This is a genomic window from Colwellia asteriadis, assembly GCF_039523295.1.
In the GTDB taxonomy this organism is placed as follows: domain Bacteria; phylum Pseudomonadota; class Gammaproteobacteria; order Enterobacterales; family Alteromonadaceae; genus Colwellia; species Colwellia asteriadis.
Map to the genome: position 1 here is coordinate 236,401 of NZ_BAAAFA010000001.1, position 57,671 is coordinate 294,071.

The following is a 57,671-nucleotide window of genomic DNA, read 5'->3' on the forward strand; positions in this document are numbered from 1 at the left end:
AATATCGCCAGAAAAACGAATACCGCCATCAGCGATAACAGGAATACCTGTACCTTTAAGTGCTTCAACAGCATTAGAAATAGCCGTTAATTGTGGTACACCTACGCCCGTCACAATACGAGTGGTACAAATAGAGCCAGGGCCGATACCTACTTTTACCGCATCTACACCAACATCAGCCAATGCTTTAGCGCCAGCACCAGTAGCAACGTTGCCCGCAACAATTTGTAAATCTGGATATTTATCACGTGTTTCTTTAACACGATCAATAACACCTTGTGAATGACCATGAGAAGTATCAATTAATAAGACATCAACGCCAGCAGCAACTAAGGCATCAATACGCTCATCGGTACCAGCACCAACGCCAACAGCAGCACCAACACGTAAACGACCTAACTCATCTTTACATGCATTTGGTTTGCTTTCTGCTTTTTGATAGTCTTTCGCGGTAATTAAACCCACTAATTGAAAAGCGTCATTAACCACTAAGATTTTTTCAATACGGTTTTCATGCATTAAACCTAAAATCTCTTCACGTGGAGCACCTGATTTTACCGTGACTAGGTTTTCTTTAGGCGTCATTAATGCTGAAACAGTTTTACTTAAATCTGTTTCAAAGCGCAAATCACGACTAGTAATAATACCGACTAGGTTGTTGTTATCATCAACGACAGGGAAACCAGAAAAACCTAAATCATCGGCTTTATGCATCACTTGCTCAAGCGTAAAATTAAGGTTTACGGTAACCGGATGTGAAACCACACCGCTCTCATATTTTTTAACTTTAGCAACATTTTGCGCTTGCTCGGCAATAGTCATGTTTTTGTGGATAAAGCCTAAACCGCCTTCTTGCGCTAAAGTAATAGCCAAGCGTGCTTCGGTTACTGTGTCCATAGACGCAGAAACCATAGGTACATTTAAATTAATTTTACGCGTTAATTTTGTTTTTAAATCAGCGGTATGTGGAAGTACTTTTGAGTGGGCAGGTACCAGTAGTACATCATCAAAAGTTAGTGCTTCTTGGGCAATTCTTAGCATCGCAACGTCTCTCTAAAAAGGTTGGTTAGGGAGGGAATATTGCGGCAGAATTTTAACCGTTTTCTTGTTTTAGGTAAACCTCTTTTTGCAAAAACAGGTGATAAAAACCAACAAATAATGAAAATAAATTGAAAGTCACGCCTAATCAATAAATAATGGCGTTTTCCGATGTCTACTAACCTTTTCCTCAAACGATATTAAGCCAATTTTTCATGAGCCAACAGCACATATTAAAAGTCAGCGAATTAACTAAAAAAGTTCGCTTTATTCTTGAAAGCGAGCTTAATACCGTTTGGCTCACGGGTGAAATATCTAACTTCATCGCAGCCAGCTCAGGTCACTGGTACTTGTCATTAAAAGATAGTAAGTCGCAAGTAAAGTGCGCCATGTTTAAAGGCAGCAATAGTCGCGTTCGATTAAACACCGGCAAACCAAGTAATGGTCAGCAAGTATTAGTACGCGCAAAAGTATCACTTTACGAGCCTCGCGGTGACTTTCAATTAATTATTGAACACATGGAAGATGCTGGCGCAGGTTTATTACGTCAGCAATTTGAGCAATTAAAAAACCAATTAAATGCACAAGGGCTATTTGATGCCTTTCATAAAAAACCTATTCCTGAGCACATTACCACTTTAGGCCTTGTGACCTCCCCAACAGGTGCTGCGGTTAAAGATATCATTAGTGTTTTAAAACGCAGGAACCCAACCATTAACATCATTATTTACCCCGCTTTAGTACAAGGTGAATATGCTCAAGGTGATATTTGTCATGCAATTGCTATGGCCAATATGCGTAATGAATGTGATGTACTTATTGTGGGTCGTGGCGGTGGTTCATTAGAAGATTTATGGCCATTTAATGAAGAAAGCGTTGTTCGCAGTATTTATAACAGTAAGCTTCCTATTATTAGTGCCGTTGGACATGAAATAGATACCACCTTGAGTGATTACGTTGCTGATTTGCGAGCGCCAACTCCCTCGGCGGCGGCAGAGCTAGTATCAAGTGATAATTCAGCACAGTTAAATAACATTAGCCTATTAAAACAGCGCCTAATAAGAGCTCATCAAGCGCAATTAACAAAGCGCTACGACCGCAGTAATTATTTACAACACCGCCTTAATCAAGTTCACCCAGAACAGCAATTACAATTACAGCAGCAAAAAGCCGATGAGTTAGCCATACGCTTGAAGCAGGTAATAAAACGTACGCTGCTTGAAAATAAACATAAACCGACTCAATTACAGCAACGTTTGTTACAAAGCTCACCTTTAAAAACAATTGAACGCCACCAAGACATTATACAGCAAAGTACCCAACGATTAATTCATAGCCAGCAACTTCACCTGCAACATAAAAGCGAAACCTTTGTGCATCTCATTGAGCAATTACAATTAGTGAGCCCTCTAGCGACCATTGCCAGGGGTTATAGTGTTACTCGTGACAATAAAAATAGTGTTGTTAGTAGGGTGACACAAGTTACAGTTGGCGATGAACTTAGCATTCAATTAAGTGATGGTGTTATTGCCGCAAAAGCGACTCGTTTAAACATAAAAGAATGAATAATACCTCAAGGTTAATGCTAGACTTATTTTGAATAAGCCCCTGTTAACCACCTAAAAGTAAAAGTTCCGATTCTTTTTCCTCTAATTAAAAAAGTTAGCACTCGCAATAACTCAACAATTTGCTAAGATAAGAACAGTCTTATAACGCTTTATTGTATTAGTATTTCATGCGATTTAATTACCAAATAATTGTTATAATCACCGCGCTGCTTTTCGTACTCTCTTCAAGTTTAACGTTAATTAACTACTTCGCTTCAATAAACTCAACGACCAAGCACCTTAAAGAAAGTGCTTTACCACTAACCGTTGACAACATTTACACTGAAATACAAAAGAACATTATTGAACCAAGCCTTATCGCATCAATGATGTCTAGTGATACCTTCATGAAAGACTGGCTAACCCATGAAGAAGACGATATTGAACAGGTCACTCGCTTCCTCGATACCATTCAAAACAAATATAAAATGTATACCACCTTTTTAGTATCCGAAAAAAGTCAGCATTATTACACCGCAAGTGGCGTTTTAGATAAACTATCCGCTGATAAAGCGCATAATCAATGGTATTTCAAGTTTAAGAACAGCAGTAAAAGCCATGAAATTAATATTGATTACAACGAGAATATAGGTGATTCGTTGATCATGTTTATTAATTACAAGATTTTTGATGATGAATATCACATGATAGGCGCCACAGGTATTGGGTTAAAAACCTCATATATTAACGAGATGTTAAAATATTTCAGGCTGCAATATAACTTCAATGTTTATTTAATCGATGAACAAGGAGAAGTTGTAGTTTCTGAAAGGTCCGTTAATAATTTAGCTAACATAAGTGATATCTCAGCATTAAAATCACAGTTATCAAACATCATAAATAAAAATAACCTGCTACTAGAATATAACCAAAACAATAATGACTATTTATTAAATGCCAAATACATTCCTGAATTAGATTTATACCTTATCGTTGAAGCGAAAGTAGATAACTTTACTGCAAGCGTAAAAGAAACCTTCTATTTAAATGTATGTATATCATTAATAATCACGCTATTAATTGCTGTGATTATTATCTTTTACGTGCGTAGCATACATAACAAACTCAATACTCTCGCCAATACAGATCCGTTGACCGAGCTCGCCAACAGACGCACTTTTTATAATATACTAGAACATAGCTTGTTATTAACATTAAGAAATAACACACCGCTTTCAACCTTATTTATTGATATTGATAACTTCAAAACTATTAACGACACCTTAGGCCATGATATTGGTGATAAAACCCTCAAGAGTTTAGCTGGCATACTCACATCAAGTATACGAAAAAGTGATACAGTTGCCCGCTGGGGCGGCGAAGAGTTTATTATTTTACTCGAAGATACCGACTTAGCGCATGCAAATCTAATAGCGGAGCAACTACGTTCAGCAGTAGAAAAAAACGTAGCTTTAAAGGAAATAACGAATAAAGGCGTCACTATCAGCATCGGGGTAACAACAGCAAATGAAAATGATACTGTTGAGTCTTTATTTAAACGAATCGATAATGCGCTTTATACCGCCAAAAATAACGGTAAAAACTGTATTGCGGTAGAGTCAGAATAGGTAATTTAATAACAATATAGATGAAGGTAGTTAATCTTGACCTTGGCTTTCGGTCTAACTAAAGCACTGACTTATAAACACAAACTCAATGTTCCCTCAACCTGAATTTTTTATGGTAATAAGGCGAATTTAACGCAGTTAGCTTTCAACCGTTATGACTTGTAATAACAAATCGGAAACTTGTGAAGCACTCTCTTCAGCAAATTTAACACCAAAAGACAAACCTTCCACTTGCTGTTTAACATTACAAATAATAGCTTGTAACTTAATATTACTAACACCATCTTCTCCCTCAATAATAATCTCAATGGCTTTATTTTCAGTTAGCATTAGTTTATCGCCATTCACAATACTTAACTGCCCACCAGCCACAGACAAATTAAGAATAGTGGTTTGCCAATAAGCCTGATCTATTTTGACTTTAGCGGTGATCTGAGTGTCGATACGAACAGAAGAACGCAAGTTTTGCACCATAACTGAACGTGGAAAGTCTAATACCATAATACGAGATGGCATTTGCAGTGTTTGCTTAATAGTACTGACAAAAGCAACAACTACACCTTCATGACCTTCAATTAAGCCTCTAACAGTAATACCTGCACCTTGGTTAAGGTATTGCGAGAAACGGCCTAATTTAGTGAGTTCCGGAAACTGTATTAAAATATATTGCTTAGGCAAGTAGCCAATAAAGGTTGTTCTGAACTTACCCTTCTGCCCCGCCGGCGTAGTGATATCAATCGTCACGGTTGAGCCAGCATGTAATAAAGCTAAGTTTTGGCTTAACCTTTTAGCGGTGTCTATTTGAGTTGCGGCTTCAGCCATAAGTTAATGATATAAAAAAGGTCAGTATAACTTACCTTAGCCAAAGCTTTAGCTAATTGCAATATTGCTATTAAATGTTGATAAACAATTAATTAACTTAGGCTCTATACAGCTTACTCGCAAAGCTTTATGCAAAAAGCGACCAAAAGGTCGCTTTAATCATTCATAGGCAGAATGGGGATTAATCTTTCTTATAACCTTGCGTAGCACGCGCAAGTTTCTTTTGCTCAGTAAAAGTAAGCTTCTTCTTACCTGCAAATGGGTTTACGGTATCTTTAAATTGGATACGAATAGGTGTTCCCATCATTTTTAATGACTTGCGGTAATAATTCATTAAATAGCGTTTATAAGACATCGGCAGCTTTTTAGCTAAGTTACCATGAATGATAATAATTGGTGGATTATAACCACCAGCATGGGCGTATTTAAGCTTAATGCGGCGGCCATTATGCATAGGCGGCTGATGATCAAACGCTGCCATATCAAGTATTTTAGTTACCATTGCTGTTGAAATACGTTTTGTTGCAGAAACAAAAGCTTCTTCAACTGACTCATATAAATGACCAACACCGGTACCATGTAATGCTGAAATAAAGTGAATACGCGCAAAGTCAATAAAACCTAAGCGACGATCTAACTCTGTTTTAATACGATCTTTTTCATGCTCTTCCAAACCGTCCCATTTATTAACCGCTAATACTAACGAGCGCCCAGCCTCAAGAATGAAGCCGAGTAAGCTTAAATCTTGATCGCTAATCCCCTCTTGCGCATCAATAATCAGTAAACAAACGTTAGCATCTTCAATTGCACGTAGTGTTTTAATGACAGAATACTTTTCAACAACATCGGTGACATTTTTACGACGACGAATACCTGCCGTATCAATCAATGTATATTCACGACCGTTACGCTCCATCGGAATATAAACACTGTCACGAGTTGTACCTGGCATATCATAGACAACCACACGTTCCTCACCTAAAATACGGTTGGTTAACGTAGATTTCCCGACATTAGGTCGACCAATAATGGCAAGCTTGATTTTATCATTTTCTTGTGGCTCAGCTGCAAGTTTTTTAGCTAATTGCTCTTCAGTTAGCTCAACCTCAAACTCTTCTTCAAACTCATCACCTTCAGCTTTTTCTACTTTAGGCTGACCAAGCGCTTCAATATGTGGCGTTAACGCAATCGTTAATAATTGTGTTACACCGCGACCATGTGCCGCGGCAATTTGATGAACATGCTCACCTAAACCAAGTGAATAAAACTCAGCAACAGCTGAATCACCATGAATACCATCAATTTTATTAGCAACCAAAAATACTTTTTTATCTTGCTTACGTAAATACTCGGCAATACCGTGATCAGCCGAAGTTAAACCATCACGTGCATCTACCAAAAAGAGCACAGCATCAGCTTCTTCAATGGCCATCAATGACTGTTCTGCCATCAATAAATCAATACCTTGCTCATCACCATTAATACCACCAGTATCAATAACAATGAAAGGGTGCTCTTCAACTTCAGCTTGGCCATATTGGCGATCGCGAGTTAAACCAGGATAATCAGCAACTAGCGCATCACGACTACGTGTTAAGCGGTTAAATAGTGTTGATTTTCCAACATTAGGACGGCCAACTAAGGCGACAACAGGAAGCATGGAAACCTCTAAATTTGAAATATCAATGCATTACATTATAACGCAAAATTGATATTGCTAAAAACAAGTAACGGCTCCACATGCTTTGCATTGGAGCCGTTTATAATTTTAGTCCCTTTTATATAAAAGGAACGATAAGCAGGATTACTTCTCTGCTGTGACTATTTTAGGTGTGGCTATTGCTTGTAAATCACCATCCCTTGATTGCGAATAAATAACATCATCGCTAACTGTTGGTGTTGAGTGAATACCGCTACCATCAACTTCATGACGTGCCACTATCTCACCGGTTTCTTGATTTAACCAGTGCAAGTATCCTTCAAAATCACCAACCACAATATAATTATCAACGACTGCAGGACCAGTTACACCTCGATTAGTTAAACTTAAGTTACTCCAGCGCTCAATACCATTATTACGGTTTAACGAGTAAACGTGACCTTTCGTTGTGGTTATATAAATGTCATTACGGTATACCGCTATTTGTCTATATGAAGAGTACTGACGCTTCCAAATAATACGGCCAGACTGCAACTCAATTGAGACTAAATTACCACGAGAAGAAATGGCATACACTTTATCACCAAAAATTACCGGTGCTGAGTCTACATCTATCACGCGCTCTAACTCTGTAGTACCTGATGCTTCACCTATTTCAGTAGTCCAGCCTTGTTGGCCTTTCTCTAAAATATAAACACTTACTTCGCCCTTGCCTGTTCCAAGAATAACGCCACCTGACGCAATAACAGGAGCACTAATACCACGTAAAGTTAAAGCCGGTACGTCTTGCTCTACTTTCCAAAGCTCTTCACCAGTGTTGGCATCAAACGCTTTCATAATGCCAGAGGCAGTGTTAACGACAAGAATGTTTTCACCTAAGGCTGGCTTAGTAATTACTTCACCTTTAATATCTGCCTGCCAAACTAACTCGCCTGTTTGTGCTGATAACGCAAAGACTTTACCACTTTCAGTACCAATAAAAATTTTATCCGAACCAACTGTTGGACCACCAGCAACGAGTGCCGAAACACGAGCATCCCAAAAGCTGCGTTCATTGTTAATATCGCTTAAATCATTTTGCCACACTTCTTTGCCCGTTTTGATATCAAAAGCAATAACATCACCTTCACGGCTAGCGCTATAAACTTTGTCATAAGCAACCGCTGGTTTTAGGCGAGAAAAGTAATCATCAACACCGTCTCCAACACTACGGTCCCACAAAACTTGTGGAGTAAAAGTTTCGTTAATTTCTGTTAACTCGGCAACTAACGTGTCTGGGTCTTCATCATCGGTTGATGAACAAGCCAATAATGTAGAAGAAAGTAATAATGCTACTAATGTATTGCGATTACAAAAGCGCTTAACAAAACAGCCATCAATTTCATTTTTGAATAGGTGCATAGCCAGCCTTAATTAGTTAGCTGACTTTTCAGTCGAACTAGTTTCAATAATCATTGGCTCAGGTAAAGTAGATACTTGTGCTAAGTCATCGAGTTTCATTTGTAAATTAGTGTTGTTCGCTAAACCGTCAGCAGCAATTGCAACTTGATAAGCGTTTCGAGCTAAATCTTTTTTACCTTGCAGTAAATATGTGTCACCTTTTATTTCTTCAATAGCGGCAGTAAATGCTACAGGTAATGGAGCAGATAATGTAGCTAATGCTTCTGTATATTGCTCTAACTGAACCTGTACTCGCGCTAAACGTAAGCTGGCAATGGCTTTAATACCTTCACTTGGTGCTTTTTCGATAGCGATTGCTAGTTGCTCTTTTACTTTCGACCAATCTTGATGTGTAGCAGCTTCTTTCGCTAATGATAAGGCGGTTAATGCTGCATAACTGCTCTCACTGTTATTTTTAATAAATTCAGCAGCATTAGCTGAAAAGTCAGCATCCTCTGCTTCGCTTTCTTCAATAAGTGCTTGGTAACTATCAGATATAGCAAGTTCTTGCTCAAGTTTGTTATCTTGATATAAGTTAAAACCAATAAAACCAGCAAAACCCAAAATCACACCCGCAATTATCGTATTACCATTTTTCTCCCAGTAACCTTTAATTGCTTCTACTTGTTGTTCTTCCGTTTGATAAACTTCCACACTACACCCTTAAATTAATTCTGTTAATAAACGCGGAATTTCTGAAAATGCTACGTTTTGCTGTTCTTGTTGACCGCGTAGGTATTTAACCATTACTGTTTGTTCAGCAATTTCGTTATCACCTAAAATCAAAGCGATTTGTGCACCTGATTTATCCGCGCGTTTTAATTGTTTTTTCATATTACCGCCACCGCAGTGACATTGTAAGCGAATATTTGGCACTTCATCACGCCACTGTTCAGCCAGTTTATTTGACTCGATTTGCGCATCGTCGCCTAAAATAACGATATAAGCATCAACCTGTGGTCGAATATTAGTGACCTTATCCAACTCGGTTAGCATTAAAACTAAGCGCTCAATACCTAAGGCAAAACCAAAAGCAGGTGTTGCTTTACCACCTAACTGCTCAACTAAGCCATCGTAACGACCACCAGCACAAATTGTACCTTGTGCGCCAAGGCTTTCAGTAACCCATTCAAATACAGTGCGATTGTAATAATCTAAACCACGTACTAAACGCTCATTTAATACATATTTTATACCGGCGGCATCTAAACGCTGGCATAATGTATCAAAATGCTCTTGAGTTTCCTCACCAAAGTGATCAGATAATTTAGGTGCATTTACCAATGCTGCTTGAACTTGTGGGTTTTTACTATCTAATACTCGTAACGGGTTCGTATGCATACGACGCTTCGAGTCATCATCAAGTAACTCCTCATGTTCAACTAAATAAGCAATTAATGCTTCACGGTAATTTGCTCGCTCATCATTTGAACCTAATGAATTCAACTCTAGTGTGACAAATTCATTGATGCCAAGTTCCCGCCATAAACGTGCGGTTAGTAAAATAATTTCAGCGTCTATATCAGAAGTCGCTATACCAAAGGCTTCTAGGCCAAATTGGTGAAACTGACGATAACGACCTTTTTGTGGTCTTTCATGACGAAACATCGGCCCCATATACCAAAGGCGCTGCTCTTGGTTGTACAATAAACCATGTTGATTACCGGCACGAACACAACTTGCAGTACCCTCAGGGCGTAAAGTTAAACTATCACCATTAAGATCATCAAACGTGTACATTTCTTTTTCAACGATATCGGTTACTTCACCAATACCGCGTTTAAATAAAGCGGTTGACTCAACTATCGGCATGCGAATTTCGGCAAAACCATAGTTACTTGCCACACGGCGTAAAACACCTTCAACCATTTGCCAAATATTTGTTTCGTGCGGTAAGCAATCGTTCATACCACGTATTGCTTGTAGAGCCTTCTGTTTAGCCACTGAGCAGTCTCTCTTATACTTCTTGTGTTATCGATTATCTATCGTCTGACTTATAGTGCATAAGTCAGCGTAAACTTCATGCCGCGCGCATTATATACCTTATAAAAAGATACTTAAATGATTATAAAGCGGCTGATTTTGTGTAGTTATTCAACTTCTTTAAAGTCGATTTTATTTTTTTCATCAAGTCGCTCAGTCATGGCATGCGCTTTAGCGCGAATACGCTGCTCTAACTGATCAACTAAGTTGTTATTGTCGAAACGTTCCTTTTGACGAATACCATCAAGATAATAGCCACTTTTTTTACTGCTGCCCGTTAAGCCTAAATCAGAAACCATTGCTTCTCCTGGGCCATTAACAATACAGCCAATAATAGACACATCCATTGGCGTCATAATATCTTCAATACGTTGCTCTAATGCGTTAACGGTAGAAACCACATCAAACTCTTGGCGAGAGCAACTTGGGCAGGCAATTAAATTGATGCCTCGGCTACGCAGTTTTAATGATTTTAAAATATCAAAGCCGACTTTAATCTCTTCAACGGGGTCGGCAGCAAGAGATACGCGTAATGTATCACCAATACCTTCGGCTAATAATAAACCGAGCCCAACCGATGATTTTATTGAGCCTGAACGTAAACCACCTGCTTCGGTAATCCCTAAGTGCAATGGATTATCTATTTGCTTTGCCAATAAGCGATAAGCACCAACAGCTAAAAACACATCAGATGCTTTGACGCTTACTTTAAATTCATGAAAATTAAGTCGGTCGAGAATATCAACATGACGCATAGCCGATTCAAGTAATGCTTCAGGTGTCGGTTCACTATAACGCTCTTGAATATCTTTTTCTAACGAGCCGCCGTTAACGCCAATACGAATAGGAATATTATTATCACGAGCGCACTCAACTACACTGCGAACTCGGTCTTCACGCCCTATATTTCCTGGGTTAATACGCAAACAGTCAGCGCCGTATTCAGCAACTTTCAGGGCAATACGGTAATCAAAATGAATATCAGTAACCAGTGGTACATTCACTTGCTTTTTAATTTCACGAAATGCTTCAGCGGCATCCATAGTTGGCACACTAACACGAACAATATCAGCGCCAACCGCTTCCAAAGATTTAATTTGTGCGACAGTTGCGGCAACATCGGTGGTTGATGTATTAGTCATTGACTGAACACTAATAGGGGCATTACCGCCAACGGGTACATTACCTACCATAATTTGACGAGATACGCGGCGAATAATTGGAGATTCTTTAAACATTTTAATATATCGGGGAAGTTATCCCGTCCTATAAATATTAATGACAAATTCGTTAAGTTTTATACGTGAACTATTCTGATAACGGCAAGGTAAATTTTGCAATATTACCCGCATTAAACGCCGACATATCAATAGGCTCATTGTTGTATACTATGGTTGCTAACTCAGGCTTTCCTAAAGTAACCTGTAAAGGCGCTTTACCTTCAACAGTCATAATATAACCTGATTTTTTAACGCCCCAAGCAACACGCTCACCACTAGCATCATAAATATTGACCCAGCAATCACCTGAAAAAGTAAAAACGGCATGCGCTAAAGCAACTTCAACGTCAACTTCAATATTATTTTCTGTGCTAGTTGGCTGAGTAACACTAGTGACTTCGGGAGCCTTATTATCGTCACTCGGTAGCTCTATCTCGCTCGGATTATTTACAATATCAGTATTTACCTGTTCGCCTTCAGTGCTCGTTTCATCGCGGCTATTTTCAGCTAATTTTTGTTTCACGCTTTCATTTTCGTTAAGCTCTTCTATCGCGTTTGATGTTTGCTCATTAGACACAACTACTTCAGGTTCACTTGAAAGGCTTTCTGAATTAGAAGTGAGACTCACGGTTGTTGGCGTTTCTGTTGTTTGGGTTGGTTCACGTGATTCTTGTAACCACCACAAAACAGTCAAACCGACTAAAATAGCGATAATTAAATAGCTAAACCACATAACACGACTATGCTCTGCTTCTTTTACCGTTAGTTTTGAAAAGCTTTGCATTTCACTACGCTGTGCTTGTGCCGCACCTAATGCGTCATAACTGGCTAAAACATCATTAATATCAACACCAACAACTTTCGCATAGCTGCTCAAATAACCACGATTAAAAGTCACCGGAAGTGATGGATCTAAGTTATCTTGTTCAATACTTTCAACGAGAGGTATTCTAAAGTTAAGTCGTGTGGCAATATCAGCCTGTGTTAACGACATTTTTTCCCTAGCCTCACGTAACATTGTGCCAGGGCTTACCATAATCATATCATCACTTAATTCTTCGGCGACATGCTCACTAGAGAAGTCACCACGTTTATTGTTATTCATTAATATTCACTGTTTCCGGATTAACGACATAAAGGTTTTTACCAACATGCAGGTTTTGTTTTTCTGACATATTATTCCACGCTCTTAAAGCTTGGAGTTTGACATTGTATTTTACTGAAATAGCATAAAGGGTTTCACCTTTTTTAACAGTATGCCTTGTTGCTTTATTAGTCTTAGGCGTGTCAATAACTGCTTGCTCTACAACGGGCTCACTAATAACACTTTCTGTGACTTCCTTTGTAGGGTTATCACCTTTAGGAATAGCCGAAGTGATTTGTGAGGTAGTATCTGCCGTACTAGTATTACTCTCTTCGACATAGTCAGTAACTACCGGCAATGGAGTATCACGCTTTGCCGGCACTGGCTTAGTAAAAGTAGCACTGTTTTCCGCCTTCATACTATCAATATCAGCACTTACCATTAATGTAGAATCGTTATTGGCCTCTTCAAGCACTGTCTTTTCTGCAACTTGAGTTTCAACAATAGGTTCCACACCTGCTTTTTCATCGTCAATGGGGTCAGCCACTACGAGCTTATTTGCACTACTGGCAGCATTATTTACGCCTTTATCGCTAGTAGTATCAGCAGGTGTTGTTACTATTTTTTCAGCAGCGTTTTTTTCAATAGGTGTTTCATTAACGCTTGCTATTGTGTCACTTTCTGTAGATTCAGCTTGCTCGTCTAAACCTTTTTCAACTTTATTGTCCGCTAAGTATTGTTCTTCATTACTACTTGGCGAAACCACCGAGGCTGTTAATGCTGCTGACGTTGCTTGCTTATTAGTAATGAGTGTTTGGCTCCTTGGCTTTTTCGGTGATAATTTAACAATACGTTTTTTACCATCACTAACAGGCAGCTCTTGCTCATTATTACGCTGAGTTAGTTGATACCTTTGCGCGAGAAGATCAGCTTCAATTTGTTGCAACTCATTAAGTAAGTATTGTTTACTTTCCCACGATTGCGGATACATTCTCACCAACATATTAGCATAATTTTGCGCTGTTTTTCGTTGACCTAATTGCCAGTAAACTTTATACGCTAATGCTAATGAATCGGGAGAAAAACGATGGGTATTACGCTCAAACTTTTGTTGATAAACTTTAGCTTGTTCATAATTATTCATTGCATATTGCAAGCGCACCATCTGTAATAATGTCGCTGTTCTATTGGGGCTATGAGCAATAGCTTTATTTAAATATTGCTCCGCTTTAGTAAAGTCATCAATTTGCAGGTAACACGAGGCTAAATTTTCATAGCTTTGTGCAACCAATAAATACGAAGGAACAGCAATAGCTTTTAAGAGTTGAGTTTCAGCTTCATGAACTTTATCTTGACGACAAAGAAAAACACCATAGTTATTTAACGTATCGGCATCATTGGGGGCTAATGAAAGCGCTTTTTCGTAAGACTGCACCGTTAATTCGTTTTCGCCTACGGTTTCATAATAATGTGCAAAAGCGGTATAAACCTGTACTAAATCAGGCGCAAAACGTTTAGCTTTTTCTAAGTTCATTTTAGCTTGGGTCATATTGCCCATATTTAAATAACCTAGCCCCAAGGAAATACGGGTTGCTGCCATCTCATTTTTACTGGCACTATTTTCAACAACAGGGGTATTATTTTCGTAGCTTTGAGTAACACAAGCAGACAAGATAAAAGCCGATAGTAGCGGCACGCATTTAGGCCAAATGTTTTTTGTCAGAATTCCTATTTTTGACATACTGCTATTTAACATGCGCACTGTAGTAACCGCCTCTTATTTTTATAAATTATGCCCTTAGCTTAACCACTAAAGTGCTTTGACTGAGATAGTGTCAGCTTTACTAGTATTTTTCAATGAACTTGTGTTGGCATTTGCTTGTGTTGCAAAGCCAGTACGTTTGGTTCTATCTAAAACATCACCGGCTAATTGTCCACAAGCTGCATCAATATCATCACCGCGAGTTCTTCGGGTAATAACCGTTAAACCATAACTTTGCAGTACTTTATCGAAACGATCAATACGTGAATTACTTGAACGCTTATACGGAGAACCAGGGTAAGGATTAAAAGGGATCAGGTTAACTTTGCTCGGTAAACCTTTTAAGGCATGAGCTAGCTCATGTGCTTGGTCGGTACTGTCATTCACATGATCTAACATCACATATTCAATAGTAGCTTGTTTGTTCGCTTTCGAGCCATCAATATAGCGCGCTGATGCCGCAATAAAATCTTCTAATGGGTACTTTTTATTAATTGGTACTAACTCATCGCGTAAAGCGTTATTAGGGGCGTGAATAGAAATAGCTAACGCACAGTCAATTTTTTCTTTCAGCATATCTAATGCAGGTACTACACCTGAAGTACTAACCGTGACTCGACGCTTAGATAATCCATAACCTAAATCATTAAGCATAGTATCAAGCGCTGGGATCAGGTTTTTCATATTAAGTAATGGCTCACCCATCCCCATCATCACAATATTAGTGATAGGTCGTGTGCCCGCAATACGTGTTGCGCCAATATCATTGGCAACACGCCAAACTTGACCAATAATTTCAGACATTGATAAATTGCGGTTAAAGCCCTGCTGGGCAGTAGCACAAAAAGTACATTCTAAAGCACAGCCAACTTGAGATGATACACATAACGTCGCGCGATCATTTTCAGGGATCCAAACTGTTTCAACTTCTTGCCCGCCCTCAAGTAATAAAGCATATTTAATAGTACCATCTTCAGATACTTGCTTTTTTGAGATTTCTGGCGCACTAATAATACAATTACGTTGTAGTTTTTCGCGTAATTTTTTATTGATATTAGTCATTTGTTCGAAATCACTATACCCAAAGTGATAAATCCACTTCATAATTTGATCTGCTCGAAATGGCTTCTCACCAATTGAGTCAAAGTATTCACGCATACTTTTGTGATCAAAATTTAGTAGGTTCACTTTACCGGTAACATTACTCATACAACAAAATCTCAATAACTATAAAAAGGCGATTAATTGCTTAAGCCTTAAACAAAGGGCACGAATTGTACACTTTTCAGGCTAAAATCGCAATATTAGCTAAGAAAGAACCTTAGCCTAAAATAACAAAAGGATTTTACTAATTACTCAGTAAAATCCTTTGGTAGCTTAAAGCTCAGGCCAATATGCCTGAGGTACTAATTAACGAGTGCGTGGGCAAATTTCGTCATCAGAGAAGAAGTAAGCAATTTCACGTGCTGCAGACTCTAAAGCGTCAGAGCCGTGAGCAGCATTTTCGTCAATGCTATCAGCAAGGTCAGCACGAATAGTACCAGCAAGTGCTTCAGCTGGGTTAGTAGCACCCATGATTTCACGGTTTTTAAGAACAGCGTTTTCGCCTTCTAAAACTTGAACCATTACTGGGCCTGAAGTCATAAACTCAACTAAAGCACCAAAGAAAGGACGTTCGCTGTGTTCAGCGTAGAAACCTTCAGCTTTTTCTTGGCTTAAGTGGATCATTTTTGATGCAACAATTTTTAAACCAGCAGTTTCAAAACGGTTGTAGATTTGACCGATAAAGTTTTTAGCAACTGCATCAGGTTTTACGATAGAAAAAGTACGTTCGATAGCCATGATAAGCCCTCATTTTGTAGATTAAGTAAATTGAATAATTTAGCGAAAAACTTCCGCATAAATTTTGGGGCGCATTATAGACGAAGTAGACAAAATATCCTAATGATATTCAAATTCGCTACTGCTAATTAATTATCGGATGTGAGTTCTTAACACTAAACCAAAAAAAGCCGACATGATGTCGGCTTTTAATTCTTCATATTATAGCTTAGCTAGCTATTGCCTAACTAACTTGACTGTTAATAAAGTTACACGCTAATACGACGATATTGGCGATATGCAGGCTTCCAAAAATTGCGATTTATTTTCGCTCGTAATTCTTCTTCGCTTAGCTCTAATGCTAAGTTTTGCTGATAAGCCACTTGTGCAATTGCAAAGGCAATATCTTTACTCAACTGAGCGATTTCAGTTAATGGCGGTAACAATTCATTAGAGGTGCCATTGGCTAATGGTGATGCTGCTGCTAAGGTTTCGCTAGCAACTAATAACATTTCATCAGTCACACGGCTAATGTTAGCTGATACTACGCCCAAACCAATACCAGGGAAAATATAACTATTGTTACACTGCGCAACAGGATAAGACTGACCTTGATACTCAACCGCTTCAAACGGACTACCAGTAGCAATAATAACCTTACCTTCGGTCCAGTTAATGACTTGTGTTGGTGTTGCTTCAACTTGGCGAGAAGGGTTACTTAACGGGAAAATAATCGGTAATTCACAATGAGACTTCATCGCTTTAATCACTTCTTCGGTAAATAGGCCCGCTTGACCTGAAACACCAATTAAAATATCTGGTTTTGCGCCATGCATTACTTCAAGTAATGAAGCATACTCCTCGTTAATATCCCAATCTTTTAACAAGCTTTTATCTTGTACTAACTTCTGTTGAAAGTCGCGTAAATCACTCATGCCATCGGTTAATAAACCAAAGCGATCAACCATAAATACTTGGCTACGAGCTTGTTCTTCATTAATACCTTCACTAACCATTTGGCTAATAATTTGCTCTGCAATACCGCAACCTGCTGAGCCTGCACCAACAAAAGCAACTTTTAAGGTTGATAGTTGCACGCCACGACTGCGACATGCAGCAAGTAAAGTGCCTACGGTAACTGAAGCTGTACCTTGAATATCATCATTGAAACAACAAATTCGATCACGGTAACGCTGTAATAACGGCATTGCATTAGGCTGTGCAAAATCTTCAAACTGTAATAAAACATGTGGCCAACGACGCTTAACGGCGCTAATAAATAATTCTAAAAACTCGTCGTAAGAGTCTTGATCAATACGCTTATGACGCGCCCCCATATACATAGGATCATCAAGTAATTTTTGATTATTAGTACCAACATCAAGCATTACCGGCAAAGTATAAGCAGGGCTAATACCACCACAAGCGGTATATAAAGATAATTTACCAATAGGAATACCCATGCCACCAATACCTTGGTCACCTAAACCTAAAATACGCTCACCATCGGTTACCACTATAACTTTTACTTTATTTTTAGTGGCATTACGTAAAATATCATCAATGTTGTATCTATCTTCATAAGAAATAAATAAACCACGCGAACTACGGTATATATCAGAAAACTGCTCACAAGCATCCCCTACCGTTGGCGTATAAATAATTGGCATCATTTCAGCGAGGTGATTTTGCACTAACTTAAAAAACAAGGTTTCATTGTTATCGTGAATGGCACGTAGATAAATGTGCTTATTAATATTGGTTCTAAAGCTATTATATTGACGATAAGCACGGTCGGCTTGTTCATCAATACTTTCAAAACGCGGTGGTACTAAGCCGGTAAGGTTAAAACTAACTCGCTCTTCTTTGCTAAAGGCACTGCCTTTGTTCAATAAAGGGGTTTCTAAAAGAGAAGGTCCTGCGTAAGGGATATAAAGTGGGCGCTTTGTTTGGGTCATTATTACTTGCTGCTTATATAATTTATGAATGATGAAAATAGACAATATTGATAACGCACAAGTATAGTGCATTATTTACCAGCAACAAAGCAGACAAGCTGCTGTATTGACAAAATAATACAAGTTAGTCCATCTCAGCAATCCATGCTAGCTGAATAGCTTCTAAGACACGTTCACCGCAATGTTTAGGATCATCGTCAAAGCGCTCTAGCGCTAACACCCATTCCCGTAATTCGGTAAAATGCAATGTCAGTGGGTCAACCTCACTGTGTATTTCCATTAAGTCCAATGCAATTTCTAATGAATCTGTCCACTTTAAACCTGCTGAAGCTGTCATAGCTATTCCTTACAAAGCGCGAAATAAACATAAATATCACTTTAAAAAAGTAACTGAAAAAACAAATAATCAACCACTAACATTAGTACAAGCCAAACCAATAGCAACCTTAGTTTTTTACAAAAGGGGCAGTCTGTATGCCACCATTTAGCATCTTCTTTTTTCATTAGCTAACTCAAGCCCTAGTTATTTCCCCGTTATACTTATGCAATAATTCGCACTGGCGTTTATTGTCAATGTTAATAATTACACAACGTCACGTTGCACCATAAAATTGTATACTAACTTTAGTGCTAAATATGGTTTAATATTTCATACAATTAAATAGATCAACAATATTTGGTAGCTATGGACGCTTTCGATAAACATATACTTACTATTTTACAAAAAGATTGTACGCTCTCAAATAGTGAAATTGCCGAGCAAATAGGCTTATCAACTACGCCTTGTTGGCGGCGTATACAAGCATTAGAAAAGTCAGGAGTTATTAGAAAACGTGTCGCTTTAGCAGACCCGAATAAACTCAACGTCGGTTTATCTATTTTTGTGATGATTAAAACCAATCAGCATAACCCTGTGTGGTTAGATAACTTTGCCAATATTGTTGCGCAGTTCCCTGAAATTGTTGAAGCGTATCGCATGAGTGGTGAAGTAGACTATTTACTACGTGTTGTGGTACCAGACATGCAGGCTTATGATAGCTTTTATAAGCAATTAATCACCCAAGCTGACTTTTCAGATATTAGTTCAAGCTTTTCAATGGAAGAAATAAAATACACCACCGCATTACCGATTGATTATATAAAATAACCACCAATTGGAGAGAAAATGACACCTATTCAATTTTCAGAAGAAGAGAAAAACCAATTAGTTCATAAAATACAGCGCTACTTCAACCTTGAATTAGATCAAGACATTGGTCAATTTGATGCTGAATTCTTACTCGACTTTTTCTCTAAAGAGGTTGGCTGCTATTATTACAACCGCGGTTTGTTTGATGCGCAAGTGGTAATATCAAGTAAGTTAGACAATGTTGCTGAAACCGTCAACGAGGCTATTACTGAGATAGAAAAGCCTATTTAACCTGAACTCGGCTTAACACATATCTCTTAAGCTGAGTTCAGGTTATTTATCGATCATTTTCAATCATAGTTTTAATTTTAATCGCTTTTTCAAAATGATCTAATTGATGCTGCATTATCCACCACTGTGCAGCTTCCATTAATAATTCAGGGTCATCATTTTTATTGGCAAAAAAAGCATAAAATGACAACCCAACATTATTTCCTTTTTGCGCTATTTTTTTATTGCACACTTCAATTATTTTACTCCGTAAACTATTACGCACCTCACTCCCCTTTAGAAAATTACCAATTTTAATAACAAAACACCTGCTAAAAATATCATAACGCCACCCAAAAAACGGATATTTATTTTTATATAAAGCAAATTACATCTATTTTACATCATTAAAAGATTAAAAATAAAAACTATAAATTCAACAACTTGAAATTTAAATCCTATATTTCACAACTTTTCACACCAATTCAAGACTATTCAAGAGGCTTGTTTTTAGATAATTGCCGTTGAGTTAATTGTTTAAAAGTGTTTTCGAATAGTTTTGCCGCACAGATAAATAAAATAATGATTTATTGCGTCACAACCGCTCTTAATTACGCCTATTAATTACGCCTATTAACGGTGTCTTTATTAACGCTATTTAATAACACTTGAACGCATGGTTAGCACAACGCCAAGGAGCTTAGTCGACTCCTTACTTATTATTAAAACCGTCAATTAAAACGATTCAAAATAAAACAACAGCGGAATAACAAAATGAAAAGTCATAAATTAAGTAGAGTAAATAATGCCGTTAAATCTGCATTAATGGTTGGTGCATTAGCTACACCTTCATTGAGCTATGCATATGCAGAAAGTGACAATAATAACAGTGCAAAAACTGAAGAAGTTGAAGTTATTCAAGTACGAGGAATTCGTGGCAGTGTCGTTAAGTCTTTAAACACTAAGCGCTATGCCAACTCAATTGTAGATGCGGTAACCGCGGAAGATATTGGTAAATTTCCAGACCAAAACGTGGCAGAATCATTACAACGTATCACGGGCGTATCGATCACGCGTAACTTTGGTGAAGGAGAGCGCGTTAGTATTCGAGGCACGACAGAAAGTCAAAACCGAACGTTATTAAATGGTCAAGCGGTTGGCTCAGCCGATTGGTGGACAAACTCTGCAGCAAGTCGTGGTTTTAACTACACTATGTTGCCATCAGAAATAGTCTCTGGCTTAGAAGTTTATAAAACCCCTGAAGCCGATATTGATGAAGGCTCTATTGGTGGTACTGTCATAGTTAGAACACGTAAACCACTTGATTTAGAAGCTAATAAATTTGCTGGTTCTGCACTAGCACAATACTCTGAAATTTCAGGAGAAACCGACCCGCAACTTTCTGGCTTATACAGTTGGAAAAACGAAAATGAAACCTTCGGTGCCTTAATTTCATTAGTTAGACAAGAGCGTAACTTACGCCGCGATGGTATTGAAGCATGGAGCTGGACTGAGCGTAACTTTGTAACTCCAGATGGGACTAAATACGAAGACATATATAGCCCTGGGGGCGGTGGCTCAGCGATGTTTTTACAAGAGCGTATTCGTACTGGCGGTAATTTAACCCTACAATATCGCCCTAATGATGATACTGAAATAACCTTCAATGCCTTAAGTAGCACCATGCAAATGGATAATGAAAATCAAAACTTCTTATGGCTTCCAGGCTACAATGCCCCCGAGCCATTAGTAGAAATGGTAGATGGAGAAGAGGTTACTTACCACAGAGATTACAACTCACTGAACATTATTAACCATGCTCAAGAAGGTCAAATGGCTGTTGGCGGCGTGTTAGCTTTATCACCTAACGACAATAATATTCTTGATGAAACCAAAGTACGTAACTCTAAATTAAAAACCGAGTCTTATGATTTAAAAATTGACCACACGGGTGATGTTTGGACCTCAAGCATGCACTTAGGCTACACCGAAGGTAGCGGCGGATCACAAGCCGACCGTAGTGTTGGTTGGGGTGGTAACTACGAGCACAGTTTTGATGCGTCAAGTACACGTGATGTTAGAACAAATTATGCCGCCGATCCAGCGGATGGCAGTAAGTGGGATTTAGACTTTTTACGTTATGATAGTAATGACGCAAAAGACGATGAAAGTTATGTACAAGTAGATTTTGAACGTTCAATCGACTTAGGTATTTTAAGTGCGATTAAGTTTGGCGCTAAATACCGTGATCATAGCCGCTTTAATACTAAGCACACCACAGATAATAGAACTGATTTAAACTGGAGCTTAGCTGATTACTCTCTTGCTATGCCTTCTGATTATTTATCCGGTCAAGGCTCTGCGGGTACTTTAAAGAACTATGCGATAACTGACTCTAGTAAAATTCGTGCTGAAGGCGATGCCTTAAATTGGGATTGGCGCTTATTAAAAGCCAGTACTTTTGAAGTAACAGAAAAAATCACAGCGGGTTACTTAAAAGCTGATATTGATACTGATGGTTTACGCGGTAATGTCGGTGTGCGTTTAGTTTATACCGATCAATCATCAAGTGCTTACGCTGGTGAAGAAGGGGCTGAGCAGTGGACCACGCAAGACACTAGCTACTTTGATATTTTACCAAGCTTAAACTTAGCGGTAGATTTACAAGATGACTTATTGTTACGTATGAGTGCTGCTCGTGTTATGTCTCGTCCAGACTACGCCAAAATGACCTCTTCAACATCTTATAACAAAGAAACTCAAACTGGCACTGGCGGTAACCCTAATATTGATCCATACCGCGCTACACAGTTTGACTTAGGTTTAGAATGGTACTTTAGCGATGCTGGCCTTGTTTCTGCTGTCGTTTTCTTAAAAGATATTCAATCATTTATTGATACACAGCAATCTTTAGAAACCTTTGAAAACACTCCAATACTTATTAACAGACCTGTTAATGGTAAAGGCGGAACCATTCAAGGTCTTGAATTAGGTTATCAACATGAAGTTTATGACGGTGCTGGTTTATCTGCTAACTACACCTACGTAGACGGCCAAGCTAAAGACAGTGACGGTAACAGTATTACAATCCCGGGTAACTCAGATCATACCGTTAATTTAAGTGCCTACTACGAGGGTGATAACTTCAGCGGTCGTGTTTCTTACAACTACCGTACAGGATATGACACTGGTGAAGGTTGGCCTGGCTATGTATCAGACTACGGCCAAGTTGATGCAAACCTCTCTTATGATCTTAATGAAAATATCACCTTTATTTTAGAAGGGATTAACTTAACAGATGAGAAAACCTTTACCTATCAAAGCAAAGGTGTAGAGCAAGCATTAACCGGCTACTACGCAGATGGTCGCCGTTTAGTTGCGGGGGTACGCTTTAATTTTTAAGAGTGAATTGACTCACTCCCCTTAAGCATGTTCGTCGTTAATAATCTTATAAGGTTATTAACGACACTTATTCCAAGGCAAGGTCTTTCCCTTACACACACCCTTGGTTTTTTGCGAGTTTTAACCATGTGTTAAAGCTCGCTTTTTTTTAAGCTAATTTTAGTTAAACTTTTATTCAAACAGGTAAAATAAACGAGCAATCGCACTATAAACACAGTAGAATTAAAAAACCTTTTAAATTGTTAAACTGCTGTGGATAACTGAATTTTTCATGAGATATCATCTTATCAATACCTATGTATATTATATGATTATTTCTCTGTGCATCACTTTTAGCTTTAGCACCAAAGCTGACTTACTTTCTGCCACCCTAGCTTACAATAATGGTAACTATCAACAGGCTCATTATGAGTTTCAACGCTTAGCTAAATTAGGTCATAAAGACGCCATTTATAATATCGGTGTCATGTACCTTTATGGCCAAGGTGTTGAAAAAGATCTCATCTCAGCCCATTCTTGGTTTTCACTCGCCGCCGATTACGGTTTAGAAGAAGCTCGCTCCGCTGCTCGCTTAATAGAGCAAGAACTTAAAGGAGATAAAGCCCAACAAATCGCGTTAACCTCTAGCCTAAAAGCGCTCAATCAGTCACTCAGTTTTGAACTATACACTCAAACATTACAGCCCGTTTTTAACGAAAAAAAATATACTAATCATAATAACCAACCGCCCTTAAGAGTGCATACTGTTGATGCTATTTACCCAAAAGAAGCTTACGAAAAAGGCATTGAAGGCTGGGTATGGTTAGAATTTGACGTAGATAAGTCCGGTGCGGTTAAAGATGTCGACATTATTGATGCTTTTCCCGATAAAACCTTTAACCGTTCCATATACAATGCTGTACGTCGTTGGCGTTATGAGCCTTTTAGAGTTGACGGAGAGCTTGCAAACTATGGCAGTCGCTCATTGTTGTATCACTTTACCACTTTTAAAGGTAAACGTTATCAAGCAAGCTTTGCCCATCAAAAGAAAGATTATCAGAAAAAAATTAACTTACTCATTGAAGGTGCAGAGCAAGGAAACGCGCTAATTCAGTATTATATTGCCAACTGGCTGGTAGCCGACGAATATAATGCCACCCGTTTATTGCGATTTCATTGGCAGCAAGAAACAGCTAGCTCAGACTTATTACTTGAGTCTGCCATTAACGGCTACCCTAACTCACAATATCGCTTAGGGACTAATTTACTTAGAGGCGAGTACACCAAAACCGATCGTAAAAAAGGCATTAACTGGATATTAAATGCAGCGCAATCAGGCTTTGTTTATGCGCAATATCGCTTAGCACGAGAACTACTCGACCAACGTCATATTGAATACGACAAGCAAAAAGCGAAGCGCTGGTTAGAAAGTGCCGCCAAGCAAAATCATTTTCGCGCGCTACGTGATTTAATCAACCTAGAGTTAGCCGAGAAAAATTATCAACGGGCTAATTCATACATTATTCAAGCATTAAAGTTAGATGATGAACATCCCGACTTGTTATTCGCACAAGCGAAGGTACTAGCCAATACTCAACAAAGTGCTAAAGCAAAAGTCATATTAACCTTAGCGATTAAAGAAGCGAAAGCCAGACAGTGGTACTTTAAAGAAATAGAAGAGTACTTAACTACAATTAGCTAAGTTTACTCGCATTTAACTGCACTCTCCCTTTATAGTTACAGGTTTTGCTCTTTTTTCTGTAATAAAATATCGGTTTCAAAGCCCTCTACTTTTGAGAAAGCTAACTGTTTACCGTCTGATGAAGCACTAATATTAAGCATTAAATGGGTATCCTGCTCATGGTTACCAATATTAGCAATTTTAATATTTTCTTGTGACTCAAAATGATACAAATATAACGTTAATACATTGCCTTGTTTTACCACATAATAAATGCCTAAATCGAAGATATACGGACGATATAACATAAATGATGGTGCTAAATTTTCAACTGGTAATAGTTCTGCTAACTGGTGTGTTAAAAAAACATTAATTATTTCACGATAATACTTATACGATGGGTTAATTTTTCTTATTTCATCAACCGACAATAGTTGCTGCTCTGTTTCAATATCAACAACCGCTTCGCTAATTAATTCTGTAGTAGAAAGTTGCATATCATAGCGCCAATTCTGTACTAGTTTAGCGCTACGTGTAGTGAAATTAATTTGTTTGCCGTCTGAAGACCAGTTAACTTTTTCAACATTTTTATAGTCTGAAATAATCGGCACCATATGACGGCTATAAATATTAATTAAGTACAAGTTATGCTGACTATCGCCTAGTAATAAATTCTCAGAGTTAGCTGACCATAATAAAAAACGTGGCAAGATACTTTCTGGCAAATTAACTAATAAATTAGCGGCTTTTTTGTCTTTGTTTTTTAACCAAATTTCTACATGTTTTAAACCATCCATCGAGCGGCGCTGATAAGAAACAAAAGCGGTTTGACGACCATTGCTTGATAGTGTTGGTAAAATATCAGTTCGTGCTGATGAAGAGAGTTGTTGAATGTCGACCGATTGTTGCATCGCCAATGACTTAACTTGCAGAGTATATAAATTGACATTAATCAAGCCTTCAGCATGTGCAAGTTGTTGATTAATGGGGTTCAAGTCAATATCAGGGATGAAACCTATAGGTAAGTGCACCACTTCACTCTCGCCATTAAGTGACACTAAACGTAAATTCTCATTACCCAGCCAAAAACTCTGCTCGCTTTCGTTCCATTTAAGCCCCCAGTATTCTTGCTCGCGTTGTTCGATAGCTCTGCGAATCGAGGTCTGCAAGTTCAAATGTTGTAATACATACCCTTGAGGCTTTTTCTCTACAAATAACAATTGTTGTGAGGTTTTATCTAAGTCCATCAAAATGGGAGCAATGTTATCAACTTGTTCTTGCTTGATGACACTTGGATAGCCCTCTAAAGACAAAGTAAATTGCGTTAAAATTGGCTGATTATTTTGCCATTGCTGTACATACAAGGTGTTATCGTTATACCAATGCATTTTTTGACGGCTAAAGCCGACTTCACAATAAGCTAAATGAAAGTCAGGACTTAATCGCCAGGTTTCCACTGGGTTGCTAACAGACATTACTCTAATTTCACAACTAATAGGGTCATGACGATAATAAATTAACCAATTACCATCGGGCGACCACTCTGCAGCCTCTTCACTATATCCTGTACTTTTAAAAACATGTACTGATTGACTTTGCGCGTCATAAACCGCCAAGTCCATTTGACTACGACGGCTATCGCTTTGGCTAAACGCTAAATAACGCCCTTGCGGAGAGTAGCGCAAATAACTTTCAGGGCCTGGTGTTGAGGTTAATCGCGACTCGTAACTATAGTGGGGGATTTGCAAACTGGGTTTTGCTAGTTCGATGATCCCCATCGTAAGCCCTATCCCCAATAATGCACTGCCGCCACCAATCACCAAATAGGTAAGGCGCTTATTTCGACTACTTTGTACGGTTTTTGCAACTTGCTCAGGAAAAGTAAGCTCGGCAATAAGTTGATAACCCACTCGGGGAACGGTCTTAATAAAACGCGGGGTATCTTTATCGTCATGTAGTGATTTTCGTAACTGGGTTACCGCCTGCGAAACCGAGTTATCACTAACAATAGTGTCACTCCACAGAGCATTCATTATTTGATTTCGAGACAGCGCTTTACCATGATTTTTAACAAATAAATGCAATAGTTTAAGCTGCCTAGCCTCAACGGCTAGCCACTCATTGTTAATTAAAAGCTTTAAACCGACAAAGTCGACTTCTACTTCATTAACTTTTACTTTTTCAATTGGCTGCTGCGGCATTAAATCATTACAAGTAGTAGTGTTAATTATGGTCAATAGACCTAACAAAGGGTATTATGGTTAGTTACAAACGAGGTTAATTATTAGTATTAAAATCTCATTAAATTACAGACGAAAGAGCAAATAATTAACTGACTCTATTCTATGCTGCACAAGCCGCTATATCAATTGATAAAACCGCTAACAGCCTAAGTTTTACAATGAAGATATACCGTTGAAAAATATTATATTATCGGTAGTGGTTCTACTATTACAATTTTAGCAATAACGGCACAATGTAACTTATTTGCTTATAACTAAAAACAACACAAATGAGTAATTTACAACATGAGTAATATGAAAATTTCAATAAGGTTTTGCGTTAATCTATCAGTGCTATTAAGCACCTGCGCATTAACCGTTTTCGCTGAGGAACAGCCGACACAGAAAACAGCATCAACGATTGATTCTTTAGAAAAAATTCAAATTCGTGGTATTCGTGGTAGCTTAGTCAAGTCAATTGAAACCAAACGTTATAACAATGCAATTGTCGATGCGATAACCGCTGAAGATATTGGAAAGTTTCCCGATAAAAATGTTGCCGAGTCATTACAACGTATTACCGGCGTGTCGTTAACTCGTGTACAAGGCGAAGGTGAACGTATTGGTGTTAGAGGTACAGCGCCAAGTCAAAACCGTACTTATATTAACGGACAAAATATTGCCTCTGCCGACTGGTGGATTTCTTCACAGCCTAACCGTGGCTTTAATTACACTTTATTACCCGCAGAAATTGTCAGTTCGCTAGAAATATATAAATCTCCAGAAGCCGATCATGACGAGGGTTCACTTGGTGGCTCAATTAATATTAAAACGCATGCTCCACTTGAAACTCAAGACAATATGTTTGTTGGCACAGTGCAATTACAATACAGTGATATTTCACAAAAAACCGATCCGCAACTGTCATTATTCTACAACTACATTAACGACGCTAAAGACTTTGGCGTAATGGTGTCATTAACTCAGCACGAGCGCAGTTTGCGCCGCGACGGTTTAGAGTCTTGGGGTTGGGCTGAACGTAATTATAATAAAACCGACCAAGGCGGCTTACGCTTAACACAAAATGAAGAAGCCGATTTAACTAATGTTTGGTCGCCCGGTGGCGGTGGCTCAGCAGTATTTGAACAAAATCGAGAGTTATCAAGTGCCATGGTTGCTATACAATATCAACCTAACAATGACTGGAATATTGAACTAAACACCCTTTACTCGGTATTAAATGCTGATAATACTAATCAAAATTTTCTTTGGCAGCCCAGCACTGTTTATGACCGTGGCGGTGAAATAAGTGCTTATCAACTTATCGATAACACCTTAACACAGGCTAACTACACGAAAGTACCAAGTACTAACAGTAAAGGTGTGCCTTTTAGTACAGCGATGGAAGCGATTTGGCGAGAGTCGAGTATAGAAACCAGCTTAGTGCACTTACTTGCTGAGCACACGGTAGATTACTGGAAAATGCAATACCAAATAGGTTTCACTAAAGCGAGCGGAGGAACCAGTAAAGACTTTACTTCACAATGGTCTGCAAACACTGATTTTTCGGTTAATTTACGCACTCCTAAAGATATTGTCGCTCAATATCAAGTTGATCCATTATCTGCAAAAGACTGGCAAATATCTGAGGTTAGAGAAGATGCTCAACACTCTGATGATAGTGAGTTTTTTTTACAAGGAGATTTTGAATATCAATTAGATCGCCCTTTTATTCAATCAGTAAAGTTTGGTGCTAAATTTAAACAGCACCAACGAGACTTTATTCGTTTGCGCTCTAAAAACAGTGACTATACGGGGATGGCCAGAGAATTAGATTGGACTTTAGCTGATTTTCCAGCCGCATTTCCATCGCATTATTTATCAGGCGTTGGCTCCAATAAAACTTTGAAGGATTATGCCTTCGCAGATATTAACTCGCTTAATAACGCATACCAAACCCTTGATTTTGTACAAGGAGAAGAAAAACCGAGTACTTTTGATATTACCGAAACCAGCTTAGCCGCCTACGGTAAAATGAACTTTTCAGGGGATTTTTATCGCGGCAATCTAGGTGTTAGGCTGGTTCACACCCAACAAGATGCTGACGCCTATGAAAAGGTGTCTGAAGTTGAGAGCATTTATAGAGAGTACCTTTGGACTCAAACCAGTAAAAGCTATACCGATTTTCTTCCTAGCATTAATATTGCCATCGACTTAAGCGATAATGTTTTATTAAGGCTTGCAGCGTCAAAGGTAATGTCTCGCCCTGAATATAATCATTTAATGCCTTCAACTAACTATAACGTAACGCAAGCACAAGGTGCTGGTGGAAATCCTGACTTAGATCCCTTTAGATCGACTAACTTTGATTTAGGTATAGAGTGGTATTTTGACCATACCTCTTTGCTGTCAGCTGCCGCTTTTCATAAAGATATTCAATCATTTATTGATATTAAACGTTCTCAAGAAGAATATGAAAATATTAATATGATTATCAACCGCCCAGTTAACGGCAGCGGTGGTAGCATTTATGGGCTTGAACTAAACTTTCAAAAAGAGCTTTTTTATGGTGTTGGTATTATTGCCAATTATACCTTTGTTGATGGCGAGCGTAAGGAGCTAATAACAGGCAAAAACATTCCTATTCCAGGTAATTCAAAGCATAGTAGTAATTTTACCACCTATTTCGAAAATGACTGGCTGAGTACTCGCCTAGCTTATAACTTTAGAACTGAATTTGCGACTGGCGTAGGCGAAGAAATCACTGATGATTATGGCCAGTGGGACATTAACGTGTCTTTCATGATAACGGAGTCATTATCACTTGTTTTTGAGGGAATTAATTTAACCGACGAAGTTAATTACACCTATGAAAGAAATGAATTTGCTCCTATCGGTATTTATAAAAATGGCCGTCGCTATTATGCTGGCATCAGAGTGAGCTTATAACTATAAATTATTAGCAGAAAGTTAGCATAGACAGATACGGTCAAGCCTTTTTTTCATGGTAAGAAAGTATTCATGCTAACCTTCGTATAAATTTGCGATGTAAATGGCGAAGATCATGAGCACTTTTGTCGTTAGCTTTATCAAACTGCCTATTGAGCAGCTGCATTATATTGCCTACAATAGCGCAATTTTATTTTACTATAGGTCAACAACATGAATGACACTAAATCATTACCCGATTTACCCGATCGCCTTTCAGGAAATCCCCGCAGCCCGCATTATATTGAAGAAGTTTTCGAAAACGAAATTGGTATTATTCTTAACGGTAAAGAACGCTTTGACGTAGAAGAATACTGCATTAGTGAAGGCTGGGTAAAAGTACCAGCTCATAAAGCACTAGACCGTCGTGGACAACCATTGTTAATGACGATAAAAGGCAAAGTAGAAGCGTTTTATCGTTAAACACAGTTACGAGCCAAAGCGCAAGTTAACAACTAGAAACAGGAACTCAGCGACATTTTAAACGCTATGTTCCTGTTTTTTATATATTGGTATCACATATTGAGATCATTTGTTGGTATTGCTTACTGCTAACGCTTCAAGAAATAACGTTTTATTTTTATATTCACGTAACATCGCTTTATTTTCATGTTCATGCAAAGCTGCTAGTTCGTCCGCTGCTAATATCGTTAAAGCAGGCGCGTAGCTAAATTGAATGGTAGGAAAGACATAGCTAAAAATAAATTTAGCACGCGTCATATGAAAATCAGAAGTGACTAAAACAGCATCCGTTATTTGTGCTGCTTCAATAACTGTTTTTGCAAGTGTTGCATCTTCTAAGGTAAAACGACTTAGCACCAAAGGTAAAAACTGTGTTTTAGGAACACCTTTGTTAATTAAGTACTCTCGCGTATAAAAGCTATGAGGTTGATTAGTAACATTAAAGCTGGCACCAAAACCACCTGTGCACAGTACTTTCGTATCAGGGTTTTTAGTGTATTCCTGCCAAGCTTGCTCACAGCGAGCAATACCTAATGCCGATAAATTACCTTGCTCATCATTAGGTGAACCTAATACAATAATTACACTGTTCATACATACTCCCTAAGCGTTATCAGCATTTAGTCTACTCTTGGTTTACTAGTTATCACAACAAAAAGCTCACCGAAGTGAGCTTTATAATTTAGATAAATATCATTCTGTAATGATTAAAATTGCGCAGTGAAGTTTACACCATAAGTATCATAATCATTTGTATCATTACTCGAAGCGTAATAAGCACCTAACGCATAGCTTTTATTGAAGTAATGATTTGCACCTACGCTATAACTTTCATCATTTCCATAGCTTGCTGATACCGAGGTTTTAGTATTGAAGTAATAGTTTACATTAGCATTCCAAGAATCGTCTTCGTAATCACCACTGTTATCATAAATATAATCAGCGCCCATTACTAAATAACTCTCGTTAGCTAAACCCATAAAGTATTTAGCTGATAAATTATGAAAGTCTAAGTCTTCATCGGTTGAATAAGTAAAACCAACATAGTCAACGTCGCCTAATTGCCAATTGTAACTCGCACTCATGGTGACATAAGCGCTTTCCCCTTCGTATTTGTTCACGTTAACTTTAACTAATAAATCATCAGAAAATAAGTAACCTGCTGTCAAAAAGTAAGCATCTGAATTTCTACTATAACTAGTATTATAAGTATCATTTGAGCGTACTTTAACTTCGCTATCAGCATAAGAATAACCACCACCTATAAGAAAGTCGCCAGTAAACCACTCGCCGCTGGCACTAAGATTATGGGTGTTACTACTGCCAAAGTAAGATGATTGTCCGTTCCCGTAATCTAAACCAATATCGCTGTCATTATATTGATAACCAACTGAAATATTACTAATTTTCTCAATAAATTTAAATTGATTTAGTGGCCCTAGAACTGCTCGACCATCAAAGTAATAACGACTATTAAGGTTAAACATTGAAGTGTCTGTATCGCCCTCATCAGTTAAGCTATAACCAGCTCCTGAAAATGACTGATAATCTTGCGCTGAAGCTTGTAATGAATGGCCTAAAAGTAAGCTTGGGATAAGTACCGCTAAGGCTGATAATTTCATAAATACGTCCTTGTAAACGTTAATTGATTAATAATATAAAAATCGCTTTCCTCTGACAAATAAAGCCTAAAAAGGTAAAGCGAACAATGCCGTGCATCATACCTAAATAAAAATTTAACACATTAAAAAATCGGGAAAAAATCACATTTTATTACAAATTAACCACACTTCGTATCCCCATAAAATACAAATAAAAAAACTCGCCGCAGCGAGTTTTCAAATCAACACTAAATTGTGCAAACAAGAGTACCCTTGATTCAACAGTAAGGGTACTTTTTGGCATTTATTTTTTTGTAGCAGACTTTACGGGAAAGCCTCTGTCACGCATCAGCGCTTCAACTTGCGCATCACGACCTCTAAAGGCGCGATAAGCTTCAGATGGGTCGACCGCATTACGTACGCTAAATAAGTGCTCAACTAATTTAGCTGCCACTTCTTTATCGTAAAAGCCGCCTGGCGCTTGTGCAAAAGCTTCTGCTGCATCCGAGGTTAGTACTTCTGCCCACATGTAACCGTAATAGCTTGAGGCATAGCCTTCACTGCTAAAAATATGACCAAATTGTGGACTACGATGACGCATAACCACTTGTTCTGGCATATTTAAGGCTGCTAACGTATCGCGCTCAAACTTATCAGGGTCGATACCTGTAGGGTCAACCGTGTGAAACTTCATATCAACTAATGCTGAGGCTAAATACTCTGTAGTTTTAAAGCCTTGATTAAAGGTGGCCGCTTGCTTAATTTTAGCAATTAATGCTTTTGGCATTGGCTTACCTGTTTTGTAGTGCACAAGGTAGTTATTAATCACTTCATCCGTTGATAACCAACGCTCTAACAGTTGAGACTGAAACTCAGTATAATCACGTACGCCACCGTTAAGTGTTGGGTATTCTACTTTTGACGCTAAGAAATGCAGTGCATGACCAAACTCATGGAAGTACGTCTCAGCATCTGACCAAGAAATAAGTGTTGGTTGCCCTGCCACCCCTTTACTGAAGTTTGAGTTGTTTGACGAAAGTACATTCTTTTTGCCGTCAAAGGTTGTGTGGCTTCTATAGGTAGTTGCCCACGCACCTGAACGCTTACCTTTACGTGCAAACGGGTCTAAATACCATAAACCAATATGTTCGCCTGAGGTTTTATCTTTTACTTCCCAAACGCGTACATCTTCATGAAAAACAGGTACTGAGCCGTCAGTAATTTCCGTGAAGTTAAAGTTAAATAAACGACCGGCAACATAGAACATTGCTTCACGTAGCTTATTTAGCTGTAAGTATTGTTTTACTTCATCAGAGTCTAAATCGTATTTATCTTGACGTACTTTTTCAGCATAAAAACGGTAATCCCACGCTTCAATTTTTTCAATGCCGTCTTGTCGCTTACCAATTGCTAACATATCAGCAACTTCTTCATCCACACGAGCAATAGCCGCAGGCCATACTGACTCCATTAACGCGATCGCATTTTCAGGCGATTTAGCCATGCGATCTTCTAAACGCCAAGAGGCATAGTTTTTATAACCTAATAAACCAACACGTTCATGACGAAGTTTTAAAATTTCTGCAATAATCGCGTTATTATCAAATTCATCACCGTTATCACCACGGCTGTAGTATGTTTGCCATACTTTTTTTCTTAATTCGCGTTCAGTTGAATAAGTTAAAAATGGGTCCATTGATGAACGTGTATTAGTAATGGCATATTGACCATCATGATCACGCTCAGTAGCCGCAGCGGCTGCAACGGTAATAATTGACTCAGGTAAACCACCTAACTGATCTTTTGTTAAATATAAAACATAGTTTTCTTCATCAGCTAACACGTTATTACCAAATTGCGTATGTAGCTGCGCTAAACGTAAGTTAATTTCTGCATAACGTTTTTGATCTTCAGTATTTAGCGTAGCGCCATTACGAGCGAAGCTATTATACTTTAACTGTACTAAGCGCTGTTTTTCAGGGCTTAACGATTTTACTTCATCGCTATTATAAACAGCTTTAACACGTGCAAATAACTTGGCATTTTGACGAATAGTTGAAGAAAAAGCAGAAAGCTTAGGTGCTAACTCGCTTTGTAATTGACGAAATTCACTGCTTGATTTATTTGAACGCCAAATACCGTAATAAGTAAATAGTCGGTCTAAATCAGCTCCTGTTTTTTCCATCGCCACAATAGTATTTTCAAACGTAGGCGTTGCAGGGTTATTGGCAATCATGTCGATTTCAGCTAATTCACTTGCCATTGCTTGTTCCATTGCAGGAACAAGGCCGGCTAAGGTTACTTTATCAAAGGCAGGAACACCTTGAAACGGGCCTTGCCACGGCGCTAATAACTGCTCTTTAGATTGTTCGACAACTGTCGCATTAACAACAGCAGTTGCAGCTTCAGTAACATTTGACTGAGTATTATCGGCGGCTGTACAACCCATCAAAATACTTGATGTTAACAACGCTTTAAAAAATATTTTTTTCATGTGTACTCTCTACGATTGAGAACCAAATAACATAATCTGGGTTCAGGTAAGTTAATTATTCATGTCTGAGTTGATGCTGAAGCTATATAAATAGTCACAACGCATAATCAGTAGTACTCGAATAAGTTACTTTTATTCTATCAATATTTAGTCACGATAACCGTCTTGCTATTACCGTTTGTCGTTTGTAGCCTACCACTGAGCTTAAAAGCGATATTTTCATAAACTGAAGAGAGTATTTTATAAACAGAAAAAACCGACTGTAAAAGAATTACAGTCGGTAAAGGGGAGTATAAGTTGGGAGCCTCCCCATAAACACATAATGCGAAAACGTTTGTGCTAGGGTCGATTATTTTTTGTCCGTCCAGAATAAAAAATAAAAGTCGTTTACTATAGTTAACTAAGCCCCTTTAACCAGCTCAACAAACTCAGCAAGCTCTTGTTTACTAACAAGTAAGTCGGCATTGCTATCAATTTTTTCAAATGAGCTTACTAATACTTCGTTTTTGCTTGAAGTGATTTCTGCTTTACTTAGTGAGCCATCTTTATCAAGATCTAAGTTATTAAATACCACTTCATTGATACTTGCTTTTACTGGTTGAACTGGCTCTGAACTAGCAATTTGAGGAGTATCACTTCCTAGCGGTGCTGTCATTTCATTAGCACTCACAAAAAATGATGCTGCTAACATAGTTACAACCACTACGGAAATTTGGCTTAAGCTAATATTTTTCATTGTTCTTCCTTATTATTTATTCACTGTAAAAGTTATGACACCACAATATGTAATTAGCTATGTCTGATTAAATCTAATTTCATATTGATTATTTAAACTGCTAGGTATAAACAGTTAATTAAAATATATAACGGTAACAACACTAAACGCGGGAAAGTCGTTTAATAATCACCGTTACTCAAACAGGATATAGCACAGTGTGTACCAACTTTTTAAGCCATTGATTTAAAAGAAATTTAATTAAAAAGCAAGCTTTTCAAACCCCATAACTGTAGTTAATTAGAGACAGGCAATGAAAATTATAAATTTTTTGCCGAGTGACAACATCTCACCCAACAAAAATAACAATAAATTACAATAACTTAAATGACACAAAACACCCCACCACCAATGTCGCCAAAAGGTGACACCATTGTTTTTCGCACGCTTTTAGCATAAAAAGGCACTCTATTAAATTTCTCCGCTAGTAATCAAGAAAGGAAACATGACGTGCCAAGTAAGTTAACCGCTAAGCAACTTTGCCAGTCACTATTGAAAAAAGTATCTATCAGTAAATTAACCTTATTAGGTTTTTTATTAGTTGCGCTGCCATTAACCGCAGCATTACTTTTTAGCGTCAGTAAATTAAGTGACCTCGCTAAGCAAAGCACTGTTTCGGTTTACCATGTTGCTCAGTTAACTCAATTAAATAATCAACTCAGCGATAGACTGGTCTCTATAGAGCGTTTTGCTAGTCAGTATGTTGTATTGAAAGATACTGCTTTACTCACAACATTCACCGAACAACAACGAAGCTTTCTTAATATTATTGAGCATTTTTTACTACAACAGCAGGATTTAACATTAGTTGCGTTACTCAAAGAGCTCAGTGTTGAGAGCCAGCTAATAAAGGGTGAAATACAAAAAGATAGTGATGAAAACTCAGGTAATTTAACCTTAGATATAGTACAGCGAAAGTTTCAAATACTGGTTAACTTAAAAAATAAAATTAAAGATCGAAGCAATACCATTATCAACGAACAAGCCACCAACATTGACTTTACCGCTAAGCAAGTTAACCAAAATATTTTAAATAGTCTCTATACCATTCCAATAACATTATTAATTGCCTTAATATTTTTATTATTGATAACCAGACCATTAAAGGCACTGATCCGAAAAATTAACACTTTAGAGCAAGGCAACTTTAGTGAGAAAATTGATGTTCAAGGAACTAGTGAAGTAGAAGAAATAGCTCAAGCCCTTGAGATGATGCGTAAAAGGTTGCATGCGTTAGAGCTTCAAAAATCAAGTTTTATTCGTCATATTTCTCACGAGCTAAAAACACCGCTAGCCGCGATTAGAGAAGGCACTGAGTTAATTTATGATAATAGCGTTGGCCCTTTAAATGACGACCAGCAAGAGATTTGCGACATTATTCGCGGTAGCGTTACTCGCTTACAGCGTTTGATTGAAGACTTACTCGATTTTAATATTGTTCTTGATTCAACAAGTTTACAAGATGCTGAAAAAATTCACTTACCTACGCTAATTGACAGCGCCTTAGCATTACGAAAATTAGATATAAAACGTAAAAATTTAGTTATAGATAGCAGCGGTACTGACTGTGACTTTTACAGTAATACAAAACAAATAAGCGTAATTTTAGATAACGTATTATCTAACGCGATAAAATTTTCACCACTGGGCGGCATTATCACCATTAAATATCACAGTACTCATAATAATAAAAACAACTTAATTATTGAAATCACCGACCAAGGCCCTGGAATGAGCAATAATTTAAAAGACAAAGTGTTTGACGCCTTTTACCAAGGTCCTCCACCGCAAGATAACCAAATAAAGGGTAGTGGTTTAGGGTTAACTATAGTGAAAGAGTTATTAATGCGCCTTAATGGCTTTGTCGATTTAAGTGACAACCACACATCGAGCCACGATAAATCATCATTAAAGCAACGTGGTAAAGGCAGCTGCGTTACGATAACACTACCACAAGAAAATAAAGCTAAATCAACAGCCCCTTAAAACAAGCCAAAATAATTAGCACAACAGGTTACAGGTAAATAGATATGTTCAGCACTAAACACGACAACAGCAATACATCACAAGCATTTAATTCAGTGTTATTGCCCACTGTCATCGCACTTATACTCATAACAATGCTAAGCGCTTGTCAGTTAACGCCCAAAGCGGAGCCAAAGGTAGCCAAAAATACCCATAAAACGTTGCATTATAGTCATTACTATTTATGGTTAAAAACGTTATCACCACAAGAGTTAGTTGCTGAAATAGACAGTCAAAAAAAAGCACTTTCCCTACAATCAGATACCATTACTGAGCAAGGAACAAGTCACAAATTTACTCAGCACCACGCTAAGATGATGCTTATTTACAGCTTACCTAGCTCACCTATTTATCAACCTTATGCAGCAAAAACACTACTTAACAATGCCAATTTTTCTGACGATGATTACTCTTCTCCAAGCGATAATAGTGACTCTCTGCATAACTTAGCTTTTATGTTGTTACTGAAAGACCAATTAAATGCACAATTAAAATTACTGACCGCGCAAGCGGCATTAAAAACAAAAGCCAAACAAGAATATGCTCGAAAAGATGCAGCAATAGAACAACTTGAAAAGCAGTTACATCAATTGAAAAAAATAGAAGAAAACTTAACAAAGCATCAATAAATACGTTCGTAAAAGCACCACTAAAGAAATTATTACAGTGGTGACATTTACTTAAAGTACACCGTGTAGATTATATACTTACAGCTTAAATGAGAGAGTAACCATGAGCCAACAAGACTTACCTAATGCAGCAACAAAAGTATTAATTGTTGATGACGACCCAAGCTTACTAAGGTTGCTCAGTATTCGTTTAAAAGCCGCGGGCTATGATGTAGAGTCGGCTGCTAATGCCAAAGTTGCTTTAGGTACCTTACAAAGCTTTTTACCTGAAGTGGTTATCAGTGATTTACGCATGGAAGGTATGGACGGAATGGCGCTCTTTCAGCAAATTAGGCAACAGCACCCTAATATGCCCGTTATTATTATGACCGCGCACGGCACCATCCCCGATGCAATTAGCGCCACTAAGCAAGGTGTTTTTAGTTTTTTGACTAAACCGTTTGAAAGTCAGCAGCTATTAGACACAGTACAACAAGCTATTTTATTGCAACCGTCAACTAACGAAGATAATGCTGACAAAGATCATTGGCGCGCTAACATCATCAGTCGCAGCACTGTTATGGCCTCGTTATTACAACAAGCTAAACAAGTAGCAAGTAGTGATTTTAGTTTATTAATCCACAGTCAAAGTGGCACAGGTAAAGAGCTGTTAGCAAAAGCAATACACTTAGCCAGTAGTCGTAAGGACAAACCTTTTACCGCAATAAACTGTGCTGCAATTCCTGAACAGCTATTAGAGTCTGAGCTTTTTGGTCACACCCGAGGCGCTTTTACGGGTGCCGCTAAAGATCATGTCGGTTTATTCCAAGCAACCGATGGTGGCACGTTGTTTTTAGATGAAATCGGCGATATGCCGTTAAATTTTCAGGTAAAACTATTACGGGTTTTACAAGAAAAAGAGATACGCCCTGTTGGTAGCACGCAATCAATCAAAGTTGATGTTAGAATTATTTCTGCCACCCATAAAAACTTACAGCAAGCCATTATCAACAATAGCTTTCGCGAAGATTTATATTACCGACTCAATGTTGTTGAATTAGAGCTGCCACCACTGGCTGAGCGCCGAGAAGATATTCCATTATTGGTGCAATATTTCCTCAATCAAGCGGTACAACGTTCAAACTCACCGATAAAAAGCTTAAATGTGGAAGCAATGGAGTTATTAATTGCTGCGCCATGGCCAGGTAACATCAGACAATTACAAAATGTGGTAGAGCAAAGTATTGCCCTGTGTAGTGAAAATGTTATTAGTGAGGTAGTAATAAAAAATGCTCTGCGTGATAAAACAACGCAATTACCGTCATTTCAACAAGCGCGAGAGCATTTTGAACGTGATTATTTGGCGCGACTTTTAAAAATTACCGCTGGTAATGTTTCGCAAGCCGCCCGTATTGCGCAGCGTAACCGCACAGAGTTTTACAAGTTACTTAATCGCCATCACTTAATACCTGAATCATATCGAGAAGAGTGAACAGCGCATAAAATACCAAAAAATGCGTAGTTAACTTAGGTTAAACGCGCTTGTAACCATGCCGAAATATCAGCCAACTGCTCAGGTATAACGCTATGTGGCATGCGATACGTTTGCCAACTCACATTATAACCATCGGCTTTTAATAATTGATGCGCCATATGCCCAGCGCTCATTGGCACAACATCATCTTGCTCGCCATGCTGCTGCAATATAACCGTATTTTTGTTAGCTTCATGGCAGTTTTCAGGAAGTTTATCTGCGGTAGGTAAATAGCAAGACAGCGCTAAAATACCCGCGAGTTTTTCAGGGTAACGTAAGCCAGTAAACAAACTTAAAACCCCGCCTTGACTAAAACCAGCGAGTACAATATTACTGGCTGCAATACCTGAATCGATTTGTTCTTGAATTAACGCCTGCACTAGTTTTTCAGACTCAAGTACGCCAGCCATATCTGCACGATTATGTAAATCCATACTCTTAATATCGTACCAAGAACGCATCACATAGCCTTGGTTAATGGTTACCGCTTGCTCAGGTGCATGAGGAAAAATAAAACGAATACTGTGATTTTGTGGCAAACCTAAAACAGGGACCACAGGAGCAAAACCATCACCCGAGTCACCCAAACCATGTAACCAAATAACACAAGCTGTCGCAGGGCTTTTCGGCTCTATGGTTACGCGCTCTAAAGGAGAAATTGACATAATAAACCTTACTTTTTTAAATTTGCCACATCTTATCAGGCAATATTCGTTAACCCAATCACTTCATTCACTCAACTGAGCTTTTAGCCATATTTTTTCAGTAAGGGTATTTTAGAAAAATATACTCCTTTCGATTGAAGTAGCTACATCATAATAAACAGAGTATGCATGGCACAAATTACGAGTTCTTTGTACGCATTTCTGACATTAACTGTGGATTGAGCTTTAGGTTAAATATCAGCCCAAATTTGTGGGGTGAGTGCCCCCAGCAATTAAATTAAAAGCTCAAAATCATCAACGTGGAGCGCTCTGTAAATTCACTAAATCATTCGTTCACAAAAGTTTTCAGGTCTATTTATAATTCATTAACCAGAGAATCTGTTATATAATATTTTTTTTATAGGCCCCTCGACAAAGCTCCCGTTTATAGGCCAAGAGTCTACAAGGCAAAATCAATGAAAATATCTCTTATTGTATTATTATTTTTAATCCTACCTGGCTGCAATATTCACGATAATACTAAAACCATGAACAATCCACCTATCGCAAATGCGGGAGAAGACTTTGTTGGCTTCATTGGTGATGAAATAACTCTAGATGGAAGTCTGAGCACAGGTGAAGCTAACTTAACTTACAATTGGTCGTTGATCTCAACCCCTCAAGGAAGTTCTTTCAGTTTAAAGAATGCAAACTCAGCAATTTCTACCTTCATACCCGATTTAATCGGTGAATACTCTTTTAGACTCACAGTGAGCGATGGTGGCCTTGCAAGTAGCAAAGATTTTATCTATGTAGATATAACTAACCCACCTACAGTAACTGTAGCAAAATGGCATGATAATATGGACTCTGCCATTTCTTTTGATTGGGATGACAGCAATCTAACTCACTGTAGTGTAATTGCTCCGCTATTTGATAAGTATGACTTAAAAGCAACATTTGGAGTTATTACAGATACATGGTTAGAATGTTACCAAACTCTTTCATCCAACGGACATGAAATAGCATCTCACTCGAAGTCACACAAAGTAAACTTTGGTTTTTATGACGTCACTAATGATGAAAAAAGAAACGAATTAGAAGCCTCGTTAAAGTTTTTAACACAAGAAAAATTAATTAAACCTACCCTATTCATCCACCCTTGGAATAGCATCGATTTAAATAATATTTTATACGATGAATATTATCTATTTTCAAGAATTCATAATCTTTATGATACGGAAGAAAATTATCAAGCAAACATCATCAGCAGCCACGGCTTAGAGTTTTTCATTGATTTAGCTAATAAAAATAACGGATGGTTGAAAATTGCAGGACATAGTGTTGATGGCGAAGGGTGGCAGCCAATTAAATCATCAGACCTCGAAGATTTTTTAGCTTACCTTATCAAACAAAATATATGGGTGGATACTCATTCCCATATTGCCCTTTATCAAATGGCTAGAACACATATCACTGCAAATATAAAAAACGGTAAGATTGTACTGAATGATGAGCTTATTGATTATGAACTATTACGCTCTTATGGTGTAACAGATTTACCGTTAACATTTATTATCGATAGCATAGAGCCGATAAAAATAAGTGGTTATCTAACTTGCAATGATTACCCATACAGTGGTGAAGGACTAATGTTTGATTACAATATAATGTCTCAAGCAGAATTAGTGTATGAATCTTGTGCGAACTAATTAAGTCATAAGGGCTCAACAAAAAAGCAGTGCTGGAATAAGGGCAACTGCTTTCAACCAATGTTGGCGCGGCATCTGTTACACAAGTCAAAAAGTTTATCGGTTTGCATTAATAAACGGATATTAGGCTCCCCTTCATTAGCACTTTTATTGATCTGTACTAAGGATTATATTAATCGCTGTAATACAATAGCGACAAAGTGCTAAAGAAGGCATAACTATGATGCAAATAACTGACTTAAAAGAAGAACAAAAAACTCCCCCCCTCTTACGCTTAGGTTTCAGACCTTTTTTTCTTAGTGGTGCTATTTTCGGTGTTTTCGCGATACTGCTTTGGGTATTAATGTACCGTGGTGTAATTAGCTTATCGCCCTTAGGTGGTGCGTACTGGTGGCATATACATGAAATGATTTTTGGTTTTGGCTGCGCTATTGTTGCAGGTTTTTTGCTCACAGCCGTGCAAAATTGGACAGGCATGCGTGGCGTACAAGGAACAACGCTATTATTACTTTTTTTATTATGGCTAGCTGGCCGTATCGCGTTATTAACACCTGAAATTTTTGGTAATGTATTAGTAACGATCCTTGATTTAAGCTTTTTACCTGCTGTAGCTTATGTACTCGCCAAGCCTATTTTAGCGATAAAACAGTACCGAAATTTGTTTTTTGTTCCCCTATTAACCCTATTTACCTTAGCCAACTTAGAAATGCATCTTTCAGTCTATAACAATAGTTTTAGCATTATTTATTCAGCTTACGCGGGGCTAATGCTAATGACCTTTTTAATGTCTGTTATGGCGGGTCGGGTCGCCCCTATGTTTACCGCTAACGGCACTAAAACCACCAAAGTAACGCCAATCGCTTGGTTAGATATTGCCGCTAATGGCAGTTTAGCCGTTTTAATGATTAGCTTATTGCTTGAGCCTGTTGTTGGTTTCTCTGCAACATTTTTTGGTGCCCTCTTAATTATTGCAGGTTGTTTTCAAACTTTACGTTGGCTGAGATGGCGTCCTTGGATAACATTACAAGTGCCACTGCTATGGTCTTTGCATGCTTCAATGAAGTTTATTAGTGTTGGTTTAATCCTACTAGGCGTTGCTTATTTAATACCAACGGTACCCACTAACCATATTTGGCACCTACTTACCGTGGGTGGCATGGGTGGCTTAATTTTAGCGATGATTTCACGAGTATCACTAGGTCATACTGGACGTAACTTAGTTCCCCCTAAAACGATGACTATTGCTTATATTGCTATATCTCTCGCCGCAGTAGTTCGAGCTTTTGGTCCGTGGTTTATGCCTGAAAAAACCATGATGTTTATCGATATTAGCGCAACCTTGTGGATGCTAGCGTTTATTATTTTTATCGTGTTCTATGGTCCAATGTTAATGACTGCCCGTAAAGATGGTAGACCTGGCTAGCTTTAATAGTGCTTTACGTGTAAACAATAAGCCGTCAAAAATATTTAACGAGTTTTACCTAAAAACTCGTTAAAATAGTCTAAAACCAGAATGATAAATTCAGCTATTTTTAGGCGCTTCTTTATGCATGCAGTATTTTTAGACACTCAAACGTTCAGCACTTCAACATCACTTTCAAGTATAAGTGAGCAAGTAGAAACGCTTACTTGTTATGAGGTAACAGCTCCTGATGAGGTGCTATCACGCGCGCACAACGCCGATATTATTATTACCAATAAAGTCGTACTCAATGCTGAATTGCTTGCCTCCCTTGCTAACATAAAACTCATTTGCATTACCGCAACGGGTTTTAATAATGTTGATATTATCGCAGCCAAAAAACATAACATTGCTGTTACCAATGTTAGCGGTTACGCTGGCAATTCTGTGGCGCAATATGTATTTGCTCAATTACTTGAGTATTACCAACAAACCACACACCATAATGCTAATACAGAACAAGGTTTATGGGCGAGTAGCAATACTTTCTGCTACCACGGCAACAGCATTACTGAACTAGCAGGTAAAACGATAGGCGTTATTGGTTATGGCAGTTTAGGGCAAGCTGTAGCAACTATTGCACGCGCCTTTTCAATGAAGGTTATTATTAGTGAGCGCCCTAATAGCAATATTATTAGAGAAGGTCGCTTGAGTTTTGACGAGGTCATTCAACAAGCCGACATACTCACCCTACATTGTCCGCAAACCGCAGACACTGAAAACCTAATTAATCGCAATGTACTGGAAAGAATGAAAAACAATGCGGTATTAATCAACACCGCGCGTGGTGCATTAGTCGATGAATTAGCACTGCTAGATGCTCTGAAAAATAAAAAAATTGCTTATGCTATTCTTGATGTGCTATCTCAAGAGCCGCCCCCAGCGAGCCATCCTTTATTAAATACTGAATTAGCTAACCTTAAAATTACTGCACACATTGCTTGGGCCAGTTCTGAAGCGCAACAACGCTTACTTGAGTTGGTCGCGCAAAACATTTTATCGTTTAAAACCGATGAAAGACTCAATCGTCTCGACTAACTACCATTAGTCATTTTTTTACAAGGTTATTCATGGACTTTCATTCACTAGCCCTCTATTCTTGCAAGTGTAGTTCTACTTATTTTTAGGAAATAATGCATGAGAAAGCTTGGTTTTATATTTATTTCATTGTACCTGTCATTACTCATTGGCTGTAATGGTCATACTGATAATGGCGACTCCCAAACACCACAAACAGTGGCAACTATTAGTTTGTCGATCACTGACAGTGAAGGTAATACCAAGGTTAGCTTTGATAAAAATGAAACCGTAACATTAATAGCAACAGTGCTAGATGATAAACAGCAAAGCATTGCTAACAAAGCAGTAGCTTTTTCAAGCTCGCTAGGAACCTTAACCGTTGATTCTAAGTTAACAAATAGTGAAGGTATCGCCTTAGTAACCTTAACCAATGATGAATTAACGCTTGGCGCAGGTAGCGCTACAGCTACTATTGGGGAAATAAGTAGTGACAGTTTCGATTTTGAGTTTATAGATAATAGCTCCCCTGTCGAACTACCAACAATTGCCACAAAAATATTATTAAATGGTGAGCTAGCTAACCAATTTAAAACTGACCAAGAAGTACAAGTACTCAGCACATTATTAGATAGTAATGGCCAAGGCATTGAAAATAAATTAATTAATTTTACCGCAGATATTGGGCAATTAAGTGCACAAAGCGCACTCACTAATGCTCAAGGTATCGCTTCAGTTTATCTGAAAAGTGACACTGACATCATTGGCGCAGGGGTTATGACTAGCGCTTATGACCTTACCAATAACGAAGATGAAAATAGCACTATTTCAAGCACAGTGAATTATCAAATATTATCTGCCGGCGCTATTATTAATAGCAATGTTCGCATTGGTCATTTTAACGATGCGGGTAGCTTTGTTGAAGGTGAAATTGCCCTATCAGTAGCTAATAATAGTATTAGTGCGGGTGGTACTTTGGGCTTACGTGTTGACTTAGTTGACGACAATAACGCCTTAATTAGTACCCCAATTCCTGTTTCGTTTTCCTCAAATTGTGTACAAAATGAAAACGCCATCATAGATGAGTCAATCTTAAGCATTAACGGGAGCGCAACTGCAACTTTTGAAGATACAAGCTGTGCCGGTAAAAATGGTACTGACGATGTATTAATAGCGAGTATCACTATTAATGGTGTTACCACAACAGCAAGCAAAGTGATTAGCATCCAAGGAGAGCAAATTGGCTCTATCGAGTTTATTTCTGCGGAGCCAACATCTATTGTATTAAAAGGCACAGGTGGACAAAATCAGCAAGAAACCTCAACACTCACCTATCGCGTTAAAAGCCAGCTTAATAATGTGCTTGCCCAACAAGAAGTTAATTTTACACTAAGCACAACGGTTGGTGGTATTACACTAAGTCGTCACTCTGGTGTTACCAATAGTCAAGGGCTTATTACTACTCAAGTTAGCGCTGGTACAGTGCCAACAGCGGTCAGAGTTACCGCCAGCGCTGCAATGGACCTTAACGGCGAAACAATTACAGTCCAAAGCCAATCAGACTTACTCTCTATTAATACTGGACTGCCAGAGCAGCGCTCTATGAGCATTGCCGCCAGTGTATTAAACCCTGAAGCACATAATGTTTTTGGTGAAGAATCAATTATTACGGTGTGGCTCTCTGATAACTTTAATAACCCTGCCCCAGACGGTACCACCGTAAACTTCACTGCTGAGGGTGGCCAAATAGCCCCTACCTGTTCAACCGTTAATGGCAGTTGCTCTGTTGCATGGCAAAGTGCAGAGCCTCGTGTTGCAGATCATCGCATTACTATTTTGGCAACGGCTTTAGGTCATGAAAGTTTTTTTGATACTAATGGTAACAACACCTTTGATGATAACGACGGTAGCGCAATTATTGACGTTGCCGGTATTAATGACTTCACTATTGACTCAGGTTTAGATAACTATCCAGCTCAAAGCAGCGGTTTTATTGATATGTCTGAGGCATGGCGTGACGATAATGAAAACAGTATTTATGATAGTGGCGAAATATTTATCGACTTTAATAACGATAACCAGTTTAACAGCGCCGATGGTTTATTTAATGGTCCGCAATGCACAGGCACAAAATGCGCTAATACTCAGGCAAAAACGATTCATACGAGAAAAGCCATTCGTTTAGTTATGGCAAGCTCTGCAGCAGAATACCGTTTAAGTAATTCTGACTACAGTACTATTTATAATGACAGCATAACAAACGATGTCGCTGACATTCCTGCTATTGCCGATGGCAGCACACAAGCGTTTAATTTTGATTTTGCTGATACAGGTACACCTAATCAAATTATGCCAGCGGGCACTACCGTAGCTATTGAATTAAGCGCAGGTACCTTATCAGGGCAAACAAGCTACCTTGTTGGTAATAGTAACCGAGCAGGTTTTAGCAATATGAGTTTTTCAATTACCAACCCCGTAGAAGATAGCTCTACTTCAGCGGTATTAATCATTACTATCACTAGCCCTAAAGGATTTGTAACTAGCCTTACACGCACTATTTTCATGTAATAAATCACGCTTGATGCTAACAAATATAAAAGGCTATTTATGGCTAATAAAGCAAAAAAGGTAATAGATTATCAAATAAATTACCAAGTACTTACCTCGCAATATTTTGCAGAGGTTATACAACTCGCGAATAAAGTGCATGGTGATGGTTACCTCAATAATGAAACGTTAATAAGCTGGGTCAACACTGGTATCACCGACAATATCAATACCAGTTTTGTTGCATTACATAATAGAAAAGTCGTTGGCTTTCGTATTACTTTTTCAGCCGATAACTGGCATATAGATCAATGGTGTAGCCCTGAAAAGTGGCAAGTACCTAAACAACAATGTTGCTATTTTAAATGTAATACCGTTGATGAAGATTTTCGCGGTTTAGGTATTGGCAAAAAATTACTTAATTTGGCTATCACATCGGCTCAACAACAAGGCGCTGTTGCTGGGGTAAGCCATTTATGGAAGCAAAGCCCAAATAATAGCGCCGTTGCTTACTTTACGCATTGTGGAGGTGAGCATGTAGCTTCTCATCCTGATAAATGGCACGAAGACTCTAAGCAAGGTTATGATTGTGTTTTATGTGGTTATAACTGCCATTGTGAAGCCGCCGAAATGATCATTTATTTCGATTAACGTTAACAGTTAGGTCAATAGTAATACTCAAAATCTACGTAACACCCAAAACATACAAGCTAATCAAGCTAGAAAAAACACTGTAAGCCATTGAAAAACAAACATTATCACTTGGTTGTCACCTAACTGTCGTGGTGGTTATGGCTAAAAGTCTGCATAGTTAGCTCGACAGCAGCGCTTGGGGTGTTTAGCTGGTTTAACTTGAGTTTTACTTAGCGAATACCGTAGCACTAAGGCAAAAACTAATACTGCGAGCTGAACTTAGATAGCATATATTGGAACAAAATATGATAGTAAAAAAATTACGATTACAAAAAAGTTGGTCACAAGAGCAACTATCACAGTTTAGCGGGTTGAGTGTACGAACTATTCAAAGAATTGAACGTGGCCATCAAGCAAGTATTGAAAGCTTAAAAGCTTTAGCTGCTGTATTTCAAATAGACCTTAACGATTTACAGCCGGAGCACGACATGAATACAAGCAACACCATTAACGATAATGTTTCGTCCCCTCTTAACCATCAAACAACTCAACTGTCTGATGATGAAAGAAAGGCAATGGAGTATGTAGAAGGTATTAAAGGCTTTTATGGGCATTTATTTTCTTTTGTAAGCTCTATTATTGTGTTGACCTTAATAAACTTATTTCTTACCCCCGGCTATTTATGGGTACTTTGGGTTATTTTCGGTTGGGGCATAGGTATAGTAAGCCATGGTATACAAGTTTTTGAAGTGTTCTCATTTTTTAGCCCTGAATGGGAAAAGAAACAAGTAGAGAAGCGCTTAGGACGTAAATTATAAACCTAATATTAAAAACGTGAATTCATTCAATAAATTCACGTTTTTTCTGTTACATAAACCTGAGTTATATAAACTCAAAGGCACTTACCCTGCTATTACTGGAAGTCGCCAATCAATAGTGACTTGTCCTTGTGCTTGCAGCCAATTATTGGCTTTAGAGAAGTGCTGACATCCAAAAAAACCGCGATAAGAAGAAAGTGGAGACGGGTGCGGCCCCGTTAACACTAAATGCTTACTTTCATCAATATTACGACCTTTTTTCTTCGCATGCGCGCCCCATAAAATAAAAACACAATGGGGATTTTCTTCACTAATCTTGTCAATCACTGCATCGGTAAAGGTTTCCCAACCAAGCTTAGCATGTGAGTGCGCATTAGCTTGTTGCACGGTAAGCACCGTATTTAATAATAAGACTCCTTGCTCAGCCCAAGTAGTTAAACAGCCGTGTTCTGGCGCGATAAAGCCATCAATATCATTTGTTAACTCTTTATAAATATTAACTAAAGAAGGTGGGATTTTAATGGTCGGTTGCACCGAAAAAGCTAAACCATGGGCTTGTGCAACACCCAATTGCTCACCGTGATAAGGGTCTTGCCCTAAAACAACCACGTTAATGTCTTTTAAATCTACCGCTTTAAAGGCATTAAAAATATCATCATCTTTGGGGAAAATAGTAATACCCGCTGAGCGCTGTTGCTTTATTTCAGCTAATAAGGCTTTAAAGTAAGGTTTACGCTGCTCGCTATTAATGAGTTGTTGCCATTGTGGTTTAATCATAAAGTTAATCCCTAAATTAATACCTAAGTTAATGCCTAAGTTAATACCAATATTGAAACGTAAAAAAACGCGAACCATGTCGCGTTTTTAATAATGCTTGTCAATAACTATTCAAGCTTAGTATTGCTATTAACCCGAAGAGATTAATAGCATCTAATTATACTATTGCTTTAATAAATAAGCACGTAGCTCAGTAAAGTCTGCTGGCATATCCGTAGATAATATTACTTCACCTGCACAGTCAGCTAATTCTTTTGGTAACCCTAACGGACTACCTAAAATACTTTCAACAACTTCTTTAAATTTAGCTGGGTGTGCTGTGCCTAAGAAAACACCAAACTCACCTTCTTGAGCGCTATATTGTAAGGCTTTATAAGCAACGGCAGCGTGAGGCTCACTAACGTAGCCTAACTTATTTAAGCCAATCATGGTTGATTGTGTTTGTTCTTCATCAATAGAAACCGAGCTAACACAGTCTTGCGGTACAATACCCGTTTTAAGCATGTGCTCTACGCGAGGCCAGTTGTTAGGGTTACTAACATCCATGGCATTAGAAATGGTGGCAACGGTTTCGTGTGGTGTCCACTCACCTGTTTCTAAATAACGAGGTACAGTGTCGTTCGCATTCGTTGCCGCAATAAAGCGCTTGATCGGTAAGCCCATTGCTTTAGCAAACAAACCTGCTGTTAAGTTACCAAAGTTACCACTAGGAATTGAAAACACTAAACTGCTTAAGTCACTTTTAACACGAGACAATTGCGCTACCGCTTCAAAGTAATAGCAAACCTGTGCCAGTAGGCGACTAATATTAATAGAGTTTGCTGAGTTTAATCCAATAGTATTTGCTAGCTCTTTGTCATCAAAAGACTGTTTTACTAAAGCTTGGCAATCGTCAAAGTCGCCATCAATTGCTAAGGTTTCAATGTTATCACCTAAAGTGGTAAACATTTTTTCTTGTAATAAACTGATTTTACCTTTCGGGTACATAATAACAACGCGGATATTATCAATACCATGAAAAGCATGAGCAACCGCGGCACCGGTATCGCCTGATGTTGCGGTTAAAATAGTTAGCTTTTTATCTTCGCCACTGGCTTTAGCATCTTTAGCACAAAAAGCTTGTAAACACTTCGCCATAAAGCGCGCACCGAAATCTTTAAATGCTAAGGTAGGACCGTGAAATAGCTCTAAAATAGCACGTTCTGGGTTGATAGGTTGTAATTGCGCAGGGAAGTTAAACGCATCAGTGATGATTTCAGTTAACTCAGCTTCAGATAAGTCTTCTTCAACAAATGGTAATAATACTTTAACGCTACGCTCAACCATAGGTAGTGCTAATAATTCTTCAATATTGTCTAAAACAGGCATTGAAGTTGGAAAAAATAATCCTTGGTTTTTACCTAAACCTTGCTTTACTGCGCCAGCAAAGCTGACTTGTTCATCATTTTCTTTTAAGTTATAAAATTTCACTGTTTATTCCTAATCAATAAACTCATTAATAGAGCTTAATAAGTTTTCGCGGTTAATACCACGGTTATCTGGTCGAAGCGATGTGATAGAGAAGCCTCTTTCTATCGCGTTCTATTATAATTGTGCTACACCATCATCACTGGCTTTACACACATGAACAAAGCCTTGCTCTGTTTGTAAATAATTGTCTTGTAACCATAAAGCAAACTGCTTGGCATGTTGCTCACTATCACTAATACAAAAAAGTGTCGGTCCTGAGCCTGAAATGCCTACACCAAGTGCACCTTGAGCGATTAAGTAATCGTGCGCTTGTTGGAATTTAGGTAACAAACCTTTGCGGTATGGTTCAGCAACAACATCATGTAATACCGAAAATGCTTGTGCTTTATCTTGACGATGACAAGCATCAACAAAGGTTGCTAGGTTTTGACCATAAGCAATTAAGTCAGCGCGACTATAACTGGTTGGTAATACTTCACGTGCCGCTTTAGTGGACACTTCAATACCTGGGTATGCCATAACATAATAACAGTCATCAAACAGAGGTAAAGCACGTGAAATAATATCTTCATCGGGGACCATTAATTGTAAACCACCTAAATAACATGGGGCTACATTATCGTAATGCAAGCTACCACTAATTTGTGCTTCCATTTCGCCAGTCATTTTCAATATTGTTTTTTTATCAAAACTAAAATCATGATACTTTGCATAAAAATCATTCAGCGCTGCCAGCGCTGCAACAACTGAGCAAGCACTTGACCCTAAACCACTACCGACAGGCATTTTTTTATCTAGTGTTAGCGCAACGTTAGCAACAGCTTGATTACTAGCTTGTAATGCTTGGTTAAATAACTGTAAACAAGACCAAACAATATTATCTTCTTTATTGGCTGGCAACTTATTAGCAAATTGACCAACAACGGTTAAGTTACTCTCGCCATCCGTTGCACTTACTGTGACTACATCGCCTAATAAAGTACCATCGATTGGTTTAACAGCTAAGCCTAAAACATCAAAACCAACACTTACATTACCAATAGAAGCAGGCGCAAAAACTGAAACACTATTTGAAGGTGCAGGCATTAGTGTTGCTCCCAAGCTAAAGTTCTTAATAAGTCACCAAAAACACCTGCGGCAGTAACTGATGCACCAGCACCGTAGCCACGTAATACAAACGGTAATGGTTGATAATAACGACTATGAATAGCTAAAGCATTTTCACCATCTTTAATGCTGTATAAAGGGTGCGAAGCATCTACCGCTTCAATAGAAACTTGGCACTTTCCGTCAACAATATTACCAATATAACGTAACACTTTACCTTCAGCTTTTGCTTTAGCAACACGTTCACTAAACTCACCATCAATAGCTTTTAAGTTAGCCATAAAAGTATCTACATCGCCACTCGCGTCAAAGTTAGCGGGTAGTACCGGCTCAATCGTAATATCTGATAGCTCAAGCTTCATTCCTGCTTCACGGGCCATAATTAATAGCTTACGCGCAACATCCATTCCGCTTAAATCGTCACGAGGATCTGGCTCTGTAAAACCATTTTCTTTCGCGATTGCAGTCGCTTCTGAAAGTGCCATACCTTCGTCTAACTTGCCAAACATATAAGATAACGAGCCCGACAGAATACCTTCAAAACGCTGTAATTTATCGCCCGCTTTAATTAAGCTTTGTAGGGTATCAATAACTGGTAAGCCAGCACCTACTGTTGTTTCATATAAAAATCGACGGTTAGTTTGTTGTGCTGTTTGACGCAATGCTTGATAGTATTCCCACGAATCGGTATTCGCTTTTTTGTTCGGTGTTACCACATGGAACCCTTCAGCTAAATAATCAACATAGCTCATCGCTAATTGCTCATTTGATGTTGAGTCAACAAACACAGGATTAATCAAGTGGTTTTCACGAACAAATCGTTTTAGGTTATCAATATTTACAGGCTGTGCTTTGCCGTTACTAACACCTTGCGCAATAACATCTTTCCAGTTATCTAAATCAATACCTTCTTTTTCAAAAACCATGCCTTGAGAGTTAGCAATACCATATACTTTTAAATCAATATTTTGCTCGTGTAAGCTTTCTTGCTGACGAGAGATTTGCGCAATAAGTTCACTGCCCACCACGCCACAACCAACAAGAAATACATCAATCGTCGGTTTATGAGAGAAAAAGTTTTGATGACTCACTTTCATCGCATCAGTACATTTACGTTGTTCTATTACCACAGAGATACTGCGCTCTGATGAGTCTTGCGCAATAGCAATAACATTAACGCGTGCCTGTGCTAGCGAGCTAAAGAACTTAGCTGCTACACCACGTTGCTGGTGCATGCCGTCACCCACTAATGAAACAATAGATAAGTCACCTGTTAATGACACTGGCTCAAGTAAGCCATTTAGTAACTCTAATTCAAATTCGTCTTGTAAGCTTTGTTGAGCCAGCGCAGCATCACTAGAGTATATACAGAAGCTGATACAGTATTCGCTTGATGACTGACTAATTAATACTAACGAGATATTTTCACGGCTCATTGCTGCAAAAACGCGGCTTGCCATGCCAACCATACCTTTCATACCCGGACCTGAAACATTAACCATAGTTAAGTCGTCAAGGTTAGAAATTGCTTTTACGCATTTCTGTTGATCGTTCTCGTTAGAGATTAATGTCCCTGGTGCACTTGGATTGCTAGTGTTTTTAATTAAGCAATCAATATGATACTGGGCAATAGGGCCAATGGTTTTAGGGTGTAAAACACTGGCGCCAAAATAAGAGAGTTCCATTGCTTCTTGGTACGACAAATAATCTAATAATTTTGCTTCTTTGATCATACGAGGATCAGCATTGTAAATACCGTCTACATCAGTCCAAATTTCACAACACTCTGCTTGCGCACATACCGCTAATACCGCCGCTGAATAATCAGAGCCATTACGCCCTAAAGTAGTAACTTGTGGCAGTTCATCATTACTCTCAACACTAACCCCAATAAAACCTGGCATTAAAGCAACTTGAGAAAGCTGACTATACTCTTGTGAGAATTTTTCTTTTGATAGTACTAAATCTGCCACCGCATTTAATGATGAATCATTAGTAAATAAAAATTTTTCTGGTGCTAATAGTGACACCTGTAAGCCAGACGCTTGTAATACGGCATCTAAAATAGCAACACTTAAGCGTTCGCCTGTACTGATAATGCGTGCGCGAATATGGTCTGGACAATAAGATAGCATTGTCGCACCTTGCATATAGCGACTTAACTGATGTTCGTAATTAACTAATGCTTGTTCACAGTGTTGATGATTGAAGTTACTAATGCTGGCAGAAAGATCATCGATAATGGTGATAATTGCGCGTTTAAAGTGCCCTAAATCTGTCACAAGTTTTGCTTCATCGCTAATATTTTCAGCCATAGCAACTAAATGGTTGGTAACACCTTGTGGAGCAGAAACGACTACTGCTACTTTAGATTCTTGGCTTTTGTCTTTAATGATCTCAGCAACTTGGCGAAAACGCTCTGCTGAAGCTAATGATGAGCCACCAAATTTAAGTACACGCATTGTTTTTCTTCCTTTCTGATAAAGAAAAAGCCCGTAACCTTTATAGGTCACGGGCTTCGATAAAAATAGTATTTTTTACACGTTAGCCAGCGACCGCCATCCTAATAAGGGTGGTGGTGGTAATAATGATAATGTGGCTTTTTTTGAATTTCATGCAGTTAAAATGCCTTAACAGAGTAGAACTGTCAAGCACTAATCGACACAAACACCGTATAAAAAATTATATTTTATGCATAAAAATTCATAGAGGTACTATTTACGGTAGATGTATGTCTTACTTCAACCGTAAATAGTATTGTTATATGAAGTTAAGCAGAAAGAGATTCATCAGAGAGGTCTAGGGCATTAAAGACTTGATTTCGACCATTGGCTTTTGCTTGATATAAAGCGGCATCAGCATTAGCAATAAGCTTTTCATAGCTGGTATCATTGTCTGATAACTGAGAAACACCAATACTGACTGATAATTGAATAATATGCTCTTGGAAAAGCACAGGCGTTTTAGCAACGGTGTTACAAACACGTTGAGCTAAATCAAGCGCCCCCTGAATATCTGTTTCAGGTAAAATAATAGCAAACTCTTCACCGCCATAACGACCAAAAACATCTTCAATTCGTAATACCGACTTTACTATTTGAGTAACATCAATCAGAGCTTTATCACCACCTTGATGGCCATAATTATCATTAAGCTTTTTGAAGTGATCTAAATCCAACATTATCAGCGCTAATTTTTTATTGTGACGACGCGCTTTTGCGTACTCTTGCTCTAATGACTCTTGCCAATGCCTACGGTTAAATATTTGTGTTAAACCATCGATACGACTAATTAGTGCTAATTCTTTTAAGGTTTTTTGCAGTTGACCTTGGTAATGGCATACGTCAGTAACATCTTCAATAAGAATACAAATATAACTGTGCTCACCGGCGACATCTAGCGGTAGAAAAGTACAGTTTTGCGCCATAAACTCACTATCGGTGGTAATGGGTCTAGTATGAGGTAACTCAAATAAATGGTGTCGTTGTTCCCATGAAGAAAAGCTGGGAGTGTTAAGCTGTAATACCCCTGAAAGTTTACGCTCGAACCAACGTTGAGGTAGCTCAGGAAAGACATCAAAAATTAAGCGCCCTACCACCTCTTCAGAGCTTTTATTAGCATGGACTTGAATAAAGCGATTCCACATTACTACCTTAAAGTCTCTATCAACAACAAGTACCCCAGTATTAAGCTGATCTGAAACTTGATTAGTAATAGAAGAAACCACATCACTGGGCAGTGAGGTGGTTGAAGGAGCACTTTCATTGGTATTAGACATTAGAAGTCTTCCAATATTCTATCAATGACTTTTTTGATATTCATAATTGCCGTTTCTGGAATTAACAGAATCATATTACAGTTAAAAGAGTAATCTGTTACCTGGTAATTAATATTTACTTTTAAAGCAAAATCCCAACTAAAAGTCATTTGCTGTAAATGTTCAGACAAGCTATTTTGTGCACTTGGTAATAGTTTCGGTGCGTTATACGACATTTGGTTGTCAATTTGACTCGCAAAAACATTTAAAAAAGTGGTCGTAAGGATTGAGCTAATATCGATTAGCTGTTCATCATGCGAAAGCTCATCTGGCTCATAACCTAACAAATCAGCAATACGACCCGAGTCTTCATCTTGATAAACCAATAAGGCTTCACCACGAATACCTTCATAGCCAAAAAATCCTTGGCTAACAATGGCAACAGCACTTTCTTTATCATCTAATGTTTGCGTTAAGCTGCTGGTGCTAATACTTTCAATACTAGGGACCTTTAAATAAACAAAGGTGTCAAGGTAACGAGCAAGTTGATCACTCGCTTGACCCATCGCCACATTGATAAGCTCTTGCAAACAGTCCTGTTGATCTTCTGTTAAATGAAATGCGTTCATAGTAGGCCGTGCTGTTGTAGCTCTTGGGTTAAACGTTCAGCTTTAATTGGCTTTTGTAAAAAAGCTTTTGCTCCTAATGCCAGAACTTTACTCTGCATCTCAGGTTGAATATCTGCCGAAATAACAAAAACACTACATTCAATATTCAGTTTTTGTATGCCTTGAAGCACACCAACACCATCAATACCTGGCATCGTTAAATCAAGAAAGAGTATGTCAATATTGCTGGCACGCAGTATTGTTAAGGCTTCAACGCCGTTAGTCGCAGTTTGAAGGTTATCATGCCATGATTCAGGCAAGCTTCGAAGCACTTGCTTTCGAGCCATATTTGAGTCATCACAAATAAGTACAGCTGGGCTCATAAGAGGGGGGATCCTTGCGCCATTATTATTATATTGCTGATAACTTACCCTAAAAAGCCTCATTTGTTAATCAACAATTGCTTTTTTTTCACATTTATTAAGAGCAGTATTGACGTTTTTACTGACAGCCCTACTATAAATACTCAGCATAACTAACATCAACCAACACCATGAGAAGACCTGCCTGAGTTAGGGTTAAAAATCGATAACTTAACTATCAACGCGAAAGTAACATTAGGGTGATATGTAGTAGGGTTGTAAAATTAACACTAATACAAGATAACGAAAAAGGCTAAAGTCTCATTTAGATGTAGGTCCGTGTATAGTTCGAAATTGACATATAAAACAATTATTTGTTAATGATTATTTTAACGTCGGCCAATGAAGTGCCTGTTGATGTTCACTAAGCCATTGCTTAGCTTTTAGATATTCTGGGCAGTGTTTAGCAACCAAACGCCAAAAGTTATTTGAATGGTTCAAATGCACCAAATGACAAAGCTCATGAATAATCACATAATCAATAACCCACCACGGCGCCATCATTAATAAATAGTTAAGACTGATTTCTTTACGACTATTACAACTTCCCCATCGAGCTTTATATTGACGAATATTAAGTTGCGCAGGAACAAGTTTAGTTTGCTCGCTGAGCTGCTTAACTCGCGCTGGCATCAATTCTTTAGCTTGCTCACTTAAATAGCTTTCGATATGTTTTTTTACTGAACGAGCTAAAGCTGCTTCATTACTGAGTCTGTTATAAATACGATGGCTAATATTAACCTGTAAATAATTCAGCTCAGTATTTTTGTGATGAGTACTTTTGTGACTAGTGCTTTCCTGATTAATGACTGCGTGGTTATAAACAACACTCACATCACTACGCTTAGCCTGCGCAATAGTTAGCGTATATTGTTCGCCTAAAATATACAGCTTTGCCCCTTCAACAAAATGACATTGATGGCTCAAATTTTCACGCTGAGCTAGCAACTTCTCTTGTAGCCAAGCTGATTTTTTGTTGATGAAGCCCTTAATAAAAGCTTCATCAACAAAAGAAGGTGCGCGAACAATAATACGTCCTTGCTTTACCTGTAGTCCTAGGGTTTTACGCCGCTCACTACGAATTAATTGATATTCAAGCATCAACAAAAACGGTGTGATAGTCTAAAATCAATCAAAAAATAGCGCTCTTAATTAGGCTTTACTTTAGCTTTTGGCGCTTTTTTCTCAACATCAGACGTTACCTTATCCACTGCAGCTTGTTCAGCTACTGGCTCACTCGCTGGTGTTGGTACTTTTTTCGTTGCCTTTTTAGCAGGCTTTTTGGCGAGTAAAGCAACAAGCACTTCTTCACGTTTTTGTGCTAAATAAATGCTCAACTCCTCTGCTAATCCATCGCTTAGCTCAACAGGTGATTCGGCAAACACTTCTGCTAAGTTATCAGCCATATCCAACATGCGATCATATTCATCTGCTGATTTCTTATCCATAAACGTTTTTACCTCTGCCCCATGTCTAATCACTACAAATCGACTTTCAACTGCCATGCGTTTTCCTATTCCTCTAAAGTAAACAAAGCGTCACGCTACCTAATTTCACACAATAC

47 protein-coding genes (1 of these 47 running past the window's edge) are annotated in these 57,671 nt (G+C 38.3%); 17 read left to right on the top strand and 30 right to left on the bottom strand.

Annotated elements, in window-relative coordinates:
• On the bottom strand, positions 1–1,041 hold the 5' portion of the coding sequence (guaB, locus tag ABD005_RS00975) for an IMP dehydrogenase (RefSeq protein WP_215979668.1). Its footprint begins 432 nt before the window's first position; only the first 1,041 of its 1,473 coding nucleotides appear in the window; its start codon is at positions 1,039–1,041; its stop codon lies off the left edge, out of view.
• A 212-nt stretch (positions 1,042–1,253) separates the two neighbouring features.
• Between guaB and xseA the strand changes: the two genes are divergently transcribed.
• Both xseA and ABD005_RS00985 read left to right on the top strand, forming a co-directional pair.
• Complete coding sequence (gene xseA, locus ABD005_RS00980; protein ID WP_343813869.1) at positions 1,254–2,603, top strand: exodeoxyribonuclease VII large subunit; 1,350 nt, start codon at positions 1,254–1,256, stop codon at positions 2,601–2,603.
• Between the two features lie 170 nt (positions 2,604–2,773).
• Positions 2,774–4,213, top strand: coding sequence for a sensor domain-containing diguanylate cyclase (locus ABD005_RS00985; RefSeq protein WP_343813872.1), 1,440 nt, complete (start codon positions 2,774–2,776; stop codon positions 4,211–4,213).
• Positions 4,214–4,351: 138 nt separating this feature from the next.
• Here ABD005_RS00985 and ABD005_RS00990 read toward each other — a convergent pair whose 3' ends face one another.
• The 12 genes from ABD005_RS00990 to iscX form a co-directional block, all read right to left on the bottom strand.
• Positions 4,352–5,035: a PilZ domain-containing protein gene (locus ABD005_RS00990; RefSeq protein WP_215979671.1), complete on the bottom strand. Its 684-nt coding sequence runs from the start codon at positions 5,033–5,035 to the stop codon at positions 4,352–4,354.
• 181 nt (positions 5,036–5,216) lie between these two features.
• Positions 5,217–6,695, bottom strand: a complete 1,479-nt coding sequence (gene der / locus ABD005_RS00995; protein ID WP_215979672.1) for a ribosome biogenesis GTPase Der — start codon at positions 6,693–6,695, stop codon at positions 5,217–5,219.
• 144 nt (positions 6,696–6,839) lie between these two features.
• Positions 6,840–8,096 (bottom strand): outer membrane protein assembly factor BamB, encoded by a 1,257-nt coding sequence (gene bamB, locus ABD005_RS01000; protein WP_343813876.1) that lies wholly within the window; start codon positions 8,094–8,096, stop codon positions 6,840–6,842.
• 12 nt (positions 8,097–8,108) lie between these two features.
• Positions 8,109–8,789: a YfgM family protein gene (locus ABD005_RS01005; protein ID WP_343813879.1), complete on the bottom strand. Its 681-nt coding sequence runs from the start codon at positions 8,787–8,789 to the stop codon at positions 8,109–8,111.
• Positions 8,790–8,798: 9 nt separating this feature from the next.
• Positions 8,799–10,079 (bottom strand): histidine--tRNA ligase, encoded by a 1,281-nt coding sequence (gene hisS, locus ABD005_RS01010; RefSeq protein ID WP_215979675.1) that lies wholly within the window; start codon positions 10,077–10,079, stop codon positions 8,799–8,801.
• A gap of 146 nt (positions 10,080–10,225) precedes the next feature.
• Positions 10,226–11,356 (bottom strand): flavodoxin-dependent (E)-4-hydroxy-3-methylbut-2-enyl-diphosphate synthase, encoded by a 1,131-nt coding sequence (ispG, locus tag ABD005_RS01015; protein WP_343813883.1) that lies wholly within the window; start codon positions 11,354–11,356, stop codon positions 10,226–10,228.
• A 70-nt stretch (positions 11,357–11,426) separates the two neighbouring features.
• The gene (locus tag ABD005_RS01020; RefSeq protein ID WP_343813886.1) at positions 11,427–12,443 is read right to left on the bottom strand and encodes a RodZ domain-containing protein; all 1,017 of its coding nucleotides are present in this window, start codon (positions 12,441–12,443) and stop codon (positions 11,427–11,429) included.
• Positions 12,436–14,163, bottom strand: a complete 1,728-nt coding sequence (gene pilW / locus ABD005_RS01025; protein ID WP_343813889.1) for a type IV pilus biogenesis/stability protein PilW — start codon at positions 14,161–14,163, stop codon at positions 12,436–12,438. Before pilW ends, ABD005_RS01020 begins: the two co-directional genes overlap by 8 nt.
• Positions 14,164–14,232: 69 nt before the next feature.
• Positions 14,233–15,393, bottom strand: a complete 1,161-nt coding sequence (gene rlmN, locus ABD005_RS01030) for a dual-specificity RNA methyltransferase RlmN (protein WP_343813892.1) — start codon at positions 15,391–15,393, stop codon at positions 14,233–14,235.
• 201 nt (positions 15,394–15,594) lie between these two features.
• Positions 15,595–16,026 carry a nucleoside-diphosphate kinase gene (gene ndk / locus ABD005_RS01035; protein WP_033092026.1) on the bottom strand — a complete coding sequence of 144 codons (432 nt, stop codon included), beginning with the start codon at positions 16,024–16,026 and terminating at the stop codon, positions 15,595–15,597.
• Positions 16,027–16,274: 248 nt separating this feature from the next.
• A complete protein-coding gene (locus ABD005_RS01040) occupies positions 16,275–17,963 on the bottom strand; it encodes an NAD-dependent malic enzyme (RefSeq protein WP_343813901.1) in 1,689 nt (562 codons plus the stop codon).
• Between the two features lie 124 nt (positions 17,964–18,087).
• Positions 18,088–18,300 (bottom strand): Fe-S cluster assembly protein IscX, encoded by a 213-nt coding sequence (iscX, locus tag ABD005_RS01045; RefSeq protein WP_343813904.1) that lies wholly within the window; start codon positions 18,298–18,300, stop codon positions 18,088–18,090.
• A 348-nt stretch (positions 18,301–18,648) separates the two neighbouring features.
• On the opposite strand from iscX, the gene ABD005_RS01050 reads away from it, so the two are divergent.
• On the top strand, positions 18,649–19,110 hold the full coding sequence (locus tag ABD005_RS01050) for an Lrp/AsnC family transcriptional regulator (RefSeq protein WP_215979682.1): 462 nt from the start codon (positions 18,649–18,651) through the stop codon (positions 19,108–19,110).
• Positions 19,111–19,128: 18 nt separating this feature from the next.
• Complete coding sequence (locus ABD005_RS01055; protein WP_215979683.1) at positions 19,129–19,383, top strand: DUF2164 domain-containing protein; 255 nt, start codon at positions 19,129–19,131, stop codon at positions 19,381–19,383.
• Positions 19,384–19,429: 46 nt separating this feature from the next.
• On the opposite strand, the gene ABD005_RS01060 is transcribed toward ABD005_RS01055, so the two are convergent.
• Positions 19,430–19,648 (bottom strand): DUF6500 family protein, encoded by a 219-nt coding sequence (locus ABD005_RS01060; protein ID WP_215979684.1) that lies wholly within the window; start codon positions 19,646–19,648, stop codon positions 19,430–19,432.
• Positions 19,649–20,136: 488 nt separating this feature from the next.
• Between ABD005_RS01060 and ABD005_RS01065 the strand changes: the two genes are divergently transcribed.
• Together ABD005_RS01065 and ABD005_RS01070 are read left to right on the top strand one after the other, a co-directional pair.
• Positions 20,137–22,764, top strand: a complete 2,628-nt coding sequence (locus ABD005_RS01065) for a TonB-dependent receptor (RefSeq protein WP_425544875.1) — start codon at positions 20,137–20,139, stop codon at positions 22,762–22,764.
• A gap of 307 nt (positions 22,765–23,071) precedes the next feature.
• A complete protein-coding gene (locus tag ABD005_RS01070; RefSeq protein WP_343813913.1) occupies positions 23,072–24,445 on the top strand; it encodes a TonB family protein in 1,374 nt (457 codons plus the stop codon).
• A 35-nt stretch (positions 24,446–24,480) separates the two neighbouring features.
• Here ABD005_RS01070 and ABD005_RS01075 read toward each other — a convergent pair whose 3' ends face one another.
• Entirely contained in the window at positions 24,481–26,625 is a 2,145-nt protein-coding gene (locus tag ABD005_RS01075) for a winged helix-turn-helix domain-containing protein (RefSeq protein ID WP_343813916.1), read from the bottom strand.
• 336 nt (positions 26,626–26,961) lie between these two features.
• Here ABD005_RS01075 and ABD005_RS01080 point away from each other — a divergent pair, with 336 nt between their 5' ends.
• Together ABD005_RS01080 and ABD005_RS01085 are read left to right on the top strand one after the other, a co-directional pair.
• Positions 26,962–29,595 (top strand): TonB-dependent receptor, encoded by a 2,634-nt coding sequence (locus ABD005_RS01080; RefSeq protein WP_343813919.1) that lies wholly within the window; start codon positions 26,962–26,964, stop codon positions 29,593–29,595.
• A 213-nt stretch (positions 29,596–29,808) separates the two neighbouring features.
• Entirely contained in the window at positions 29,809–30,057 is a 249-nt protein-coding gene (locus ABD005_RS01085; protein ID WP_215979688.1) for a DUF3297 family protein, read from the top strand.
• Between the two features lie 105 nt (positions 30,058–30,162).
• Here ABD005_RS01085 and ABD005_RS01090 read toward each other — a convergent pair whose 3' ends face one another.
• The 4 genes from ABD005_RS01090 to ABD005_RS01105 all read right to left on the bottom strand — a co-directional run bounded on the left by ABD005_RS01090 (position 30,163) and on the right by ABD005_RS01105 (position 34,927).
• Positions 30,163–30,690: a YdcF family protein gene (locus ABD005_RS01090; RefSeq protein WP_343813922.1), complete on the bottom strand. Its 528-nt coding sequence runs from the start codon at positions 30,688–30,690 to the stop codon at positions 30,163–30,165.
• Positions 30,691–30,803: 113 nt separating this feature from the next.
• Positions 30,804–31,718 carry a putative porin gene (locus ABD005_RS01095; protein WP_343813925.1) on the bottom strand — a complete coding sequence of 305 codons (915 nt, stop codon included), beginning with the start codon at positions 31,716–31,718 and terminating at the stop codon, positions 30,804–30,806.
• Positions 31,719–32,001: 283 nt separating this feature from the next.
• Positions 32,002–34,191, bottom strand: a complete 2,190-nt coding sequence (locus ABD005_RS01100) for a M3 family metallopeptidase (RefSeq protein WP_343813928.1) — start codon at positions 34,189–34,191, stop codon at positions 32,002–32,004.
• Positions 34,192–34,591: 400 nt separating this feature from the next.
• Positions 34,592–34,927, bottom strand: a complete 336-nt coding sequence (locus tag ABD005_RS01105) for an EF-hand domain-containing protein (RefSeq protein ID WP_215979692.1) — start codon at positions 34,925–34,927, stop codon at positions 34,592–34,594.
• Between the two features lie 489 nt (positions 34,928–35,416).
• Between ABD005_RS01105 and ABD005_RS01110 the strand changes: the two genes are divergently transcribed.
• The 3 genes from ABD005_RS01110 (at position 35,417) to ABD005_RS01120 (ending at position 39,091) form a co-directional block, all read left to right on the top strand.
• Positions 35,417–36,952, top strand: coding sequence for a HAMP domain-containing sensor histidine kinase (locus tag ABD005_RS01110; protein ID WP_343813932.1), 1,536 nt, complete (start codon positions 35,417–35,419; stop codon positions 36,950–36,952).
• A gap of 44 nt (positions 36,953–36,996) precedes the next feature.
• Positions 36,997–37,620, top strand: a complete 624-nt coding sequence (locus ABD005_RS01115; RefSeq protein ID WP_343813935.1) for a hypothetical protein — start codon at positions 36,997–36,999, stop codon at positions 37,618–37,620.
• A gap of 103 nt (positions 37,621–37,723) precedes the next feature.
• Complete coding sequence (locus ABD005_RS01120; RefSeq protein WP_215979695.1) at positions 37,724–39,091, top strand: sigma 54-interacting transcriptional regulator; 1,368 nt, start codon at positions 37,724–37,726, stop codon at positions 39,089–39,091.
• A 35-nt stretch (positions 39,092–39,126) separates the two neighbouring features.
• Here ABD005_RS01120 and ABD005_RS01125 read toward each other — a convergent pair whose 3' ends face one another.
• Positions 39,127–39,798, bottom strand: coding sequence for an alpha/beta hydrolase (locus ABD005_RS01125; protein ID WP_343813938.1), 672 nt, complete (start codon positions 39,796–39,798; stop codon positions 39,127–39,129).
• A gap of 455 nt (positions 39,799–40,253) precedes the next feature.
• Here ABD005_RS01125 and ABD005_RS01130 point away from each other — a divergent pair, with 455 nt between their 5' ends.
• From ABD005_RS01130 to ABD005_RS01155, 6 genes are all read left to right on the top strand, one after another.
• The gene (locus ABD005_RS01130) at positions 40,254–41,489 is read left to right on the top strand and encodes a PKD domain-containing protein (RefSeq protein ID WP_343813941.1); all 1,236 of its coding nucleotides are present in this window, start codon (positions 40,254–40,256) and stop codon (positions 41,487–41,489) included.
• A 220-nt stretch (positions 41,490–41,709) separates the two neighbouring features.
• A complete protein-coding gene (locus ABD005_RS01135; RefSeq protein WP_343813944.1) occupies positions 41,710–42,912 on the top strand; it encodes an NnrS family protein in 1,203 nt (400 codons plus the stop codon).
• Between the two features lie 123 nt (positions 42,913–43,035).
• Positions 43,036–43,989 (top strand): D-2-hydroxyacid dehydrogenase, encoded by a 954-nt coding sequence (locus ABD005_RS01140; protein ID WP_343813947.1) that lies wholly within the window; start codon positions 43,036–43,038, stop codon positions 43,987–43,989.
• A 99-nt stretch (positions 43,990–44,088) separates the two neighbouring features.
• On the top strand, positions 44,089–46,536 hold the full coding sequence (locus tag ABD005_RS01145) for an Ig-like domain-containing protein (RefSeq protein WP_343813950.1): 2,448 nt from the start codon (positions 44,089–44,091) through the stop codon (positions 46,534–46,536).
• A 39-nt stretch (positions 46,537–46,575) separates the two neighbouring features.
• Complete coding sequence (locus tag ABD005_RS01150; protein ID WP_343813953.1) at positions 46,576–47,166, top strand: GNAT family N-acetyltransferase; 591 nt, start codon at positions 46,576–46,578, stop codon at positions 47,164–47,166.
• 287 nt (positions 47,167–47,453) lie between these two features.
• Positions 47,454–47,966, top strand: a complete 513-nt coding sequence (locus tag ABD005_RS01155) for a 2TM domain-containing protein (protein WP_343813956.1) — start codon at positions 47,454–47,456, stop codon at positions 47,964–47,966.
• A gap of 84 nt (positions 47,967–48,050) precedes the next feature.
• Here the strand turns inward: ABD005_RS01155 and ung are convergent, their stop codons facing one another.
• From ung to ABD005_RS01200, 10 genes are all read right to left on the bottom strand, one after another.
• Positions 48,051–48,743 (bottom strand): uracil-DNA glycosylase, encoded by a 693-nt coding sequence (gene ung, locus ABD005_RS01160; RefSeq protein WP_343814851.1) that lies wholly within the window; start codon positions 48,741–48,743, stop codon positions 48,051–48,053.
• 162 nt (positions 48,744–48,905) lie between these two features.
• Positions 48,906–50,213 (bottom strand): threonine synthase, encoded by a 1,308-nt coding sequence (thrC, locus tag ABD005_RS01165; protein WP_343813959.1) that lies wholly within the window; start codon positions 50,211–50,213, stop codon positions 48,906–48,908.
• Between the two features lie 114 nt (positions 50,214–50,327).
• Positions 50,328–51,299 (bottom strand): homoserine kinase, encoded by a 972-nt coding sequence (gene thrB, locus ABD005_RS01170; protein WP_343813962.1) that lies wholly within the window; start codon positions 51,297–51,299, stop codon positions 50,328–50,330.
• A complete protein-coding gene (thrA, locus tag ABD005_RS01175; RefSeq protein WP_343813965.1) occupies positions 51,299–53,782 on the bottom strand; it encodes a bifunctional aspartate kinase/homoserine dehydrogenase I in 2,484 nt (827 codons plus the stop codon). The genes thrB and thrA overlap by 1 nt, the downstream gene beginning before the upstream one ends.
• 82 nt (positions 53,783–53,864) lie before the next feature.
• Positions 53,865–53,936 (bottom strand): thr operon leader peptide, encoded by a 72-nt coding sequence (gene thrL, locus ABD005_RS18175; protein WP_354668372.1) that lies wholly within the window; start codon positions 53,934–53,936, stop codon positions 53,865–53,867.
• 154 nt (positions 53,937–54,090) lie between these two features.
• Positions 54,091–55,098, bottom strand: coding sequence for a GGDEF domain-containing protein (locus tag ABD005_RS01180; protein WP_215979717.1), 1,008 nt, complete (start codon positions 55,096–55,098; stop codon positions 54,091–54,093).
• Positions 55,098–55,706: a chemotaxis protein gene (locus tag ABD005_RS01185; RefSeq protein WP_215979718.1), complete on the bottom strand. Its 609-nt coding sequence runs from the start codon at positions 55,704–55,706 to the stop codon at positions 55,098–55,100. The genes ABD005_RS01180 and ABD005_RS01185 overlap by 1 nt, the downstream gene beginning before the upstream one ends.
• Positions 55,703–56,068, bottom strand: a complete 366-nt coding sequence (locus tag ABD005_RS01190; RefSeq protein WP_215979719.1) for a response regulator — start codon at positions 56,066–56,068, stop codon at positions 55,703–55,705. Before ABD005_RS01190 ends, ABD005_RS01185 begins: the two co-directional genes overlap by 4 nt.
• A 363-nt stretch (positions 56,069–56,431) precedes the next feature.
• Positions 56,432–57,208 carry a M48 family metallopeptidase gene (locus ABD005_RS01195; RefSeq protein WP_343813972.1) on the bottom strand — a complete coding sequence of 259 codons (777 nt, stop codon included), beginning with the start codon at positions 57,206–57,208 and terminating at the stop codon, positions 56,432–56,434.
• Positions 57,209–57,255: 47 nt separating this feature from the next.
• Positions 57,256–57,612 carry a YebG family protein gene (locus tag ABD005_RS01200; protein WP_215979721.1) on the bottom strand — a complete coding sequence of 119 codons (357 nt, stop codon included), beginning with the start codon at positions 57,610–57,612 and terminating at the stop codon, positions 57,256–57,258.
• Positions 57,613–57,671 lie beyond the last annotated feature (59 nt).

Coding starts and splice junctions, on each gene's coding strand:
- ABD005_RS01090 (WP_343813922.1), bottom strand. CDS start 30,690: ATGAACAGTGTAATTATTGTATTAGGTTCACCTAATGATGAGCAAGGT.
- ABD005_RS01135 (WP_343813944.1), top strand. CDS start 41,710: ATGATGCAAATAACTGACTTAAAAGAAGAACAAAAAACTCCCCCCCTC.
- ABD005_RS01125 (WP_343813938.1), bottom strand. CDS start 39,798: ATGTCAATTTCTCCTTTAGAGCGCGTAACCATAGAGCCGAAAAGCCCT.
- ABD005_RS01065 (WP_425544875.1), top strand. CDS start 20,137: ATGAAAAGTCATAAATTAAGTAGAGTAAATAATGCCGTTAAATCTGCA.
- ABD005_RS01075 (WP_343813916.1), bottom strand. CDS start 26,625: ATGCCGCAGCAGCCAATTGAAAAAGTAAAAGTTAATGAAGTAGAAGTC.
- ispG (WP_343813883.1), bottom strand. CDS start 11,356: ATGTTTAAAGAATCTCCAATTATTCGCCGCGTATCTCGTCAAATTATG.
- ABD005_RS01130 (WP_343813941.1), top strand. CDS start 40,254: ATGAAAATATCTCTTATTGTATTATTATTTTTAATCCTACCTGGCTGC.
- ABD005_RS01080 (WP_343813919.1), top strand. CDS start 26,962: ATGAAAATTTCAATAAGGTTTTGCGTTAATCTATCAGTGCTATTAAGC.
- ABD005_RS01200 (WP_215979721.1), bottom strand. CDS start 57,612: ATGGCAGTTGAAAGTCGATTTGTAGTGATTAGACATGGGGCAGAGGTA.
- thrB (WP_343813962.1), bottom strand. CDS start 51,299: ATGCCTGCACCTTCAAATAGTGTTTCAGTTTTTGCGCCTGCTTCTATT.
- ABD005_RS01070 (WP_343813913.1), top strand. CDS start 23,072: ATGATTATTTCTCTGTGCATCACTTTTAGCTTTAGCACCAAAGCTGAC.
- ABD005_RS00990 (WP_215979671.1), bottom strand. CDS start 5,035: ATGGCTGAAGCCGCAACTCAAATAGACACCGCTAAAAGGTTAAGCCAA.
- ung (WP_343814851.1), bottom strand. CDS start 48,743: ATGATTAAACCACAATGGCAACAACTCATTAATAGCGAGCAGCGTAAA.
- ABD005_RS01055 (WP_215979683.1), top strand. CDS start 19,129: ATGACACCTATTCAATTTTCAGAAGAAGAGAAAAACCAATTAGTTCAT.
- iscX (WP_343813904.1), bottom strand. CDS start 18,300: ATGACAGCTTCAGCAGGTTTAAAGTGGACAGATTCATTAGAAATTGCA.
- ABD005_RS01115 (WP_343813935.1), top strand. CDS start 36,997: ATGTTCAGCACTAAACACGACAACAGCAATACATCACAAGCATTTAAT.
- ABD005_RS01020 (WP_343813886.1), bottom strand. CDS start 12,443: ATGAATAACAATAAACGTGGTGACTTCTCTAGTGAGCATGTCGCCGAA.
- ABD005_RS01120 (WP_215979695.1), top strand. CDS start 37,724: ATGAGCCAACAAGACTTACCTAATGCAGCAACAAAAGTATTAATTGTT.
- ABD005_RS01085 (WP_215979688.1), top strand. CDS start 29,809: ATGAATGACACTAAATCATTACCCGATTTACCCGATCGCCTTTCAGGA.
- thrA (WP_343813965.1), bottom strand. CDS start 53,782: ATGCGTGTACTTAAATTTGGTGGCTCATCATTAGCTTCAGCAGAGCGT.
- ABD005_RS01105 (WP_215979692.1), bottom strand. CDS start 34,927: ATGAAAAATATTAGCTTAAGCCAAATTTCCGTAGTGGTTGTAACTATG.
- ndk (WP_033092026.1), bottom strand. CDS start 16,026: ATGGCTATCGAACGTACTTTTTCTATCGTAAAACCTGATGCAGTTGCT.
- ABD005_RS01095 (WP_343813925.1), bottom strand. CDS start 31,718: ATGAAATTATCAGCCTTAGCGGTACTTATCCCAAGCTTACTTTTAGGC.
- ABD005_RS01100 (WP_343813928.1), bottom strand. CDS start 34,191: ATGAAAAAAATATTTTTTAAAGCGTTGTTAACATCAAGTATTTTGATG.
- xseA (WP_343813869.1), top strand. CDS start 1,254: ATGAGCCAACAGCACATATTAAAAGTCAGCGAATTAACTAAAAAAGTT.
- rlmN (WP_343813892.1), bottom strand. CDS start 15,393: ATGAGTAATGTTACCGGTAAAGTGAACCTACTAAATTTTGATCACAAA.
- ABD005_RS01190 (WP_215979719.1), bottom strand. CDS start 56,068: ATGAGCCCAGCTGTACTTATTTGTGATGACTCAAATATGGCTCGAAAG.
- ABD005_RS01150 (WP_343813953.1), top strand. CDS start 46,576: ATGGCTAATAAAGCAAAAAAGGTAATAGATTATCAAATAAATTACCAA.
- ABD005_RS01050 (WP_215979682.1), top strand. CDS start 18,649: ATGGACGCTTTCGATAAACATATACTTACTATTTTACAAAAAGATTGT.
- ABD005_RS00985 (WP_343813872.1), top strand. CDS start 2,774: ATGCGATTTAATTACCAAATAATTGTTATAATCACCGCGCTGCTTTTC.
- ABD005_RS01195 (WP_343813972.1), bottom strand. CDS start 57,208: ATGCTTGAATATCAATTAATTCGTAGTGAGCGGCGTAAAACCCTAGGA.
- der (WP_215979672.1), bottom strand. CDS start 6,695: ATGCTTCCTGTTGTCGCCTTAGTTGGCCGTCCTAATGTTGGAAAATCA.
- ABD005_RS01040 (WP_343813901.1), bottom strand. CDS start 17,963: ATGACCCAAACAAAGCGCCCACTTTATATCCCTTACGCAGGACCTTCT.
- ABD005_RS01155 (WP_343813956.1), top strand. CDS start 47,454: ATGATAGTAAAAAAATTACGATTACAAAAAAGTTGGTCACAAGAGCAA.
- bamB (WP_343813876.1), bottom strand. CDS start 8,096: ATGCACCTATTCAAAAATGAAATTGATGGCTGTTTTGTTAAGCGCTTT.
- ABD005_RS01180 (WP_215979717.1), bottom strand. CDS start 55,098: ATGTCTAATACCAATGAAAGTGCTCCTTCAACCACCTCACTGCCCAGT.
- pilW (WP_343813889.1), bottom strand. CDS start 14,163: ATGTCAAAAATAGGAATTCTGACAAAAAACATTTGGCCTAAATGCGTG.
- ABD005_RS01140 (WP_343813947.1), top strand. CDS start 43,036: ATGCATGCAGTATTTTTAGACACTCAAACGTTCAGCACTTCAACATCA.
- ABD005_RS01185 (WP_215979718.1), bottom strand. CDS start 55,706: ATGAACGCATTTCATTTAACAGAAGATCAACAGGACTGTTTGCAAGAG.
- ABD005_RS01145 (WP_343813950.1), top strand. CDS start 44,089: ATGAGAAAGCTTGGTTTTATATTTATTTCATTGTACCTGTCATTACTC.